The following is a 56,156-nucleotide window of genomic DNA, read 5'->3' as shown; positions in this document are numbered from 1 at the left end:
CGTCCGGTTCGTGCGGACCCGGGTGTGGGCCGCCAAGGCCCCGGTGTGCCGGTGGGCCTCGACCACGGCTCGGACCCGGTCGGCCCGCTCGTCCAGTTCGTCCGCGACCGCGTCCCGAACGCCCCGCAGGTGCGCCACGATGCTGTCCGTGTTGGGCTTCACCGTCGCCATGGGCTCACCCTCGTTTCCGTATCGTCGCCACGTCGTGGGCCAGGCGCCGGGAGCCGCCGAAGCGCTGGGGTTCCCCGACCACGGCCCACCTGGCCCCGGCCCACTCGACGCGGGACCAGGGCCCAGCCGGCAGGGACCGGGCGTACACGCGGTACTCGGTGCCGGTCAGGTATCCCGGCTCTCCGCTCTCATCGGCCGTGGCCGGGAGGACCCGGGCCCGCAGTGTCACCGGCTGACCGTGGCCCGGCTTGGTGCCGCCGTACCCGTCGTCCACGTCCACCGTGGGGTAGACCGTGAGCACGTCCGGGCCGGAGTCCAGGAGGCTCACAGCGAACCCCCTAGGGACTCCACCGGCACCGCGAACACACTGGACGCACCGACGGCCGCGCGAATCAACCGGGCTTCACCATCAGTGAGGCCGGCGCCGACGGGCAGTGACGCCGGAAGCTGGTACTGGTAGGCGCCTTGCAGCTCCGACCGATACCCCTCCGGGTTCCTCACCCGCCGCTCAGCAGCCGCCAGCGTGACCGCCACCGCAATGGCCGGGGCCTTGGCCGGGTCGGGCCAGGCATCCCCGTAGGCCCGCACGGTGGCGGAGGCATCCGCTAGAGCCGCCTCCGCCTGCGCCCGTTCCTCACCGGCCAGTAGGCGGCCCAGACGCTGTTCCAGGGCCGCCACATCCGCCAGCGGGGTCATGCGGCCCCCTACTTGTCCACCGGGGGCTTCGACGGGACCGGCATGTCCAGGCGGACCGCGCGGACCAGCTTCTTAGCGTTGCCAATCTTGTCGGTCATGACGTTGTACCCGGCGTAGACGTTCAGGATGGAGCGGTCCCGCAGCTTGGCCGCGTCGTAGTCGCGCACCCATCGCATGGACAGGCCGTTGTAGGACTGGCTGGAGCCGCTGGTGACACCGGCTGGAATCGCCGGGGCGCGGGTGGCCAGCACGAACGCCGACGGAACGAACGCGTACGCAGCGCGCGGGCTGATCGCGTTGGACACCACCAGATCGAACCCGGCCAGCCGGCCCAGGGTCGCCGAGCGGAGAGCCGAGTCCGAGCCGGACTTGGACACGTCGTTGATGCGGCCGGACTTCAGCAGGGCGGTTTCCACGTCCGCGCCCATCAGGATCGTGCGGCCCTCGGTGGGAACGTTTGCCTTGTTGAGCGTGGCGCGGGCGTCCACGATGCCTAGCCACGGGTCCGCCTCGTCCACCGTGACGGTGTTGGCGTAGTTGGCGCCCTCGATCATCGACGCCACACCCGTGTCAATCGCCTTGGCCACGGCATTGACCTGGGGCTGGAGGACCTGGGATCCGAAGTCCCGGATATCCAGGGTCAGTTCCTCATCCGTGACCGCGATGGCGGAATAGATGTCCTTATTGAGCTGGACCGTGGTGTAGTCCTCCGCCAGCTCGTCCAGGACGATGTCCGAGCTGCGGTCGTTGCGCCACTCGTATTCGCGGGCTGTGGTGGTCGCCGGAATCCGGATGGTGACCGTGTCGTTCTTGGCGCCGGTGAAATCGAAGCCGCCGTTCGTCCACACCAGACGTGAGAGGATCATTTCCCACTCAAGAAGACCCAAGGCCATTGCCGCAATCTTCTCGGACTTCAGAAAGCTGTTAGCCATGTGCTCCGCTCAGGGCTGGGGCCCCGGGCCAGCACACGACGCTGCAGCCAAGGGCCCTTGGATAATGAAATCCCTTGGTTTTGGTGCCACTTAAGGAATGCCAGCCGCTACCGTACTGGGCAGCTACCAAAGGCGCCTGACCACTCGCGTCGATGCAACGAGATTGATCAACTTGCCGAAGCCCTCGGACGTCGCAAGCTGGTAGGAGAAGCCCTCACACCGGGAGTAGCTGCCATGGCGAATATATATCGTAAGAGCGAGCCCGAAACTCGTGAGGTCGAAGTTTTTGGACTCGACCTGCACGAGGAGGATCGGGAAGCTCTGCGCGCCGACCCGGATAAGTTCATTCGGGAATTGCTCGAGCCTGAGATACAGAAAGTAAACGGTGTATCCCTCGATGTGGAGTTGACCAACAGCCTGGCAAACGGTGGGCCTTTCGCCTCGTACATAGTCCACCACACAGTGAGCGGGGAGTTTGCATCCGACGTCGAGGTCACCCGGCGCGAGGAGTAATGGGCACCGGTCGGCCCGCCGTAAAATCCGGCTCATAAGCCGCCTTACCGGCGGGCGCGCGGGATGCTGGCAGCCAGCTCTCCCGGGTCGCTGGGGGCGGCCATGGCCGACGGGTCGAGTCCGCCTCGGCCCACGCCGTCCCCGCGGCTGTGGAACAGCTCCGCCAGCGCCTTGGCGTCCGTCTCGCGGGCGTCGTCATCCGCGCCGGAGATCCGGGCCGCCAGAGCGTCCGGAAGGCTGTACTTCCGGGCCAGGCGCTCCCGGTGGAGGTCCATTTCCAGCTCCGCCGCCCGGTCCGCTACCGCCTGGAACTCCTCCGGTGTCTTGGCCGCCTTCAGGGCCTCCGCCGTCTCCCGCGCCTTGACCCGGTAGCGGGCCGCTTGGTCACGGGCTGCCTTCAGCTCCGCGCGGAGGCCGTCGGCGTCGAGCTCTTGGCCCTCGTTCTCCGCCTCCGGTGTCTCCGTTGGGACTGGGGTCTTCTGGCCGTCGTTGTCAGTCGGAACATGCTCCGGCTGGGCGTCGGTCGGGGTCGGGGTGGGGTTCTCCGCCATGTGGTGGCCTCCGGTCAACGTGATGATTCGATGTGGCGCCGCCAGGCCGCGCGTGCCTCCGCGCCCGCCTTGCCGCGCGTGACCTCCCGCCATTCCCGGTCGAACCGCCGGGCGTCAGGGGTCATGAAGTCGTTCCGGCTGAACACCGGGACCGTCTGACAGTGACAGCCGTTGTGGTACCGGGTCAGGTCTTCCCGGGACACCGGGGGCCGCCGGTTCGCGCGGGCCCGTCCGTCAGCCGATCCTCGGGGCTTCCTGCGCCCTCCGCCGGCCGCCGTGGCCTGGGACGAGTAGATGGCGCCGCGACTGGCCAACATGGCGCAGAACGCACAGGGGTTGCCGTCGGTGACGCGGGCCCAGCCGATGGCGCGTCGGTCTGGGTTCGACGCCCGGTCGATCAGGTCCCGCCCCGCCCGCAGTGCCTCGCGGTCGGCCGCTCCGGCAGAGGTGCGGCCCGCTGTCCGTGATGCGTCCTCCAACTCCTGGAGGAACCCGGCCTCGTCCAGCCTGCCGCGCGCTTGCTCGTCGGCCGCCTGGGCCACGTCCTGGCGCAGCTTGGCGGGACCCTGGGAGACCAGGGACGCCACGGCCGCGCGGTCGTGGGCGTCCTCCGCTTCCTGCGGCCAGTCGAAGCCGTCCAGCCGGATTTCTTCGCCGTCGTCCGGCTCCGGTGTGCGGGGATCGTGTCCGTCTGCTGGGCCCAGTCCTCTCGCAGCTCCCCCAGGGTTGTGGTCTCGCCCACGTGCTCCCCGGAGAGGGGCGGCAGGGTGTGCCCGGTTTCCAGGGCCCGGTAGAGGCGGTAGAACGCCGCCGCCTGGTCGCGGGAGCGTCGCCGCTCCCCTCGGATGAGCGCCAGCATCCAAGCCAGCCACGCGGCCCCCGACTCCTCCAGGGAGTGGGGGTTCACCCGCGACCACTGGGCCAGGGACTGGGCGGAGACGCCCGCACCGATGCGGGCCTGTGCGCGCCAGTGCTCATCGAGGAGGGCCGCCGTTGCTCTAGTCACCGTCACCGCCGGCCAAGCGCTCCGTACCCGGCGCCGGTGCCACGGCCGACGCCATCGCGTCCGCCATGCGTAGGCCCGGGTCGTCGGCCTCCTGGATCTGGGCCCACTCCTCCACGTCCCGGGCCGTGACGCCGGGGATGCGCGACCACATGGCGCGGGCCGGAACGTTGAGCATGGTCACGGCCTTGCCCAGGGCGTCCACCGTCTGGGCCAGGGAGCGGCTTTCGGCGTCCTTCCAGAGGACTTCGGCCCGTGGGTCCGGCTGTGCGCCCACGACGGTGGCGCACAGGAACAGGACTAGTTCCCAGGACTCGCCCATGGCGTGCTTGTACTCGTCCACGGCACGCGACAGAGCCGACTCCGCAGCCGCCAGGGCCTCCGCACTCAGGTTGACCATGGAACCCAGGAGGTAATGCGGCGGGGTCTGGGAGAGGGCAGCCAGGTGCTTTGTCGCCAGCTCGATAGCGTCCAAGAACCCGGCCAACGGGGTTTCGTCCAGCTGAGAGAACTTGGTGTCCGCGTCGGGAGCCACCAGGAACCGGCTTGCGTCCGCCTGAATCGGAATGACCTGGGGACGCCCGTTGGCGTCGTACAGGATCTCCCCGCTATCCGGATCACGCCGGAATTCCGGTGCCATTCCGCTGATCGTGCACACCTTGAACGACCCGAAAGTCTGCGAAATACTCCAGCTGTAGATCGTGATCTTCATGGTTGAAGGGTGGCCTGCCGTTCGTAGTGGCAGGCCCGGGACCGGGCCTGGTGGCGTCGTCGCCAGTCGGACCAGCCGAGGCAATGTGCGACTGGTCGGACGGCTTTGGTGATGAACGCGGTAAACAGGTGCTGGATCTCGTTGCAGGTCAACGGGATCAGCTCGTTCGGGACCGAGTGGTGGTCGCGTTCGCGTGCGGCGGTCGCGGCCAAGAAGGCATGGGCGAGCATCGCGAGAGTGACCCAGCGGTGCCAGGATGTCCAGCGCCTGACCTGGTGCTCGTCCAGTCCGGCCAGGCCCTTGGCGGCCTGGAATGTCTCCTCGACGGTCCATCTGCGTCCGGCCACCCGCACCAGCGTGCCCAGCGGCACCGGGCCGGCCGAGTAGCAGCGGTAATAGGCGAGTTCGCCGCTGCTGCGGCTGCGGCGAACGAGCAGATAACGGTGACCGGCGCCCTCGCCGGCGACGTCGGCCAGGGCCCAGTCATAGAAGCGGCGCCCCTTCGCACCGACGCCTGCGGAGAGCTTCTGCCAGGCCCGCTTCGGCAGCATCTTGACCAGGGTATCGACCCGCACCTTCCCCGCCCGGGTGGCGATCTGGTGATCGCAGGCGACCGCGAGGACATAGCCGACCTGGCGGTCTTCCAGTGATGCCCGCAGTTGCGGGTTGCCTCCGTAGACCTCGTCTGCGGCCACCCAGGGCACTCGGACCCCGGCGTCCAAGGCCCGGTTGATCATGCGGGCCGCGAGGGCGGGCTTCGTGGCGAAGCCGATCTCCGCCGGGATCCCGGCCGACCGGCAGCGGGCCGCATCCTGGGTCCACGAGCGCGGCACATACAGTTCCCGGTCGATCGCCGCGTGGCCACGCATGCTGGAATAGGCAAGGTAGACGGCGACCTGGCTGTTCTCAATGCGTCCGGCGGTGCCGGTGTACTGGCGCTGCACGCCCACCGTGGCAGTGCCCTTCTTAAGATCACCAGTCTCATCGACCACCAACACCACCTCCTCATCGTGCAGTTGCTCGACGATGAAGCCGCGGACATCGTCACGAACAGCGTCGGCGTCCCACTTCGCCCTCGACAGCAGATGCTGAAGGCCGTAGGGGGTCGAATCCCCGGCGTGCTCGGCCAGCGTCCAGCAGTTCTTGCGTGGCAGGTCCGCCAGGAGCCCGAGCACGAACTCCCGTGCCCGCCGCCGCGGTTCCACCCGGGCAAACCGGCCTGCGACACGGGCCATCAGGGCCTCGAATGAGTCCTGCCAGAGGCCAGGATCTATGGTGTGACCTGCGGCCACCGCCTGATCTTCAGTCTTCACACACCGATGGTCACCGGTGGCCGTACTCGGTCCCGTGCTGGCACCAGCAGCCCAACCAGGAACCACTGTTGGAGTACTCACGGGTCGGTGGAAACCGAAGGGCCGCTGTCAGTACCCGGTGATAGGAAGCTGGGATGACCCAGACACCTGCCTTCGAAGACCTGCTCGCCCTGGTCCAGGACCGCTCCGCCGCCCTGCGCAGCAGCGTCGCGGGCTCCCCCGATCTGGATGTCCGCGTCCCCAGCTGCCCCGACTGGTCGCTCCGCGACCTCGTCGAGCACCTTACCCAGGTGCACCGGTTCTGGGCGGCGGCGGTCCTAGCTGGCCCCAGCGAGAAGCCCCCGACCGTGGCACCAACCGATGACACGCTGTCAGCCGACCTACTGGCCGGTTCGGCCGCAGCCACCCGGGAGCTGATCGCCGCCCTGCGAGCCGCGGGCCCTGCGGCGGGCTGCTGGACTTGGTGGGGCGACTCCGACGTCCCGATGACGAGCGGTGCCGTGGCTCGCCATCAGGTCCGGGAGGCCGCTGTCCACGCGTTCGACGCCCAGCTGGCTACCGGCACTCCCCTGCCCATCCCTGCGGTTGTCGCACTCGACGGCATTGCCGAGTTCATCGGCGTCGGCCACGGCACCGCCGGCCCCTGGCCGCACGAGCCGGTCCGCATCGGTCTGCACGCCGCCGAGGGCGAGTCGTGGCTGGTTGACCTGACGGCGTCGGGCTCACACGTCATCGATGGCCAACATGAGACGGCCGCCGACCTGCACGGATCGGTGAGCAACCTGTTGCTCACCTTGCACGGCCGCCTCCCATTGGACAGCCTGCGAAGCGAGGGTGACCGCGCCGCCCTGGAGAACTTCCTGTGCTGGCCCGACCTGGGTTGACCTACCAGCCCGAGAGCTCCCTATTGGGCGGGGCCTACGCTCTGACCTGCGGCCCCCGCCAGCAAGATCACGAACTACAGCTGGAGTAGAAACCAGCAGGTCAAACACCGTTTGATTAACCCTGTCCTGGATCGGGATCATCGGCTCCACCACGCCCGTGACCCGGCCCTCCAGATCGATGTCCGGTGCGAACCGCACCACCGGGCACACGCCCATGCCATGGGGCCGAGACGCCAGGAGCTGGGGACCGCCCTTCCCGCCCACCAGGAAGTCATAGACATGGGTGGCGTCGTACAGCCAGGCCCGCGCCTCCACGCCCTCCGCATCGGGGACGGTCTCCACCTGGAGCGCCCACAGCGGGAGCGCGTCGGCCGCCGGGTCCTCGTACGAGGCATACAGCAGCCGCGGGGACACCCCGCGGATGACCGGCCGGGCCGGGTCCGCCGGGTCACGGAGGACCGTGGCGAACGCCTGGCCATAGGTGAGCGCGGCCCGGTGGATCGGGGTCTGGCGGGCATCCATGCGGTTGTCCTGCCAGGCCCGCCACTCCGTCGGAGCCTCCTCCGGAGCATCCCCATCCAGGCCAGCGCTCCGGCGGTAGCCGTCCACGGCCATGGCCTGGGACGGTGTCTTGACCAGGAGCGGCAGCCAATTGGAAATGGCCCGCTTGGCCAGGAGCTTGTATTCCTCCGTGGCGCTGCGGGGGATGTACGGGCCGTCGTGCTCGCTGCGCATGTACCGGTCTATTCGGTCCAGCCGCTCACGGTCCGCGCGGAGCCGGGAGAACCCCAGCTCCGCCAGCTCCACGGGGTAGGAATTCGTGACTGCCAAAACAGCTGCGCCGCTCCTAGAAAAAGAAGACGGCCCCCGATCGTTCGGAGGGCCGCGTCCTGCCGGATTCGATAAGTCGATGTCTCGCCAGGTCGGCCAGCAGCGTGGCCGCGTAAGCGTCCACCTTGTGTGCGCTCTCTCGGTTGACCTTCCCGAAGGACAGGCCGTACCGGTTCGGCCGACGCCGGGCATTCAGCACGTGTCGGCGCAGCGTGCGCCCCAGCGGGGCGTCCTCGCCCACGTGCCGGACCTGTCCGTCCTCCACGGCCGCCACCAGCCGCTCATTAGCCAAGGTCAGTTCCTGGAGGCCGCCGCGCATGTCCCGGCCCACCGCCGAGTGCGGAGACGCCTTGATCACCAGGCGATCCCGGAACTCCTCGCTCCAGGCGTCCACGTAGGACTCCCACAGCGCCACGTCCGCGAACATCGCCTGCACGTCGTAGCGCTCCATGGCGTTGCGGACAACGCCGTCCACGGCCTGGCGGTCCACCTCCCAGCCGTTGCCAGCCGGACCGTCCGGCTTCTCCCACACGCCCAAGGGGACGATTAGTACTCCAGCAGCGGTTCGTGCCCTGAGCTGGTGTTGGTCGTTGTTCTGGTATGGAGGGGATTCCTGAAGTTGATTGCTGGGCGGCGGAGTTGGAGTCGGTGTTCGCGCGGGTGGCGGGCCGGTTCGCTCGGGCGGATCTGCGGTGGCGGATGCGAGATTACGTCCGTGGCCTGCTGGGGAAGGCGGCGCGTAAGAACGGTTGGCAGCTTGCGGAATGGGCCGGTCACCGCACTCCGGATGGCTTTCAGCGGCTGTTGAACAGCAGTGTCTGGGACGCAGACGCCCTGCGCGACGACGTGCGTGCTTACGTCGGTGACTGTCTTGGTCCGGACGGAGTGCTGATCATCGACGACACCGGCTTCGTCAAGAAAGGCACCACCTCGGCCGGGGTGGGACGGCAGTACACCGGCACCTCGGGAAAGATCGACAACTGCCAGATCGGGGTCTTCGCCGCCTACGCCACCAGCCGAGGCCGGGCCCTGGTCGACCGAGAGCTCTACCTACCCAAGTCCTGGACATCTGATCGCCAGCGCTGCCAGGCGGCGAAGATCCCTGATGAGCGGTGCTTTGCCACCAAGGGTGAGCTGGCCCGGGACATCGTCCGCCGCTGCATCGCAGCCGGCCTGCCCGCCGCCTGGGTCACTGCAGACGAGGCTTACGGGCAGGACTGGCACTTCCGGCGCCTGCTCGAACAGCTCGGCCTGGGATACGTGGTGGCGGTGCCCAAGTCGCAGCAGATCAAGTCGCTGGCCGGGAGCTGGCGCATCGACGAGCTCATCACGGAAGCCCCCAGTGATGCCTGGCAGCGGCTGTCTTGCGGCGACGGGGCGAAGGGACCGCGCGTCTACGACTGGGCCGCGGCCAAACTGCCTGCCAACCTGGTCTTCGACCCTGATCCGCCCACCCATCACCGCTGGGTGCTGGCCCGCCGCAGCCTGTCCGACCCCGGCCAACTCGCCTACTACCTCGCTTACGCACCCGCCGGCATCGAGATTGCCGAACTGGTCCGGATCGCCGGCTCCCGCTGGGCCATCGAGGAATGTTTCCAGGCCGCGAAGAACGAGTGCGGCCTCGACCAGTACGAGGTCCGCCGCTACACCGGCTGGTATCGGCACATTACCCTGGCCATGCTCGCCCATGCCTTCCTCACTGCCCTTGCGGTCCAGGCAGGCGACACCGAAAAGGGGGCTGCAGAAACGGATCAGCCCTCATCCGCCTCACCGTGGCGGAGATCAGACGACTGCTGGACACTCTCCTGCCCCGCCCACGAGCCAATCGTGACCCCATCACCCACGCATTGACATGGTCGGCCTGGAGAAGACAACACCAAGCCGTCGCCCGCCACTGCCACCACCGCAGAAGAACCAGCTCAGGGCACGAACCGCTGCTGGAGTATTAGGCGGTCGCGAACGCGGATGGCCACCAGGCAAGTGGAGTCGTCGGTCCGCCCACCGTCGAACCCGAGCGTCACCGCGTCACCGTCCTCCAGGCGGGCGTCCACCACGCAGTTGTCCCAGTCCTCCGGACTGATCAACTGGTCCTCTGCTGTGACCAGTTGGTTCAAGAACATCCGCTGGGAGCGGGAACGCGGCATGTGGCCGGAGTAGATGGTGGAGACGATCCACTCCACATCCAGCCAGTCCGCGTCACCCCGGGCCGCGATGATGCCGGCCCGGAGCTGGTCCGGGTCGGACAGGTCCACTGGCGGGGCCTCCACGGAGTCGTAGTACATGCCGGAATCCCGGCTCTTGCCCTCCGCGAACTTCGACCAGGCGTGCCATGTCTGCTCCGCCACCGAGTCCTCTCCCGGCAACGGGGCGTTGGTGATCTCCATCGTTCGGGCGCCGCCACCACGGCTCTTACCGACGTTACCTGCGATGGTCATCACCATTTCGTGGCCGCCGTTGGACGAGATCCAGTGATGAGTCTCGTTCATCACCACGAAGGTGGACCGGCCACCCTCCAGGGCCCGCGGTGAGCTGGTCACCGCCTCGATCACGCCGCCCGCGCGGGAGTAGATGATCTCTTTGCCCAGGTCGATGCCGTATTCCGCGATGCACTCCGGCGAGAACATGCCGGGGAACAGACGCATCGTGTTGCGGGTCTGGTCTTTGCTGACCGCACAGACCTGAACCCACGGAGCCGGGTGCGGCACCGCAATAGGGATCCCGTCCTCCCGCCACCCCCCGAACCGACAGGGGCCGGCGAACTCCACGGCGCACAGCGACGCCAGGAACGGGTCCTTCCCCCAGCCCTTCAGGCGCCGGATGGTGCCCTGTCGGCGGGTGAACTCCCCGGCGTCGTTGATCTCGAACCAGCGGAGCACGATCCGGACCTGTTCCGGGGTGTACCGCCACGGCTGGCCCGCGTCGGGGCCGTCCGGCTGAAGGAGATAGCGAGAGGTCCACAGGAGCACGTCCCAGCCCAGGGTCCGCGTCGCATCGGGCGCGGTATCCGGCCAAGTACGGACTGGTTCAAGTAGCGGGGCGCTCAACTCGCCACACACCCCCCAACTCTGCGAATCCATCGACGTTTTGACGCAAAAACCCTTAGCCTTGAGCCGTCCACCGCCTAGAAGACAGCTCCAGGCGCGGAATCAGGGGAAAGTCCGCCTCCGGTCCCACCAAGGGGAGGGGCCGGAGGCGGGCGACTCCACCACGAGCGGGAGTGGCGCACCCCTGCACCACGTCCCGGGCGGGCTCTGCCCGTCATCCGCGAAGGAGCTGACCGATTCCAGGAGGTGGCAGGTGTCCGAGAGCAAGAAGGAGTGGCGCAGTGAGCTGGCTTCAAGGTTCGCCGTTGCAGCAGCCGTAAAGGTGCTGTGGGGCCTACTGGTTGAGCTGGTGATCCGTCCTCACGAATGATCTTGACGCCACGTGGCGCGCCGGAAACCCCTTACCGGCGCGCCACTCAGCCGCCACCGCCCGCCGCCTTCCGATACGCATCCATGAGGGTCACGCGAGCCGCCTCTGCTGGGTCCTCCCCAGCCGGCTCACGCTCCAGCTCCACCCGGGCCCGCCGACGGGCGCCCTCCGTGGTCAGTAGGTCCGTCATCGCGGACATGACGCTCTGGAACAACTGGGCGGAAAACTTCGACTGGCCCAGGTTCCGGCTCATGGCCTCCGCCACGTACACCGCCGTGAGCCAATCCGACTGTTCGTAGAACTGGGCCTGCCCAGAGTCCTTCAGGGACTGGAACCACCGCTTGGCAATCGGGTGCCAGCCGCCGGAGGCCCGGGGGATCGTCGGAGCCTTGCCGGCCTCCGCCGTCACCAGGGCCGGCTCGTCCGGCTCGTTACGCCGTCGGCGCTGGTCGGATCGCTTAGGCACGGGTCCAGGCATGGCGCCACCTCCAACCGGGGCAGATACTAAGACGCCCCGATTGTTGAGATCCGGGCGGAACAAGGTTTCGCTCTGTCCGCGAAAATTGCTCGCCAAAGAAAGGGTGAAACTGCGGGTGAAATTGCAGGACTACTTCTGCAACATCGAAGCAAATTCAACTGCAATCGTCACTAAAGTGGCCCACACGGGGAATCGTTGACGGTATTGCCGGTCAATTTCGCGCGACTTGGCTCCAGCCAGCTCATGGGGGAGAGGTTCGACATCTCCATCCGGGAGTTTCCGGGGAGGCTTTGCGTCGATCAGAGAAGTATCGCACTCCAATGGACCACCTGGCCCGTCGATGAGCGCGCTGTAAGTGACCGTTTGACCTTTAGCGATCAAACTGGGCTTGATCACGAGCGCTCCACGTTCGATGGCCGCGCTCGGCACGCGACGGCCACGATCTGTAACTGCACCCTTCAGGCGGAGAATGCTTCCGCCGAGCAATCGCAGTTCGATGGCCTTATCGTCATGAAAGTGCGAGGAGGTAATGTCGCGAGATCCGGAGTTTGTTACCTCAATATCGACTAGCCTGCCTTTCCAGCCGTCGATTTCGAGGTGGTCAACTTCGCGAGCTTTCCGGTAGGCGATTTGGCGTTTCGGGAGATTTGTGTGGCGGTTGTGTCGCCAAGCGAGAAGACCCATGGATAGAGTGGCCGCGACCCCGAGCGCCATCCAAAGGGTTTTACTGGTCAAGATCGACATGAACATTGGCACGCTGTCAAGCTACACCGTTGCCGCAGCGAGTTTCAGGAGATTGGTATTTTCTCCGGGGTCTGGCGACCTTCAAACCCGTACAGCATCCGAGCCGCTATCACGCTTCGGTCTTCCTGCCAGCCTAGAGGGGGTACTCCCCAGGGTTTACTTGTCAACTGCACTGGCGGGTATCCGTGTTCCTGTGTCCAGCGCCATTGATGTCAGCCTGCATTACCTGTTGCAGGCTGCAACGACACCTAGAATCACCAAGGCCACGATGAACATTGCAAGGCAGCCACATGCGGCGCTCTCTGCTTCCGCGATGAGCCCCTTGGGCTTCGGCCGTGACCTTTCGTAGTCCTGCATCCCCCGTGCCACGGCACGCCTGATCTCGTCTTCGTCCACGAGATTGTCCCCCGCCCGTTCATCATGGTTCGAACAGCTCCGGACAACGTACCCGAGGCGAGGCCGACGGAACGCCTTTACGGTGGACCTGCGTTGGGGTGAGCGAGCAAGCACCTTCCACTCGCCGGTGGCCCGGTCAGGTTCTGGACCTGCCAATGTTGTTGGCTCAGCCCAGGTCTCCCGGATGCCGCTCCGCCGGCCTCCGCCTAGACACCCGCCTCCGCCGTGCCGCCGCGCCCTCCGCGCTCGACTTCCGCGCGTGATGCCAACGGCACAGCGCCTGAAGGTTCGCCGGGGCGTGGTCGTCGCCCGGGACGACGTGGTCCACGTCCGTGGCCGGCGCCGCGCACCGCGCCCCCGTGTCCCGCAGGGCCGCCACACACTGGAAGCCGTCCCGCTTCAGGACGGACAGGCGACGGACCGGCCAGTCCGCGGGGAGGCGGGAGCGTCGGTTGCTGCTGTACCAAGCCAAGGAGCCTCCTTCTGCATCAACAACCCTGAACAGTCGGCCGCGCATAACGGGGTGAATGACCTCAAAACATCCGACCAGACCTATCAATCTCGCGCGGGTTCACCGCTGTGAACACCCGGCGGGAAAGCGGCGCTGTACTCCCTGCATGGCATCGACTTCGAAACGACCCGAGCCCACTCCCGTCCTCGAACTCCGCTGGATCGGAATGCACTTGACCGTCCAGCGGGTACCCGGGCGTCTCTCTTCGCTGGGTGCCGACGCAGCGCTGTAGAGTTGCTGGGACCCATGAGGGGAGGTGTGATGCGAGACCAGGCGAAGTACTTCACCCCGGAACTCTTAATCGATGAGTTCCTAGCGTCGCTGTGCGAGACCCAGCCCGATCGGTCGATGAGCGGCATGGCCCAACTGGCAGATCCAGCCCTTGTCGTCGTCCTCCTTTTTGAAGATGTCGTGCACCAACGCGAACCGATGTCGGTGGACGACGAGTTGAACCAGGCCCTTTGGCGCTGCGCTGGGCAAGTCCGGAAGTTCCCTGAGCACCACGTGCATCAGCGCCTCTGGGTCGCGGCCATGGTGCTTCGTGGTGCGGCAACTCCACCTGAACGGCGGGCTGCTGCCCGGGTTTATCTAGAAGCACTCGCGGAGCTGGTCTCCCGGCTCCTTCAGTTCGTCGCCCGCGTTCTGCTTCTGCTTCTGTCCCGTGCTCTTGGGCGTGCCTACGCCGAGGACGTCCCCGTCTGGCAGCCCGAGCCGATAGACGAAACCCCACAGATCGCCCCCAGAGGGCCGAACCATGCCTTCCCCGTGCCTACTCACCGGGGCGGGCACCACCGCAGCGCGCTGGGGAGCGCCGTACTAGCTGCCTGAGTGGCCCGCCGACCGTTCAAGGTCGGAAGGCTTAAACGCCGTGTTCAACATGCTGGAGACGGCCCCATGGGGCGCCGTGCTGGCCGTCGCTGTGCTCGTAACCATCTTCTCTGGACTGACCGCTCTTGCGCGGGCCCTGTGGCCCCAGAACTCCAAAGACCGAAAGGAACTGTGGCAGGAGTGGCGGCGACGGAAGTAGACACGTTGCTGGGCGGTTCAACGTAAGTGACCCCGGCGGGAATCGAACCGGCAACCCCCGACCACCGGCAGGCCGCTCTCCCATTGAGCTACGGGGCCTGGGGCTCAACTCCCGCGCGGCATCCCGGAAGACACCGGGGCGCGCGGGAGGAGCCGGGCGGACGGAGTGCTCACGCCTCCACGTCGGACGCTGGAGTCCGTGGCACGGGCCCGCCTTCATATGCATTAACTGGGGGCCGTGACAGCCTTGTTCGCTAACGGGCCGGCCTCTCTTGCCTTGGGGGCCCAAAAGCTGCCCTTTGCTTCTTCTTTTTCATGTGAGTCATAAGAAAGAAGGAGCAAGGGGCAGCTTTTTGGCCCCTAATCCCTCCAGATGGCGACCCTTCGTTCAGTGCCTGGTTACGCAAAGTGAGGGGGCTGTATCTGGCGGGAGTAGGTCCCTTGCGAAGTGATTCAGATCGCAGTGAGCAGTGGCTCCCCGGCAGGACAGGAAGGGGCAACGCAGCAGGGTCCACCCTTGGCGGGGTAGGCCCTTGGGCATCATTCGGCGCTACGTCGCTTCAGTGAAATCCTCGAACTCCTGCGCCTTCTCCATCGCTTATACGGCCTGCTCGGGCTCTGCCCACTCGATAGTGACTCGCTCCTTGCCCACGAACTTGTGCCCCTGCCCCGGAGCCTTGGTGACCGTCACGCGGTCGATGGCAAGCCGCAGCAGGTCACGCTTGGCGGACAGGTCCGATGCCTCCCACATCTGCTGGAACATCACCACGTCGTCGAACATCGTCAGATCGATCCTCGGCCCGGCGAACTTCGCCTGCCTCTCCTGCGCTGCCGCTAGGTCCGCCTCAGCCTGCTTCAGCAGACGCGGGTAGTGCTTGCCTGCCGCGCCGTCGTACAGGCCCGCTTGCCGGTCCTCGACGAGCCGCTGAACGGCCGCCTCGGCAGCTTTCACGGCTGCCACGGCCTCTCGCGCCTCCTCCGTCTCCTCCGGGGCGTTGAGGGCCTGCCAGCGCTGTGCCACAGCCACCATCAGTGGGTCACCCATCTCCAACTCTCCGATACGCCACTGCCATTCCTTCGTCACGTAGTGCTCCAGTGTCATGCGCTTCACACTGGCCGGGGCCGGGCACACTCCGCCGTGCATGTTCCGGGAGCACGCCGTGGACTGCCCTGATGCCGACATGGCGGAGCCACAACCAGCGCAGCGCACAAGGTCCGTAAGGAGGTGCAGAGTTCGGCCAGGCCGGAACCCTTCCGGCAACTGGTGACCGTGCAGAACTCTGCGCGCCCGCTCCGCCACGTCAGCGGGGATCATGCGGGCCATATCTTCAGCAACGCTGATCTTGTGGCCTTTGTCGTCTCGGTATGCCTGCCGCCGCTTCTGGCCCTTGCCACCGCTTCCGACTTGCCAACCCTCGTACACGGGGTTGTCCACGATGTCTCGGACCGTGCCAGCGGTGAAGTCCTTACCTGTGGCCGTGCGCATGCCTGCGCTGTTGTACTCGCGGGCAAGCGCGCGGGCGGCCTTGCCTCCGGCTACCTGGTAGAACACGTCCTCGATGACGCCCCAGCGCTCCGCCGGGCGTATCTTCCGATCCTTTGGGTCGTTGATCTCCAAGCCGAAGGGTGCAGCGGACAGCCAACGGCCCTCTCGTCGCTGGCGATCCTTGGTGGTGCGTACGTTGTGGCTGAGTCGCTGGCTGTACTCGTACGCGTCTTCCGCTCGCTGAATGGTCCAGCGCCGGTCACGCTCGTTCGAGCTGTCCAGGCGCTCGTAGTCGAAGAAGACGCGGGCGGTTCCAAGGATGGGGACTACCGCCTCTGCGCCCTTACGGCTGAACCGGTCCAGGAAGGCACACCACAATGCGTTGGTCTCGCCGCCGAGGATGGCGGCCATGGCGGCGTCGTACTGCGGACGTTGCACGTCAGACCAGGCTGAAAGGTTCTCCTTCCAGACCCTGCGCACCTGGTAGCCGTTCTCGTCCGCCCACCGCCGCCCCCTATCCTCTTGTGCACGCAAGCTGAGGGCCTGTTCTCCCTCCCGAACGATCTTGCTTTTCCTAAGGAGGAGGTCCACCAGTGGGCGAGCGTCAGTCACCTTTTAATCCTCTGATCAGCGGAAACAGTCCGCAATCCGGGAGGTCCAAGGGTGTGGGGACCGTCCAGGTGACGCACTCCGGAACGTCGCGTTGGCGGCGCCGCACCGGTGAGTACAGTTCGCTCGCCGCCGCCCTGGAGGCCGCCGGGGACGGTGACGTCCTGACCGTGCCGGCGGGGACCTACCGGGAGAACCTGGTGTTGCAGCGGTCGGTGACGCTGCGCGGTCCGGAGGGGGCCCGCGGCTCGGTGCGGATCGCACCGGCCGACGGGGTGGCGCTGACGATACGGGCCTCGGCCACCGTCCACGACCTGCACCTGGAGGCGACCGACTCGGCGTCGCCGGCGCTGCTGGTGGAGGACGGCGCCCCCGAGCTGGCCGACATTCGGGTGGTGACCCGGTCCGCGGCGGGGATCGAGGTGCGCGGCGGGGCCCGTCCGACGGTGCGGCGCTGCACGGTCGACAACGCCGGCGGGGTCGGCATCAGCGTCCTGGACGGCGCCGGCGGGGTCTTCGAGGAGTGCGAGGTGATGGCGGCCGGCCAGGCCGGGGTGGCGGTGCGCGGCGGCGCCCATCCGCGGCTGGAGAACTGCCGCATCCACCATGCCTCGGGCGCCGGCCTGTCACTGACCGGCGACGGCAGCGCGGTCGAGGCGGTGGGCTGCGAGCTGTACGAGATCAAGGGTGCGGGCGTCCAGGTGGCGGCCCGGGCCACCGGCCACCTCACCGACTGCACGGTGCACCGCACCACGGCGGACGGCGTCACCCTCGACACCGATGCGGTGCTCACCCTCGCCGACTGCGACATCCACGACATTCCGGAGAACGCGGTGGACCTGCGGTCCCGGTCGGTACTGACGCTGACCCGCAGCACGGTGCGGCACTTCGGGCGGAACGGCCTGTCGGTGTGGGACCCGGGCACCCGGGTGGACGCCAACCAGTGCGAGATCCACGACAGTACGGGCGACTACCCGGCGGTGTGGGTCAGCGACGGCGCCACCGCGGTGCTGGACTCGACGCGGGTGCACGACGTCCCCGACGCGCTGTTCGTCCTGGACCGGGGTTCCCGGGCCGACGTCGTGGACTGCGACATCGCGCAGGTCCGCAACACCGCGGTGTCGGTGAGCGACGGCGCCACCGTCCAGCTGGACGACTGCCGGATCCGGGAGGCCTCGACCGGTGCGTGGTTCCGCGACCACGGCAGCGGCGGCACGCTCGCCAACTGCACCATCGACGGGGCGCAGACCGGGGTGATCGTCACCAAGGGCGCGGACCCCACCATCGAGGGCTGCACGGTCAGTTCGCCGGCCGAGGCCGGCTTCTACGTCTCGGCGGAGGGCCGCGGCACCTTCCACAGCTGCCGGGTCACCGGAAGTTCCGGCTTCGGCTTCCACGTGATCGACGGCTGCCGGACGACGCTGACCCGGTGCCGCACGGAACGCTGCGCACGCGGCGGTTACGAGTTCGCCGACGCGCACGGCACCGGCGTCGGCCCCACGGTCGAGGACTGCACCAGCGACGAGAGCCGGACCACGCAGGCGCCGACGGTGACCGCCCCGACGGTGCAGCAGGCGACGCAGACGGCCGGGCTGCTGGGCAACATCCCGGCACCGCGCCAGGCGCCGGCCGCCATCGCGGCCCCGGAGGAGCCGGCGCCCGGCCGCCCCTCCGAGGAGGTGCTGGGCGAGCTGGACACCCTGGTGGGGCTGGACAGCGTCAAGCGGGAGGTGCGCAGCCTGATCAACATGATCGAGGTGGGGCGCCGCCGGCAGGAGGCGGGCCTCAAGGCCGCGTCGGTCCGCCGCCACCTGGTCTTCACCGGCTCCCCCGGCACCGGCAAGACGACGGTGGCCCGGCTGTACGGCGAGATCCTGCACTCCCTGGGGGTGCTGGAGCGCGGGCACCTGGTCGAGGTGTCCCGGGTGGACCTGGTGGGCGAGCACATCGGCTCCACGGCGATCCGGACCCAGGAGGCGTTCGACCGGGCGCGCGGCGGGGTGCTGTTCGTCGACGAGGCGTACGCCCTCTCCCCCGAGGACTCCGGGCGGGACTTCGGCAAGGAGGCCATCGACACCCTGGTGAAGCTGATGGAGGACCACCGGGACGCGGTGGTGGTGATCGTGGCCGGCTACACCGCGGAGATGGAGCGGTTCCTGGCGGTCAACCCCGGTATCTCGTCGCGTTTCTCACGGACCATCAGGTTCGGTGACTACGCGCCGGAGGAGCTGCTGCGGATCGTCGAGCAGCAGGGCGAGGAGCACGAGTACCGCCTCGCCGAGGGGGCCGGCGAGGCGCTGCTCAAGTACTTCACGACCCTGCCCAAGGGGCCGTCGTTCGGCAACGGCCGTACCGCGCGGCAGACGTTCGAGGCGATGGTCGAGCGGCACGCGGGCCGGGTCGCCGAGCTCACCGAGCCGAGCACCGACGACCTGACCCTCCTCTACGCCGAGGACCTGCCCGAACTCCCCTGAGGGTCGCAGTCGCCGGTGCGCTGGCCCGGTATCCCCGGGCCCAGCCGGGCGAGCAGTTCGGCCCGCACCGTGTCGAAGACCGGGTCGGCCTGGTAGTCGCCGTGGCCCAGGATCTGCGCGGGCAGCGGGTTCTGGAGGGTGCGGCCGAAGGTCAGCGGGTCGCGGAGCGGTCCCTCGTCGATCGCCCGGCCGTCCTCGCAGGTGAGCAGGATCGGGCCGCCGATGGGGTCGGTGAAGCGCCACAGGTTGCGCCAGTCGTCCATCTCGCGGTGCAGGCCGGTGAGCGCGGGCGGGCCGAAGTAGGCGGGGAACCAGCGGCCGTAGAGGCGTTCCAGCGGGCTGCCGTAGGTGAGCAGGGCGACCCGGCTGCGGGTGGCCAGGTCCAGTTGCCAGACGGCGGCCGCAGCCAGCACGCTGCCCTGGGAGTGGCCGGAGATCACCAGCCGGCCGTCGCACCGCTCGGTCCAGGTGGCCATCCGCCAGGTCAGGTCGGGGACGGCGCGCTCGGCGTAGCAGGGCGGCGCGAACGGGTGCGCGGCGCGCGGCCAGAAGGTGCCGACGTCCCAGAGGATGCCGATGGTGCGGCGGGCGGAGTGGTCGCGGTAGGCGCGCCGGCCCATGGTGAGCAGCAGGATCACCCCGGCGCCCATCAGCCAGGAGCCGAGGGACTCGGCGGTCCCGGCGACCGCGTGCACGAACGGCGGGGCGCCCTCGGTGGCGCGGCCGGGGGCCCGGTCGGTGACCCAGGCGCCGGCCACCGCGCCGGCCCCCAGGACGAGGGTGACGGCGGCGATGGCGGCCACCAGGACGGGCGCCGCGTCGGTGAGCCCGGCGCGGGCGATGGTGCCCGCGATGCGTTCGGTGCGCAGCACGTCCGGGCGCTCGCGCGGGTCGTAGAGCCCGGGGACGTTCTTGCCGACCTGCTTGCGGACGACCAGCACCCGGATCCCGGCCAGGACGGCGACGGCGGCCACCACCGCCAGCAGGGCGGGCAGTACCGACGCCTGCCAGGAGAGCAGCACCGGCGGCCCCGCGATCGGGGCGTGGTCCTGGCCGGGGGTGGCGGGCCCGTCGATCCAGTCCGCGAAGCGCTGGGCCACTCCCCCGGAGAGCACCCCGGCGACCGCGCAGGACAGCAGCGCGACGGCCGGACCGCCCATGCCGCGCAGCGCGGTGCGGGTCTCGTCGCGGGCGGCGCGCTGGAGGAACCAGGCGGTCACCGCCAGGGCCAGCACCAGCGCGCCCTGGAAGACGGCGATCCCGCCGAACGCCGCGACCCCGGGCAGCGGGCCGTGGCTGCGCGCCTCCGGCCGGGCCCAGGCGGCGTATCCGGCGGTGAGGGCGAGCACGGCCAGCGCCGCGTACGGCAGCGCCCGCACCGCCGGGCGGTCGGACTCCTCGTCGCGGGCGGCCTCGCTGCGGGCGGTGCGCCAGACGATGGCCAGGGTGGCCGCGGCGAGCAGCACGGCCAGGACGGTCAGGGTCTGGCCGACGGCGGTCAGCGTGGTGGCTCCGGCCCGCCGGTCGGCCCGGAGCGAGGCGACCAGCAGCGCGGCGGTGACGGTCAGCAACCCGGCCGTGGTGTGGGCGGCGCGCAGCCGGGCGACCAGCCGGCGGCCGTACCAGAAGCCGTCGAGGCCGAGCGCGGTGCGTTCGTGGGCGGGGGTGCCGCGGGAGGCGCCCGGGCGGCGCGGCGGCGGGGAGGCCGACTCGTAGGCGCTCCAGGTGCGGTGCGAGAGCCAGCAGAGGCAGCCGATGACCGCCAGGGGCAGCACGGAGGCGAGGACCAGGCGCCGTCCCGGGGTGCTCCACCAGCCCCCGTCCGCGGGGTCGAGGAAGCCCAGCCAGGATTTGCCGGTGGCGCAGACCGGGGTGCCGGCGCACTGCCAGGCGGTGAGGTCGAGGGCGACCTCGCAGGCCGCGGCGGCCAGCAGGATGGTGAGGCTCAGGGCGAGCAGCCGCACCAGCAGGTCGTAGACGCGCTGGCCGCGGTGGTCGGGCGGGGCGGCCGGGCGCATCCAGTGGGCGAGGTTGGCGACCATGAAGGGCAGCAGGATCAGCCAGAGCGCGCGGGCGCCGTTGCCGGAGGTGAGGTTGGACCAGCAGTACGCCTCCCGGACCGGCTGGTTCCGGTAGTCCTCGGGCCGCTGCTCGGCGTCCACGTCGTCGGTGCGGCGGTAGCAGGCCGCGGTGTCGTCGCCGGTGATCCGCTGGACGCGCGGGTCGCCGAGCATCTCCTGCGGGGTGGTGCCGCCGACGCCGTGGACGAGCAGTTCCAGGGCGAGTTGCGGTTGCGGTGCGGTGGTGGGTGGCGGGTCCGTCGCCGGGCCCGGATCCGTCGAGCGGGCGGGTGGTGGTGTGGTGGTGGCCGCGGTCTCCACTGGCTCTCCCCCGATGTCAGTGCGGTGCGGTGTGGTGCCGGGGTGGGCGGCTGTGGTCGGTCGTGCGGTGCGCCGCCCTCCTCGAATTGTCCCTTCCCCCTAAGAGGATGCGCATCCGGGTTGTGGTTCCCGGGGTGCCGGTTGTGGCTCCTGGTCGCGGTCCACCCGGAACGGGGCTGCTGTCGGACCCTCGTGCGAGGATGAGGGCACCAGAGATCGCAGGCGGCGGAGAGCCGACGCACGGACCCGGGGCGGTGAGCCGGGGCGGAAGGGACGGGCCGCGGTGGTCGACAACCAGAATCTCCTCGCGGAGCAGCGGCGGGCCCTGATCCTCGACGAGGTCAGACGCCGGGGCGGCGTGCGGGTCAACGAACTCACCCGCAGGCTGAACGTCTCGGACATGACGGTCCGTCGCGATCTGGACGCCCTGGCCCGCCAGGGCATGATCGAGAAGGTGCATGGCGGCGCCCTCCCGGTGAGCGACGCCAGCGCGCACGAGCCGGGTTTCGAGGTGAAGTCAGGGCTGGAGCCGAGCGCCAAGGCGGAGATCGCCAAGGCGGCGGCCGAGCTGGCCGTGCCGGGCAGCGCGATCGCGCTGGCCGGCGGCACGACGGCGTACGCGCTGGCGCAGCGGCTGCTGGAGGTGCCGGAGCTGACGGTGGTGACGAATTCGGTGCGGGTGGCCGACGTCTTCTACAACGCCCAGCGGGCCGCGGCCAGCGGTGGCGACGGGCGGCCGCCGGCCGAGGCGGCGACGGTGGTGCTGACGGGCGGGATGCGCACGCCGTCGGACACCCTGGTCGGTCCGGTGGCGGACGCCGCGATCCGGTCGCTCCACTTCGACCTGCTCTTCCTCGGGGTGCACGGCATATCGGTCGAGGCGGGGCTGTCCACGCCGAACCTCGCGGAGGCGGAGACCAACCGGCACTTCGTGCGGTCCGCGCGCCGGGTGGTGGTGGTCGCCGACCACACCAAATGGGGCACGGTCGGCCTGAGTTCGTTCGCCGCCCTGGACGACGTGGACGTGCTGGTGACGGATGCCGGGCTGTCCGCTGAGGCGCGTGCGGAGTTCGCTGAGCGGTCGACGGAACTGCTGGTGGCGGGCGAGGCCGCGCCCGACGCAGACAGCTGATATCACGTCAGCTATGGTGGCCCGCGCAGTCCGCCCCGCCCCCCTTGGAGGTGCTCGCCCCATGCCCCGACGGCTCCGCCCCGTCGACCTCGACTTCGTCGAATCGGCACCGCTGCGACTGGTGTTCACCGCCGAGGCCGCCGCACCGCCGCAGGCCGTGTACGCCGCGCTGGCGGGCGACGTGCCGGGCTGGGCCGACTGGTTCACGGGGGTGGCCCGGGCGGAGCCGACGCGCGACGGCCGCGGCCGCGACGTCCGGCTCACCGGCGGCACCCACTTCGACGAGACGGTGCTGGCGACCGAGCCCGGCGAGCGCTACGCCTACCGGGTCGACACCACCAACGCCCCCGTACTGCGGGCCCTGCTGGAGGACTGGCGGCTGACGCCGGCCGGCACCGGGACCCGGCTGCGGTGGACGTTCGCGGCGGACGGCCCGGCGGCGTTCCGCTGGCTGATGCCGCTGGCACGGCCGGGCCTGGGGCGCGCGTTCCGGGATTCGATCCGGGCCCTGGACCGGCGGCTCGCCGGGAACTGACCTCCCGGGCCGCCCCGGCACGCCCCGAGGCCCGTGGCACGCCCAGCGGCCGGCAGCAGGCAACGACGCCAAGCCAAGGGGGCCTTCCACCCCTTGCCCCTGGCCCCCTCGCCCCTGGCCCACGAACCGAACTCCTCCGAGGGCCCGGCCATCGCGCCCGGCCGGGACTGTCAGTGCGGGAAGCCAGCGTACGAGTTCCAACTCGCCTAGCCGGAGGAGCCGTTGTGGCCGCCGCGTTCTCGCCGATACCGGAGCTGAATCTCCTCAAGGACTTCCAGAGCACCATGGAAGCCGCGTACTTCTCGGAGGGCTTCGAGCTCTGGCCGTACGGAGGCCGGTACCCCGGGCTCATCGCGGACTGGCTGGACCTCAAGGCCCCGTGCGGCCCGGACGAGCAGGAGCGCCTGGACCGGCTCATCCCGTTCGCCCAGGCCACCGGGTCCGGGTCCTTCTACGTGCTGTGGCGGTGCGACGACCGTACGGACCTCGCCACCCTGCCGGTTGTCTTCTTCGGCGACGAGGGCGATCTCGACATCGTCGCCGGCGGTTTGCGGGAGTTCTTCCAGGTGCTCGCCCTCGACACCGAGTGGGCCCTGAACGGCGACGAGGACGAGGAGGAGGAAGGTATCGAAGAGAACGAAGGGGATGAGGAGGATGAAGAGGACCGGGAGGACCGGGAGGACCGGGAGGACCGGGAGGACCGGGAGGAGCTCGCCAAGGGGTACGCCGAGTACCTCGCGTGGCTGGAGCGGACCTTCGGCCTCGGCCTGCCGGAAGACCCCGACGCCCTCACGGACGCGGCCCGCCGGGCGTACGGCCGCCACCTCGCCACCTGGTTGCGGGACCTCTCGCCGCACACCTTCGAGATCCCCACACCGCCCTACCGCTAGAGAAGGGCGGCGCGAGCCCCCTCGCCTCGTCGGGGCGGAGAAGGCGGATCAGCGGCCGGTCGAGCCGTCGATCAGTTCGCGGGTTGAGCAGGCCGAGCAGATTCGTGCCCGACGGCACCGCGGCTGTTCGGACCTGGGGTTCGGGGGCACCGTCGACCTTCGCGGCGATCGACGTCCGGAGGTAGTCGAGGAATCCGCGCAGGACCTCGGTCTCGCTGCTTCCGGTCCGGGGCGGCGGGGTGTCGCCGCGGCGGTTGCGGCGCGTGGTGCTGGGCACAGGGGTCGCCTTCCTTCGTCGGGGGCGGCGCCGGCCACCGCGTCAGGCGGTGCGGCGGATGAGGAGGACATGGTCGGTGACCTCGGCGGTGCGCCCGCCCGGTCCGGTCGCGATGCGGCGGGGCGCGTCGGCCCGCTCGACGGTCCATGTCCCCGGGTCCAACTCGATACCGGCGGCGACCTCCTGCGGGCTCGGGTACCGGGTGTCGGGGCCCTGGTTCCACGACCACGGCGCGGTCGACCCGTGGTCGACGACCAGCAGCCGCCCGCCGGGGCGCAGTGCGTGCGCGGCCGAGCGCAGGACGGTTGACCGGTCCAGGGCGAAGGGGGTGTGCAGGTAGTGGGCGCAGATCAGGTCGAATCGGCGGGGCGGGAAGGACTTGTGCACGTCGTGCCGCACGGTGACGACATGATCGCCCAGGTCGTGTGAGCGGGCGAGGGCGGCGAGCCGCTCGACCGCCACGGCCGAGATGTCGACGGCGGTGACGTGCCACCCCTGCCCGGCGAGCCACAGCGCGTCGCCGCCGTCGCCGCAGCCGAGGTCCAGCGCGTCACCGGGCGGCAGGCCCGTCACCGTCTCCGTGAGGCGAGCGTTCGGCCGCGGGTCGCCGGCTGCCGGTCGGGCCGCGTAGACGCCGTCCCAGAACGAGAACGCGTCGGTGCTGCTCATCAAGACTCCTTGGGTCGGAAGGAGTTCAGCTTTGTCGGGCGCGCCACGACCTGGCACGGAATCTTGCGGTAATGGCAAGGTGGCCCTCATGGATCGCACGACGGACGACGAGGTGCTCGACGCGGTGGGGGCGCGGCTGCGTGCGCTGCGCCGTGACCGTCGCATCACCCTCGCCGACCTGGCGGCGACGACCGGCGTGTCGGAGAGCACCCTGTCCCGGCTGGAGAGCGGGCAGCGCCGGCCGACCCTGGAACTGCTGCTGCCGCTGGCCCGTATCTACGACGTCCCGCTGGACGACCTCGTCGGCGCTCCGCGCACCGGCGACCCCCGGATCCACCTCAAGCCGATCAGCCGGTACGGAATGACCTTCGTGCCCCTGTCCCGGCGACCGGGCGGGGTGCACGCCTTCAAGATGATCATTCCCGCCCGGCCGGAACCGCTCGAACCGACCCCGCAGACCCATGAAGGCGTCGAATGGCTCTACGTCCTCAACGGCCGCCTACGGCTCCTGACGGGCCCGCGCGACCTGACGTTGGCACCCGGTGAGGCAGCTGAGTTCGACACGTCCTTGCCGCACTGGCTGGGCAGTGCCGACGGCGGCGCGGTCGAGCTCCTCATCCTGTTCGGGCCGCAAGGGCTGCGTGCGCACGTACGCACCGACCCCGAACGGTCGCCTCGGGCCGAGCCCCGGCGATGAACTCGGCCGAGGCCGCCCCACCGCAGGGAGCACGAAGACGCTAGGCGTCCCAGGAGCCGCCGGCGAGGAAGTGCTCGATGGTCCGGGCGTAGGGGGTGATGTCGAGCCCCTGGGCGGCCAGCCAGTCGTCCGAGTAGTACTTGTCGAGGTAGCGGTCGCCGGGGTCGCACAGCAGCGTCACCACGGATCCGGTCCGGCCCTCGGCGACCATCTCCGTGACGATCTTCAGGGCGCTCCACAGCCCGGTGCCGGTCGAGCCGCCCGCCTTGCGACCGATCGCCCGCTCCAGCGCGCGCACCGCGGCGATGCTGGCCGCGTCCGGGACCTTCATCATCCGGTCGATCGCACCGGGCACGAAGCTGGGTTCCATGCGCGGCCGGCCGATGCCCTCGATGCGGGAGGCGGTGGCGCAGTCGGTCGCGGCGTCGCCGGTCAGCCAGCCGTCGAAGAAGCAGGAGTTCTCCGGGTCGGGGACGCAGATCCGGGTGTCGTACTGCATGTAGTGCACGTAGCGGGCGATGGTCGCGGAGGTGCCGCCGGTGCCGGCGGTGGCGACGATCCAGGCGGGCTCGGGGTAGCGCTCCAGCCGCAGCTGCTGGTAGATCGACTCGGCGATGTTGTTGTTGCCGCGCCAGTCCGTGGCCCGCTCGGCGTAGGTGAACTGGTCCATGTAGTGCCCGCCGGACTCGGCGGCCAGCCGGGCGGACACCTCGTAGACCGTCCGCGGGTCCTGGACCAGGTGGCAGGTGCCGCCGTGGAACTCGATCAGCCGGGTCTTCTCCCGGCTGGTGGTGGCCGGCATCACCGCGATGAACGGGACGCCGACCAGTGAGGCGAAGTACGCCTCGGAGACGGCCGTGGAGCCGCTGGAGGACTCGATCACCGGCTTCCCCGGGCGGATCCAGCCGTTGCACAGCCCGTAGAGGAAGAGCGAGCGGGCCAGCCGGTGCTTGAGGCTGCCGGTGGGGTGCGTCGACTCGTCCTTGAGGTAGAGGTCGATGCCCCACTCCTCGGGCAGCGGGAAGCGCAGCAGGTGGGTGTCGGCGGTGCGGTTGGCGTCCGCCTGGACCTTGCGGACGGCTTCTTTGAGCCAGTCCCGGTAGTCCGGATCCGAGCGGTCCACGTCGACGGTCGGCAGGACCGACGGGGTCGGCGGGTGGGCCGCGTCCCGGGGTCCAGGGTGTCCGGGCCGGCTCTGCGGCTGTTGTGCGGTGCTCACCGGCGCGCTCCTCGGGGGTTTACGGGCCCGCCCGGAAGGCCGGCCCGGTTTCGACTATAACCACCCGGCGCACGCTTCTCACCTGCATAAACAACCCTTTGAGAGGCCCCAAGGAGGCCCTGGGGGAAGGGTGTTGTGCGCCTCTGCGCCCCGTGCGGCACTGGTGAACCGGGCGTTGTGGCGGCAAACTTCCTATCGGGGGGCGGTGGACGAGATCCGCCCATGGCACCGGGGAGTGGTGAGGATGGCCGAGCCGGAATACAACGCGACCGGCGTGCGGATCGAGCGTGCGTTGCGATCCCTGACCAGAGCGGGGCAGATCCGCATCAGCGGCGGCCGGCTGGCGCTGCTGACCAGCTACGGCACGGAGATCGACAGCGCCCCGCTCGGCGCGGTGGAGGCCCACAAGCCGCTGTTCGCGGCCCGCGACCGGGCGCTCGCCGTCCTCAACGGGAACCGCTATTCGCTGACCCTGGGCGCCCGGGACCGCTTCCTCAACGCCGTGGAGGCGGCGCGTCGGCCACGCGCGTGAACGCCGGCTGCGGCCGGGGCGGTGCGGTTGCGGCGGTGCACCGCCTGCAGGACTCTGGACACGTATCACCGAGGGTTCACCAGCGATGACGCTGCGGCGCAGCGGGCATCGCCGGTTCCGATCTTCACCCCTCTCCGGTACGAGGGGTGCCCGGCCTCATCAGGGAGTCGCGGTCGTGATCAGGCAGCCCAGCAGACACTGCACGGTGGAACTCCAGGCCGCCCCGGCCCGGATCGGGCACGTGCGCAGCATCGTCTCCGCGCAGCTGCGGTACTGGCATCTCGACGCCCTGATCGATCCGGCCGCCCTCGGGGTGACCGAACTCCTCGCCAACGTCCACCGGCACGCCCGGCCCAGCAAGCAGTGCACCGTCGAACTGTGCGTCCTGCTCGACCAGTTGACGGTCTCGGTGCACGACCTCGATCCCCGGATGCCGCGCCTGCGGGCCGCCGACAGCTGGGAGACCTGCGGCCGCGGGCTGGCCCTGATCGCGGCGCTCAGCGAGAGCTGGGGAGTGCGCCCCCACGACCCGGGCAAGGCCGTCTGGTTCACCCTCCCCGCGCTGACCACCGCCCCCGAGGAGGCCCGGGCGCTGCGCACCCACTGGGACCCCGCGCCGCTGGCGGAGACGGGCGCCGACCCCCGGCACCGGAGCGCGCGGGTCGGCTGACCGCAGGTCCGGCGGGTCAGGCCGCGCTGCCCTTGCGGCCGGCGCCGAAGTGCTCCTCCAGGACGGACAACCGGCGCCAGTACTCCTCCTCGTCGATCTCGCCGGCCGCGAACCGGCGCCCGAGGACGGCGATCGGGGTCGGGGTGTCACCGCCGGCCGCCGGCCGGGGACTGGGCCACGGGCCGCGGAAGGCCCGGCCGGGGCCGCCGTGCCGCCACCCGGCGCGGCGCAGCAGGGTCACCACGCCGAAGCCCACGGCCGCCCAGACGAGCGGGACGAACAGGATCCAGGGACCCGGACCGCCGCCGGACCAGTGTTCTGCCAGTGCGTTCATGGAAGTCAGCTCCTTGACGGGAGGGGCCGGACACGGACGCCGGCCGTCTGCCTTCGAGACTCGCCGCCGCGGGCCCGCGCGTCGTCGTACGCCCGGCGGCAGTGCGCGTACGACCGAGGGGGTACGCGGAACGGGCCGGGGAGCACCCGAGCGCCCCCGGCCCCCGAACGCCGCCCCCGAACATCGACCCGCAGACCGGCCCCGGACACCACCCTTGATCTCTGTAACTACTGGTATGTACAGTCAGGGTGTGAACAGCACGCAGGACAGCGCAGCGGCAGCCGGTACTCCCCCGGCCAGCACGCAGGAACGGCTCGTCGTCAGCACGCAGGAACTCCTGTGGGAACGCGGCTACGTCGGCACCAGCCCCAAGGCGATCCTCCAGCGCGCGGGGGTGGGCCAGGGCAGCATGTACCACCACTTCGCGGGCAAGTCCGACCTCGCGCTGGCGGCGATCCGACGCACCGCCGAGGACATGCGGACGGCGGCCGAGGAGATCTTCACCGCCCCCGGTACGGCGTACGACCGGGTGGCGGCCTACCTGCTGCGCGAGCGACAGGTACTGCGCGGCTGCCCGATCGGGCGGATGACGCAGGACCGCGACGTGGTGCAGGACCCCGACCTCCGGGCCCCGTTGGACGCGATGTTCGGCTGGCTCCAGCACCGGATCTCCGAGGTCCTCGCCGAGGGGCAGCGACGCGGTGAACTGTCCGCCGTCCTCGATCCGGCGGCCACCGCGGCGAGCGTCGCCGCGGTCGTCCAGGGCGGCTACGTGCTGGCCCGCGCGGCCGAGGACGCCGCGCCGTTCGACGCCGCCGTACACGGCCTGCTGGCGCTCCTGGCCGCACAGACCACACCGCCCCCGGCCTCCGAGCCCCGCACACCCTGACCTCCCCTCCCCTACGGAGCCCCATGCACGCCATGCAGTACCGCGTCACGCTGCCCGCCGACTACGACATGGAGACCATCCGGCACCGGGTGCGGACCAAGGGCCACCTGCTGGACGACTTCGCCGGCCTCGGCCTCAAGGCGTACGGGATCCGGGAGCGCGGCACCGACGGCTCACCGGTCAACCAGTACGCGCCGTTCTACCTCTGGGCCGACCACGAGGGGATGAACCGCTTCCTGACCGGCGAGGGGTTCCGCGGCGTGGTCCGCGACTTCGGACGGCCGGCGGTCCACAACTGGCAGGGCCTGTACCACCGTCCGGGGCCCGCGGCCGACCGCGCCCCCGGCTCCTTCACCCAGCGGACCCAGCCGCTCCCCGAGGGCTCCGACGTGCCGACCGCCATCGAGGACGCGCTCGCCGGACATGAGAAGCTGGCGGCCACGGACGGCGTGCACACCACCGCCCTGGGCCTCGACCCCCGGCGCTGGGAACTGGTCCACTTCACCCTCTGGGCGGACACCGCCCCCGACTCCGCGGACGGGGAGCGCTTCCGGGTGCTGCACCTGTCCGTGCCGGGCACCGGCCGACTGGGCGCCGGGCGGCAGTGGTGACCCCGACCCCCGCGGCCGCGTCCGGCCACCACGGCGAGCCGCCCACCGGCCCCCTCGTCCGCACCGTCCTGGGCGACATCGCCCCCGACCTCCTCGGCGTCTGCAACGCACACGACCACCTCTTCCTGGGCAGCCCCCAGCTGCCCGGCCAGGAACTCGCCGACCCCGAGGCGGCCGCCGCCGAACTGCGCGCCTTCCGCGCGGCCGGCGGCTCGGCGGTGATCCAGTGGACGCCGTACGGCATGGGCCGCCGGGCGGCCGAACTGCCGCGACTGGCCCGGGAGTCGGGAGTGACGATCGTCGCCGCGACCGGGCTGCACCAGGAGGTGCACTACGCCCCCGACGTCCTGACCGGGCTCCCGACCGACCTCGCCGCGCTCTTCGTCACCGAACTCACCGAGGGCATCATCGGCACCGGCGACACCACGAACTCCCCCGAGCCTCGCCCCAGGGCCGGAATGATCAAGGTGGCCGGCGGCTTCCACGGACTGGACCGGCACGCCCGACGCACCATGACGGCCGCCGCCGAGGCCCACCGGGCGACCGGCGCGGCCATCGGCATCCACCTGGAGCTGGGCACCGGGGCGCTGGACGTCCTCGACCTGCTGTGCGGTGCGTTGGCGGTCCCGCCGAACCGGGTCATCCTCGGCCACCTCAACCGCTCACCCGACCTCACGACACACCGGCTGGCCGCCGAAGCCGGCGCCTACCTCGCCTTCGACGGCCCGTCACGCGCCCACCACACCACGGACTGGCGACTGCCGGACGCGGTGGCGGCACTCTGCGACGCCGGATACGCCGACCGCATCCTGCTCGGCGGCGACACCACGACGGCCGCCGCCCGGTCGGTGAACGGCGGCCCCGGCATGCCGTATCTGCTGCGCAGGCTCCGTCCACGGCTGGAACTCGCCGTGGGCGCGGAGGCGGTGCGGGGGATGCTGACGACGAATGCCGCCCAAGCGGTTTCGGCCGGGTGGCCGTAGTTTTGGGGCTTCGGGTTTCCCGCCGTGGGGGTTGCTGTTCTTCCGCCTGCGGCGGGACCGGTCCGCTGCGCTTGGCTGGGCCCCGTACGTTTTTGGCTGTCCCGCCGTGGGGGTTGTTCGCCGTTGCGCCTGGCGGCGGGCTGTTGTCCGCTGCGCGGGGCTGTTGGGTGCGGTGTCGGGTTGGAGGGGTCGGTGTGCAGGACTGCTGCGCTTTACGTCCTGCACACCGACCCCTCCAACCCGACACCTCCCGGTGATGGTGGGGAAGAAACGGTGGGTGGGGGTCAGCGTGAGTGGTCGCCTACCGGTTGCTATTCGACCCGGTCACCACTCAACAGCGGACCCGCACCGGCCCACTCACGCGCAGCCCCACTCCGCCTCTCTTTTTCCCACCCACAACGGGAGGGGACGGGTCTGTGGGGTGGGGGTGTGCCGGACGTAAAGCGAAGCAGTCCGGCACACCCCCACCCCACAGACCCGGCACCGCACCCGACCAGCCCCGCGCAGCGGACCGGCCCGCGCCGCCAGGCGCAAAACGCGAACCCCCACGGCGGGCCAGCCGACAACGTGCGGGGCAGCCGAGCGCAGCGACAACGTGCGGGGCCAAAACCTACGCCAGGACGACCAACGGATCATCCAGCACCGGCTGCCACGCCAGTTCCGCCGCGCCGACCAGGCTGTTGTGGTCCAGGCTGCACGGGAGGATGGGGACGCCGCCGCTGCGGCCCCACAGGCTGCGGTCGGCGACCACGGCTCGGAGTCGTTCGGGGTCGGCCTCCAGGAGGGCGCGGTGGAGTCCGCCGAGGATGATGCGGTCGGGGTTGAGGATGTTGACGAGGCCCGCGAGGCCCAGTCCGAGCCGGTCGATGAGCAGGTCGGCGGCGGTGCGTACGCCGGGGTCGGCGTACTCGTTCCGGAGCAGTTCGCCGGCTTGGTGGAGGAGTGAGACCTCCGGTCCTGGTTCCCGGCCGGCGGCGACGAGGAAGGCGAGCGGGTCGGCCTCGACGTCCAGGCAGCCGCGGCTGCCGCAGTGGCAGGGGGCGCCTTCCGGGTTGACGGTGAGGTGGCCGACCTCCAGGGCGAGGCCCGAACTGCCGCTGTGCAGGCGGCCGTCGAGTACCAGCGCCCCGCCGACGCCGCGGTGGCCGGAGGCGACGCACAGCAGGTGGCGGGCGCCGCGGCCGGCTCCGTGCCGGTGTTCGGCGAGGGCGCCGAGGTTGACATCGTTGCCGGTGAAGCCGATCTTCTCGGTGACGCCGGGGATGCCGGCCTCGGCCAGCGCGCGCAGGAAGAGTTCGCGTACGGGGGCGCCGGAAGGCCAGGCGAGGTGGAGCGGGTTGAGCGCCTCGCCGTCGGGTTCGGCGATCGCGGAGGGCACTGCGAGGCCCGCGCCCAGACAGCGCCGCCCGGTCTCGCGCAGCAGGGCGGCGCCGGCCTCGACCACCTCGGCGAGGACGTGTGCGGGGTCGGCGGGGATGATGCCGCAGCTGGGCGTGGTGGCGACGATCCGGCCGCCGAGGCCGACCAGGGCGGCGCGGTATCCGTCGGCGTGGATCTGCGCGGCGAGCACGACCGGGCCGTTCTCGTTGAGGGACAACCGGTGGGAGGGCCGCCCCTGGGAGCCCGCGGAGGCGTGCGGCCGGGAGTCGACCGTGATCAGGCCGAGCGCTTCGAGCTCGGCGGCCACCGCCCCCGCGGTCGCCCGGGTCACGCCGAGTTCGGTGGTCAGGACGGCACGGGTGGGCGCGCGTCCGGTGTGTACGAGCTCCAGTGCGGGTCCGAGGGCGCTACGGCCCCGCTCCAACCTGGTTGTCCGAGTCTGGGTCACCCCTCTATTCTGGCTTTGTGCCGACGCTAAACAAAATACGGACGGCCTTGAGTCTCAATCGGGCCCACACCCCCACCGACCTCTCGAAAACCTCGATAGCGCCGCATAACGGGACAGCGGTCACCGCCCCGGGGCCGGTCGGCCCGCGGCTGACCCGGCTGCGCGTCGCGCTCACCGCGTTCTTCGCCGTCGACGGCTTCCTCTTCGCCGGCTGGGTCGTGCGGATCCCCGCGATCAAGGCGCAGACCGGTGCCGGTGCGGGCGCCCTGGGCCTGGCCCTGCTCGGCGTGTCGGCCGGAGCGGTGGCGTTCATGATGCTCACCGGGCGGCTGTGCCGGCGCTTCGGCAGCCACGCCGTGACCGTCGCCTCCGGGGCCGCCCTCGCGCTGAGCATCCTGCTGCCCCCGCTCGCCCGGTCGGCCACCGCGCTGGGCCTGGTACTGCTGGTCTTCGGCGCCGCGTACGGCTCCCTCAACGTCGCCATGAACAGCGCCGCCGTCGAACTGATCGCCGCCCTGCGCCGCCCGGTGATGTCCGGCTTCCACGCCGCCTTCAGCCTGGGCGGGATGCTCGGCGCCGGGCTCGGCGGACTGGTCGCCGGGCACCTCTCACCGGCCGCGCACCTGTCCGTACTGGCGGGGTGCGGACTGGTGGTGACGGCCGTCGCGGGCACCGTGTTGATGCGGGAGCGCGCAGCGGCCGGTGCCGCGGTACCGGCCGAGGAGCGCGGCGCGGCGGCCCCGGACCGGCCCCGGCGCCCCGGCACACCCGGCCCGACCCGCCGGCTCGTGCTCGTCTTCGGCGCGATCGCGCTGTGCACCGCATACGGCGAGGGCGCGCTGGCCGACTGGGGAGCGCTGCACCTCTCCCAGGACCTGGCCGCCGCGCCGGGGCTCGCGGCCGCCGGCTACGCGGTGTTCGCGCTGGCGATGACCCTCGGGCGGCTCTCCGGTACCGCGATCGTCGAACGGTTCGGCCCGGCCCGGGCCCTGGTCGCGGGCGGCACCACGGCGGCGGCCGGGATGCTGCTCGGGGCGCTCGCGCCGACCGCGTGGGGCGCCTGCGCCGGGTTCGCGGTCGCCGGTCTGGGGCTGGCCAACATCTTCCCGATCGCCATTGCGCGCGCCGGGACGGCCGGCGGCCCGGACGGGGTCGCGGTGGCATCCACGATCGGCTATGGCGGCATGCTGCTGGGGCCGCCCGCCATCGGTTTCCTCGCCGAGGCGTGGGGCCTGCCGGTCGCGCTGACCACGGTCGCGCTGCTGGCCGCGGTGGCAGCGCTGGTCGCGCACCTGACGCGCGGGGCGCATCGGAACGGAGCGGACCGCTCCGCGCCCGGTTCCGGTGTGCCGGGCAGGTGACGGGAGGCCAACCCGGGCCGGGCGGGGGCCTGTTCGGCACCGCGGCAGCCCGGCTCTCAGCGGTCGGTGGCGTGTCGAGGGAAGCGGACGCACGGGGCGCCGGGGCGACGGCGGTCCCGGCGCTGCCGGTTGTCAGTGGCGGCTGGCACACTCGGACGCATGGAGATCACTGAGTTCGTCGAAACCCTGCGGCTGGACGGCGGGCTGCTCGCGGACGCCGCCGACACGGCCGGCGCCGACGCCCCGGTGCCGGCCTGCCCCGAGTGGCGGATGCGGGACCTGGTGCGGCATATGGGGACGGTCCACCGATGGGCGGCGGGCTTCGTGACCGAGCCCCGGGAGGACCGCGGTCCCTTCCCGGAGGCCCCGGAGCTGACCGACGACGAGCTGGTGCCCTGGCTGCGCGAGGGCCACCACCACCTCGTCGTGGCGCTCCACACGGCACCGGCGGACCTGCGGACGTGGACGTTCCTGCCGGCCCCGTCCCCGCTCGCCTTCTGGGCGCGCCGCCAGGCCCACGAGACGTCGGTGCACCGCGCCGACGCCCAGCAGGCGGCCGGCGTCCCGCTCACGCCCCTGCCAGCCCGCTTCGCCGCCGACGGCGTCGACGAGCTCCTGGCGGGCTTCCACGCCACCGACCGCAGCCGGCTCCGCACGGATACACCCCGCACGCTGCGGCTGCGCGCCGACGACACCCCCGGCGCGGACTGGACGGTGCACCTCACGCCCGACGCACCGCCGCGCACGGTGCGGCACGCCACGCCGGACGCGGCCGACGCCGCCCCGGACTCGACGGTCGAGGCCCCGGCCGAGGAGCTGTACCTGGCGCTGTGGAACCGCCTCCCGTGGGACGGCCTGAAGGTCACCGGCGACCCGTCCCTGCCGGCGCTGTGGCGGGAGCGTGGTGCCATCTGACAGGTATGCGAACCGACACCTCGCCGAGCTGACGCCTCGTCATGAGCACTGCTCGCGGGTATTGCCATGGGTGCCGCTCGTGGAAAGTGGTCACCGCCCGGCCCCTCACCCCAGCCAGCCCGGGCGGACCAGCCCCGACTCGTAGGCCAGGACGACCAGTTGGGCGCGGTCGCGGGCGCCCAGCTTGACCATGGTGCGGCTGACGTGGGTCTTGGCGGTGAGCGGGCTGACCACCAGCCGGCGGGCGATCTCCTCGTTGGAGAGCCCGATGCCCACCAGGGCCATCACCTCCCGTTCCCGGTCGGTGAGCGCGGTGAGTGCGGCGGCCGGCGCCGGTTCCTTGGAGCGGGCGGCGAACTCCGCGATCAGCCGGCGGGTCACCCCCGGCGAGAGCAGCGCGTCGCCGGCGACCACCGCGCGCACCGCCCGCAGCAGTTCGTCCGGTTCGGTGTCCTTCACCAGGAATCCGGAGGCCCCGGAGCGGATCGCCTCGAAGACGTACTCGTCGAGTTCGAAGGTGGTCAGCATGACGACCCTGACATCGCGCAGTGCGGGGTCGTCGGTGATCCGCCGGGTGGCGGCCAGGCCGTCGACCAGCGGCATCCGGATGTCCATCAGAACCACGTCCGGCCGGTGCGCCCGGACGGCCGTCAGGGCTTCCTGTCCGTCCGCCGCCTCGCCGACCACCTCGATGTCGGGCTGGGCGTCCAGCAGTGCCTTGAAGCCGGCCCGGACCAGCAGTTGGTCGTCGGCGAGCAGTACCCGGATCACGACTCCTCCTCGATGGCGGTGCGGGCCGCGGTGGTGAGCGGGATGCACGCGCGGACCCGGAAGCCGCCGTCCGGGCGCGGACCCGCCTCGACGGTGCCGCCCAGCGCCGCGGCCCGCTCCCGCATCCCGGCCAGCCCGTTGCCGCCGCCGGTCGGTTCGCGGGTGCCGGCGGTCGCCGGTCCGTCGTCGTCGACCCGGATCTCCAGCGCACCGGGAGCGTAGCGGAGCCGCACCCGGGCGGTGCGCGAGCCCGAGTGCCGGACGATGTTGGTGAGCGCCTCCTGGACGATGCGGAAGGCGGCGAGATCGGTGCCGGGCGGCAGGGCGACCCGGGCGCCCTCGGTCGTGACGTCCACCGCGAGGCCGGCTCCCCCGGCCTGTTCGGTGAGTTCGGGCAGCCGGTCCAGGCCCGGGGCCGGGGCGCGCGGGGCGTCGCCCGGGGTGCGCAGGGTGTCGAGGACCTGCCGGACCTCGCCGAGGGCTTCCTTGCTCGCGGCCTTGATGGTGGTCAGTGCGGTGCGGGCCTGTTCCGGGTCGGAGTCCAGCAGTGCCAGTCCGACGCCCGCCTGGACGTTGATGACGGAGATGCTGTGCGCGAGGACGTCGTGCAGTTCGCGGGCGATCCGGAGCCGCTCCTCGTCGGCCCGGCGGCGCTCGGCGGCGGCGCGTTCGGCCCGCATCCGGGCCAGCTGTTCGCGGCGCATCCGGGCGAGTTCGGAGACCGCCACGACGGCCGCCACCCAGGCGGTGACGACGAGTTCCTGCCCCCAGGGGGCGGGCCCGAGGTGCGGGGGCAGCCAGCGGTAGAGCCAGTGCGCGATCAGCAGGTGGACCAGCCACACCCCGCCCACCGCGCACCAGGCGACCACCCGGTGCCCGGCGACGATCGCCGCGAAGGCGCCGAGCGCGAGCGTGACGAAGACCGGCCCGTAGGGGTAGCCGGCCGCGAAGTAGGCGGCGCTACAGGCGGCGGTGCCAAGGGCGGTGGCCCGTGGGTGGCGGTGCCGGAGGAGCAGCAGTACGGCTCCGGCGAGGAGCAGCGCATGGCCTAGGGGGTCGAGCGGAAGGCGGCCGTGCTGGCCGTGGGCGGCGGCGTTGCTGCCGACGGTGACCAGCACGGCCACCACCAGCGTCGAGCGCCAGGGCAGCCGGCCGCCGGACCGTCCTCCGGGCGCCGGGGCCGACGCCCGCCACTCCCCCGCCCCGCCGTGGCGCCGCGCCCACGGCGGCCGTGCGTTGTCCATGCCGCAACGCTAGACCGCGGTGGGGCGGGGCGGCGTCCGCCGGGCGCGGTGGTCGCGGCTACTCCCCGGGGAGTAGCCGGCGCGGTCCGGCCGCCGGGGGTCAGGCGGGGCTGCCGGTCCCCGCCCCGTCCGTTCCGACCAGCATCGCCACCAGCCGTTCCGCCTGCCGGCGGGGATCGGGTGCCCCGGCCCATCCGGTCATCAGCAGGTGGTGGACGGTGCCGACGAGGGCGAGCGCGACCGCGCCGGTGTCGGTGCGGTCCGCGAGGCGCCCGAGCCGCTGCTCGGCGTCCAGATAGGCCGCGATCGCCTCCTGCATCGCGTCGAAGCCGGGCGCGCCCTCCTGGAGCGCGGTGCGGATCCGTTCCGCGGCTGCCGGGCGGGTGAGGGCGAGGCCGGAGATGACCGGGCCCGCGGAGTCCAGCAGGGTGCCGGCGACGGTGCCGAGGTTCGCGGCGACGGTGTCCCGGCCGGCCCGCTCCGAGAGCTGTGCGGCCTGTCGCGCGGTGCGGGCGAACCGGTCCAGGCACAGCTCGGCGACGAACTCGTCCAGTCCGCCGGCGAAGTGGGCGTGCAGCAGCCCCTTGGAGCAGCCCGCCTCCGCGGTGATCGCACGGCTGGTCAGGGCGCTCGGCCCCGCTTGGGCCAACAGGCGCTCGGCGGCGGCGAAGAGCCGTTCGCGGACATCGGGAATGGCCACTCCACGCGGTGACATGAGACCTCTCCGGACTGGGGATTGCCAGTTTGGGCACGCGCCCATACTGTTGCCCACAGGGTTTGGGCACCCGCCCATCCTAGGCCCGGGCCGCCCGTTCCGCCGGGCTGCCCGCACGCCGCCGACATCCACGCCCGGCAGACCCCGCACCCAGCAGGAGGCACCGCATGGCACACCCCACCGGCCCCGCGCTCCCCGACACCCCCAACGCCGAACAGGCCCGCGCCTGGAACGGCTACGAGGGAGCCCACTGGGCCGCCCACCAGGACCGCTGGGACGCGGTGAACGACGGGTTCAACGAGCCGCTGCTCACCGCCGCGGCGATCGGCCGGGCCGACCGCGTCCTGGACATCGGCTGCGGCGCCGGCGCCACGACCCGGCTCGCCGCCCGCCGAGCCGCCGAAGGGCACGCGCAGGGCCTGGACCTCTCCGCGCCGATGCTGGCCCGCGCCCGCGCCTCCGCGGCCCGCGAGGGACTGGCCAACACCGCCTTCGCACAGGGCGACGCCCAGGTGCACGCCTTCCCGGCGGGCGGCTTCGACATCGCGATCAGCCGCTACGGCGTGATGTTCTTCGCCGACCCGGTCGCCGCCTTCGCCAACATCGGCCGGGCGCTGCGCCCCGGCGGCCGACTGGCGTTCGTCTGCGGCGCACCGGCCGACCGCAGCGAGTGGTTCCAGGCGCTGGCGGCGCTCCGACCACACCTGTCACTCGACGGCTTCGGCGCCCCCGGTGCGCCCGGAATGTTCTCGCTCGCCGACCCGGACCGCGTCCAAGAGGTGCTCTCCGCCGCCGGATTCGGGGAGACCGCCGTGACACCGGTGACGGCGGACGGCGTCTGGGGCCGGGACGCCGCCGACGCGTCCGCCTTCCTGCTCGGCTCCGGCCCCGGCCGCCACCTGCTGGAGGGCGCCGCCCCGGACACCCGGGAGCGCGCCCGGACGGCACTCGTCGAGGCGCTGCGCCCCTACGAGGACGGCGGCGCGGTCCGGCTGCGCGGCGCCGCCTGGCTCGTCACCGCCGTTCGGCCGCCGGCTCCGGGTCGCTGACCTCCGCCGACCGCGCGGCGGGCGCGTCCTCCCGGGACGCCTCCGCGCGGTCGAGGGCGTCCAGCGCACGCCGGGCCAGCGGGTGCGTGCGGACCAGTTCGGCGATCGTGGAGGTACCGCGGGTGATCTTCGCGAACGCCCGCCACGCGGGCCGGAACCCGGTCAGCGCGGCGTGGAACATCCCCGGGCGGCGCGCGAAGAGGGCCAGCATGCGACGGCCGACGGCCATCTCCACGCCCAGCCCGGCCTTGATGGCGAAGGCGTAGTTCAGGGCCTGCCGCCGGGCGTCGACCGCGTCGTGCGCCTCGGAGATCCGCACCGCCCACTCCCCCGCCAGCCGCCCGGAGCGGAGCGCGAACGAGATCCCCTCACGGGTCCAGGGCTCCAGCAGGCCCGCCGCGTCACCGCAGACCAGCACCCGGCCGCGGGAGAGCGGCGAATCGTCGGTCCGGCAGCGGGTCAGGTGCCCGGAGGAGATCCGCGGCTCGAAACCGGCCAGGCCGAGCCGCCCGATGAAGTCCTCCAGATAGCGCTTGGTCGCCGCGCCCTCGCCGCGGGCCGAGATCACCCCGACGGTGAGGGTGTCCCCCTTGGGGAACACCCAGCCGTAACTGCCGGGCATCGGGCCCCAGTCGAGCAGCACCCGGCCCGCCCAGTCCTCGGCGACCGTCTCCGGCACCGGGATCTCGGCCTCCAGCCCCAGATCCACCTGGTCGACCTTGACACCGACATGCGCGCCTATCCGGCTCGCGCTGCCGTCCGCGCCGACCACCGCACGGGCCAGCACCACCTCGCCGTCACCGAGCACCACCGCGACGGTCCGCCGGTCGGGGACGTTGGCGCCGTGCTGCTCCACCCGCGAGACGGTGACACCGGTACGGACCCGCGCCCCGGCGTCCTTGGCGGACTCCACCAGCGCGGCGTCGAACTCGGGGCGGTTGATCAACCCGAAGAGCATGTGCTTGGAACGGCGGGTGCGGTTCATCCGGCCGTTGAGCGAGAACGTCACCGCGTGCACCCGGTCGCGCAGCGGCAGTTCGAAGCCGGGCGGCAGGGAGTCCCGGGACGGGCCGATGATGCCGCCGCCACAGGTCTTGTAGCGGGGGAGTTCGGCCTTCTCCAGGAGCAGCACCCGGCGCCCCGCACACGCCGCGGCGTGTGCCGCCGAGGCGCCCGCGGGCCCCGCGCCCACCACCACGACGTCCCACACCTGCTGGTTGTCCTCGGCTGCCTGCTCGCTGCTCACCTGTGCTTCCGCTCCCGTCCGATGCCTGGCTGCGCGTACCGCCCGCATCCTACGGGCCGCCGCCGCGCGGACCGCCTGTGGGAAGATCGAGCGCACGCCCACCCGTACGTCCGGGTCCGCCCGGCTCACCCCGCCGCACGTGCCCGCACGTAGCCGACACCGCGCCCACAAGGAGCGTTCCATGCCCGACAGCGCACTCGCCCAGACCGTAGCCGCCCTGCAACCGCGGGCCAGGACCGAACTCGCCGAGCTGGTGGCCTTCAAGTCGGTCGCGGACTTCGCCCAGTTCCCCAAGAGCGAGAGCGAGGCCGCTGCCCGCTGGATCGCGGACGCACTGCGGGCCGAGGGCTTCCAGGACGTGGCACTGCTGGACACCCCGGACGGCACCCAGTCCGTCTACGGCTACCTCCCCGGCCCGGCCGGCGCGCCGACGGTCCTGCTGTACGCGCACTACGACGTCCAGCCGCCCCTGGACGAGGACGCCTGGATCAGCCCGCCGTTCGAGCTGACCGAGCGCGACGGCCGCTGGTACGGACGCGGCGCCGCGGACTGCAAGGGCGGCATGATCATGCACCTGACCGCACTGCGGACGCTCAAGGAGCACGGCGGCATCCCGGTCAACATCAAGGTGATCGCCGAGGGTTCGGAGGAACAGGGCACCGGCGGCCTGGAGCAGTACGCCACGGCGCACCCGGAACTCCTCACGGCCGACGCCATCGTCATCGGCGACTCCGGCAACTTCCGGGCCGGCCTGCCGACGGTCACCGCGACGCTGCGCGGCATGACGATGCTGCAGGTCCGGGTCGACACCCTGGAGGGCAACCTGCACTCCGGCCAGTTCGGCGGCGCGGCCCCGGACGCACTGGCCGCACTGATCCGGATCCTGGACTCGCTGCGCGCCGAGGACGGCTCGACGACCGTCCGCGGACTGGCCGCGGACGCCACCTGGGAGGGCCTGCAGTACCCGGAGGCGGACTTCCGCAAGGACGCCAAGGTCCTGGACGGCGTCGGGCTCATCGGCACGGGCACGATCGCCGACCGCCTCTGGTCCCGGCCCGCCGTGACCGTCCTGGGCATCGACTGCCCGCCGGTGGTCGGCGCCACCCCCTCCGTGCACGCCTCGGCCCGCGCCCTGGTGAGCCTGCGGATCCCCCCGGGCACCGACGCCGTCGACGCCACCAAGCTGCTCACCGCACACCTGGAAGGCGCCGCCCCATGGGGTGCCCGCGTCGCCGTCGAGCAGGTCGGCCAGGGCCAGCCGTTCCGCGCGGACACCACCAGCCCCGCGTACGCCTCGATGGCGGCGGCACTGAGCGAGGCGTACGACGGGCAGGAGATGCAGACCTCCGGCCTGGGCGGCTCCATCCCCCTGTGCAACACCCTGGCCGGCCTCTACCCCGACACGGAGATCCTCCTGATCGGCCTCAGCGAGCCGGAGGCCCAGATCCACGCCGTCAACGAAAGCGTCTCCCCCGACGAACTGGAACGACTGTCCCTGGCCGAGGCCCTGTTCCTCCAGCGGTTCGCCGCGGAGCGGGTCTGATTCCCACGTTTTTGGCTTCCCGAAGCTCGTAACGGGGACCTCTACGGTACCGAGACTTCGGGAGTAGCGCTGAAGAACAGACGAGCCCCGTTCGGCCAGTGCCGAGCGGGGCTTGTCAGTGGGGCGTTACGAACAGAACGACACCTTTACAAACGACACCTTTACAGCGGTCACGATGTTCGCGGTCTGGTCGTCCGTGAGGCTTGGCACCGCGCCACCCTCGTACCGCGTTTTCGCGTTCCGCTGGACCGTCGCCGCGTCCTTGCCGTCCTTGATGTCGCTGCACACGTTGCGGGCACGGTCAACGGCGCGACTCTCCTTGGCCACCAGCCCCGGGTCGATGGCGCTCAGAGCGCGTATCAGGTCTGCTGTCTGTGCAGCGTCCGGCGAGGGGATCCCCGAGGGGCGTGGGGCTTCCGCGCTCGGTCTCTCCGGCTGCGCTTGCACCGTAGCGGTCGGTCTCGGGCTCTCGGCTACCGCCTTGTCCTCTCGTCCTCGAAGAGCGACAAGACCCCGCGGAACGCGAGCACCGCAACTCCCCCTATAGCCAACGCCTTCCGCTTCATTGTCACCCCTTGTGTCTGTAGATGATCGGCGGATACCTATCACGGGGCTTGTCTGCCTGGTGCGGGAATACCAGGATTCGTCCAGCGGAAAGCCCCGCCCGGCACGGGGCCGAACGGGGCTGGTTCTCTGACCTACTTGCAGAACGACGACTTAACCGCTGTCACGATGCGCGCCGCCTGACCATCCGACAGTGACTTGATGGTGCCGGGCGTAGTCCCCTGAAAGCGCAGCTTTGCCCCTTGCAGCACGTCAGAGTCAGCCTGCCCCGCTCGAATGTCTGCGCAGATGGTCCCAGACGCTGCGAGCGCCCACTTCTCGTTGTCACCTAGCGCTGGGTCTACCGCTTTGAGTGCGCCCATGAGCTTTTGGGTCTGTTCGGCGTTCAGGGCCGGCGCGGCGCCATCCTTAGACGCGTCCTCGTCCTTGCTGCTCGGGGTGCTTTCTGTGGTAGGTGCCGCGGTTGCCGGCGCGCTCTTGGCCGTCTTTGTGTTCGGGCCGTCGGCATCGCATGCGGACAGTGCCGCGATGGCCATTGCCGCAGCGAGTACGGCCGTGGTTGTGCGCTTCATGTTCTCCCCTACTACGTGAGCGCGTTCGTGTTCGACAGCGCCTACCATGCCGTTCCAAAGGCGGATAAGCGAAGCCCCGTCCGACTCATGGTCGAACGGGACTCATGGCGTGCGTCTGTGCTATCGGATCACGGGCTTCTTCTTCGGCGCGTCCGTCTCCGTGTCGGCGGTGCCTTGGTGCGTGCCTTGTACGCCTTCCAGTACTCCGAGGGGGACAGCACCCCGTCCGCGTTGAGCATCAGCGCGATGGCATGCGGGCTCTTACCGTCCAACAGCGCCGCAATGATCCGCTCAATGACTCGCACGGCGTCCGGATCCGGGACCAGGGTCCAGCCGACCCTGCCGTGTTCCTTGGACATGGGGGCAGGCAGGTACCCGTACGGCGAACGTCCGCCGCCGCGCCACCGGAGCGCCATCTTGCGCATGGCTGCCTGGGCACCGGTCACGCGGTCGCTGATGCTCTGCGACTCCCGCAGCCCGTCACCCTCGCCGAAATCGATCCCGAGCGCTGCCGCCGCTATGTCGTCGGCCTCGCGCTGCCGCTCGGGGCTGGTCGTCTCGTCTGTTCGGACCGACAATCGGATGCACCGGCCCCCTCCCAGGTTCTCGGCGAACGCGGTTCCTACAGTTGCACGGTTTTCCATGCACTTCGTAGGAGGGCGGAGGTTTCCCGCACCGGGGCTGACCTGCGTAGATGCTGCTGCTTCGTGCGACGACTTGACCAGTGTGGACGCCACCACAGGTGATCACTCCAGAACTATGACTCTGGAGCTTCGGGGCTGTCCCGCCGTGAGGGTTGCTCGCCGTCGCGCCTGGCGGCGCGGGCCCACTCGTACGTTGCCGCCGTGCGGCGTCGTGTCGCCTGGCGGCGGGCTGTTGTCCGCTGCGCGGGGCTGTTGGGTGCGGTGTCGGGTCGGAGGGGTCGGTGTGCAGGACTGCTGCGCTTTACGTCCTGCACACCGACCCCTCCGCCCCGACCCCTCCCGGTGGTGGTGAGGAAAGACGGTGGGTGGGGGCCAGCGTGAGTGGTCGCCTACCGGTCGCTACTCAATCCCGGTCACCACTCAACAACGGACCCGCACCGTCCCACTCACGCGCAGCCCCACCGGCCTTTTCCCACCCATCAACGGGAGGGGACGGGTCTGTGGGGTGGGGGTGTGCCGGACGTAAAGCGAAGCAGTCCGGCACACCCCCACCCCACAGACCCGGCACCGCACCCGACCAGCCCCGCGCAGCGGACCCGCCCCGCGCAGCGGCAACGCCCGCCGCAGGCGAAACGACGCCGCACAACGGCAACGGCCCGCGCCGCCAGGCGCAAAAACAGCAAGCCCCACGGCGGGGACGCCGACAACGTGCGGGGCCCAACCAAGCGCAACGAACCGTCAGGTCAACGGAACGCCCGCCTCCAGATGCAGCGGGCAGCCCCGTTCGCGGGCTCGTAGTGCCCAGCGGAGGCGGTTCCAGCGGACGGGCGGCAGCATGGTCTCCGCCTCGGATTCGGTGACGAAGCGCCAGGCACGCAGTTCGGAGCCGGGCAGCAGGAGTTCCCGGATGGTGTCCTCGGTGAGGGTGCCGCCGTCGAAGAGCAGCCGCAGGCCGCCGAAGCCGGGGGGCTTGGGGGCTTCCCAGTCGAGGACCAACAGCTTTGGGGGGTGCGGGAGTTGGATGCCGAGTTCCTCGGCCACCTCCCGTACGCCGGCGTGGGCGGGCGCCTCGCCTGGTTCCACGATGCCGCCGGGGAACTCCCAGCCGGGCTTGTACGTCGGATCGACCAGCAGCACGCGGTCCTGGTCGTCGAAGAGCAGCACTCCGGCGGCGAGGGTCTCCGCGGTGGGTTCGGGGGTCTGCACGATGTCGCAGGCGCCGGCGCCGGTGCGGACGGCCTCGACGACCCGCTCGGCGGCCTGGCGGGGTGTCAGGGCGGTGGTGTCCACGACGTGCGCATCGCTCTTGAGCCAGTCCAGGGCGTGCGCGTAGGGACCCAGGTGCTCCAGGCACCAGCGGCGCACGGAGGCGTTGCCCTCGGGGTCGCCGGGCTTCTCCTCGCGGTGGGCTATACGCTCCCGCAGGATCGTTTCCTCCGCATGGAGGAGGACATGTCGGACGGGTATCCGGCGGGCCGCCAGGGAGCCGAAGATCTCGTCGCGGTACTCCTGGCGCAGCAGCGCCATCGGCGTCACCAGCGGGCCCGGCACCTCGGTGAGCAGGGCGGCCGCGGTGTCCACGACCATGCGCCGCCAGGACGGCAGGTCCTGGTAGTCGTCGACCTCCTCGAACCGCTTGGCCGGCAGCATCAACCGCAGCCCGCCGCCGAGGAGTTCCGGGTCGTAGAGCGTGCTTCCGGGAAGCAGGTCGAGCACTTCATGAGCCACAGTGGTCTTGCCCGCACCGAACGTGCCGTTCAGCCAGACGATCACGGTTTCCCCTCTTCCCTAGACCCAGGTGAGTTGCCCGCAACACCCTGCCACGGAAACGCTCGGGACCACGGGCCGCGTGCGACGCCGGGAACATGCTGGAGGAACACACCGCACAGGGGACGCCGGTCCGCCTCCCCCGCCGCGATGCCCCGGCAATCAAGCGCTCCCCCGCCCCTCCAGCACCGAAACCCCCACCCGCGCACGGCCTCCGGACGACCGCCGGCGGGGCGGTACGTCGCATATGCCGGAGTCCCATGGGTGCGCGGCGCCGGGCGGGTGCCGCCCGCGTTCAGCAGGCCCGCAGCCCGGGCACCGGCTGGTCGTTCTCCCCGCCGGTGAGGTACACGACGCTGATGTAGACGCCGGAATTGCCGCTGTCGTCATCGGTCTTGGCCCACCACACGTTGGTCCACTTCCCGTACGTCTCGCGACGGCCCAGCTTCGCCTGGCAGTAGAAGTAGTTGGTGCCCGCATTGAGGTGGCCGACCTGCTGGAAGGAGTCGGTGTACGAGGTCGCGGTGCGCCACACGTCGCAGTTGGCCTTGCCGCCGCCGGCGTCCGCGCAGGACGGTCCCGGGGTGGGTCCCCCGCCGCTGCCGCCACTGCCACCGCCGGCGGCGGAACCGGAGCCGCCGGTGGTCGTACCGCCGGAGGTGCCGCCGTGCGCCCCGCCCGCGGTGCCACCGCCGTCCGTGCCGCCCTGGCTTCCGCCCGCGGCCGTACCGCCGGTCTGGCCGCCCGGACCACCGCCCGGCACGCCGGGCTTGGGGTTTCCGGACGCGGAGGGGGCCCCGGAGGGGGTCGTCGAGCCGGCCGGCGACGGGCTGGTGGCCTTGCCGTCGCCCGCGCCGCCCTTGCCGGCGGAGACGCTCGGTCGGCTCGTCCCCGGTGTGGTGGCCGGTGCGGCCGCCTGCCGGTCGCTCGCGGTGTCCCGGTCGCCGGAGCCGGAGCCGACCAGCGCGTAGGTGAGGCCACCGCCGCCGGCCAGCACGGCCAGGACGGCCGCCGCCGCCAGCAGCACCCGCCGGCGCCGGCGGGCCGGCAGTCGCGCGGTGTCGCCGTCGGGGGCGCCCTGGTACGGGTGCGGGCCGGTGATGCCCGCCGCGGAACCGGCCACCGTAGCCGACGGGTCGTGGACCGGCCGCCCGTAATGCGCGTTCGGGCCGGGCGGCTGCGGCACGGCGCCGCCCCGGGCGCCCGGGCCGCCGAGCCAACCGGCCGGCGCCACCCCGGCACCCGCGGGACCGGTCAGCGGCCCCGCCCCCGCCGTCACGTCCGTGGCGGTGGGCGCGTACGGCATGCCGGGCTGCGGGACCGGCGGCGGGGCGGGCGGCGTCACGCCGGGGTCGCGGCCCTCCGCCACCGCGCGGAGCATGCTGCGGGCCTGGGCGGCGGACGGGCGGTCGGCCGGGTTCTTGGCCATCAAGGCGTACAGGACGGGCGTCAGGGGTCCGGCCCGGCGCGGTTCGGGCAGCGGTTCGGTGACGATCGCGGTCAGCGTCGAGTACACCGAGGTGCGGCGGAACGGCGCGGCGCCGCCCTCGGCCGCCGCGTACAGCGTCATGCCCAGCGACCAGATGTCCGAGGCGGGGGTGGGGTCCAGGCCCTGGGCGCGCTCGGGCGGGAGGTAGTCGAGCGAGCCGACCAGTTCGCCGCTGCGGGTGATGTTGGTGCTGGCGCCGTCCCCGGGGGCCTCGATGCTGGCGATGCCGAAGTCGGTGAGCACCACCCGGCCTTCCCCGGAGCCGGCCCGGTCCGGGGACCGCCCCGGGCGCTCCAGCAGGACGTTGCCGGGCTTGACGTCGCGGTGCAGCACCCCGACCTCGTGGGCGGCGTCCAGCGCGTCCATGACGGCGGCCCCGATCCGGGCGATCTCCCGCGGATCCAACGGGCCCTGCGCGCCGATGGCGTCGTCCAGCGACGGCCCGTCCACCAGCTCCATGACGATGACCGGGCGTCCGGCCTCGTCGATGACGTCGTGGACGGTCACCACACCGGAGTGCCGGATCCGGGCCGCGGCCCGCGCCTCGCGCTGCATCCGGGTGCGCAGGTCGGCGAGTTCGGGGGCGGAGGCGTCGGTGTAGGCCCGGAGGACCTTGAGCGCGACCTCGCGGCCCAGCACCTGGTCCTCGGCCCGGCAGACCACGCCCATACCGCCCCGGCCGATCCGGCCGGTGACGCGGTAGCGGCCGCCGATCAGCCGCCCGGTCAGGTCGTCGTCGACGCCGCGCTGCGGGCCGCTGCGGGAGGCCGCCCGCGGCACACCGCCGCCCGCGCCGCCCGGCGCACCGTCCGCCGGCCCGGGGCCGTTCGCGCCGTTCGCCGCACCGGCCCCGTCCGCCCCGCGCTGCTCGCGCTCCCCCGATGTCACCGTGCCGGTCCCCTCGCTACCCGTCTCCGTGCCACAGCGGCCCGTACGCCTGGACGCCGGGGCACTGCGCCGCAACCCTTCAGGCGGCCGGCACCAGACTAAGGGGCGGAGGGGTGCGGCCGGGGTCCCTATGGGGCAGGCGCGAACGCATCGAGACGGGACTGTTGCGCGGCGGCCGCGGCGGCGCCCACCACGCCGGCGTCCGTCCCCATCTGGGCGGGGACCACGGCCAGTTCGGAGACGAAGGACAGGGTGGCGTAATCCCGGAGAGCCTCGCGCAACGGGGTGAACAGCACATCCCCGGCGCCCGCGACACCGCCGCCGATGACCGCTATGTCGATCTCGACGAGGGTGGCGGTGGCGGCGATCCCGGCGGCCAGCGCCTGTCCGGCCCGCTCGAAGGAGCGCACCGCGACGGGGTCGCCGGCGTGCGCCGCGGCGGCGACCGCGGCGGCACTGGCGTCCCCGTCGGGGCCCGGCCGCCAGCCGTTGGCCAGTGCGCGGCGGGCGATGTTGGGGCCGCTGGCGATCCGCTCGACGCAGCCGCGCCCCCCGCAGGGACACGGGTCACCGTCGAGATCGACGCTGATGTGCCCGATGTGGCCGGCGTTGCCCGAAGGGCCGGGATGCAGCCGCCCGTTGAGGACCAGTCCGCCACCGACCCCGGTGGAGACCACCATGCACAGCGCGTTGTCATGGCCCCGCGCGGCACCCTGCCAGTGCTCGGCGGCGGTCATCGCCACGCCGTCGCCGACCAACGTCACCGGACGCGCCCCGACCAGCGCCCGCACCCCGGCGACCAGCGGGAAGTCGCGCCAGCCGGGGATGTTCACCGGGCTGACGGTGCCGGCGGCGGCGTCCACGGGCCCGGCGCTGCCGATGCCGACGGTGGCCACCCGCGCCCAGTCCGGCCCGGCGGCCAGCTCGTCGACGACCTCGGCCACCGCACCCATCACGGTGGCCCCGTCCTGGTCCGCGGGGGTCGGCCGGGCGGCCTTGGCGACGAGTCTGCCGCGGCCGTCCACCAGAGCGCCGGCGATCTTGGTGCCGCCGATGTCCAGCGCTGCGCTGAGGTCCGTCTGCATCGGTGTCGAATTCTCCTGGTGGGCCCGGGGGGCCGGGGTTCCGGCCCGGCGTGAGAACGCCAGTCTTCCGGCATTTGACAACGTTGTCTAGGGGCTATGCTCGTCGCCACACAGCGGCGCGTCGGCGCGCCCCGCCCGGTGGCGCGCCCGACACCGCATCCGTCCCCCGGCAGACAGGACCGCACACGTGACCGAGACCGCCCGCGGTACGTCCCATCGCTACGGCACCCGCCCCACGATGAAGGATGTCGCGGCGCGCGCCGGCGTCGGTCTGAAGACCGTCTCGCGGGTGGTCAACGGCGAGCCGGGCGTCACCCCGGACACCGAACGCCGCGTCCAGGAAGCCATCACCGCGCTCGGCTTCCGCCGCAACGACTCCGCCCGGGTCCTGCGCAAGGGCCGGACGGCCAGCATCGGCCTGGTCCTGGAAGACCTCGCCGACCCCTTCTACGGTCCGCTCAGCCGCGCCGTCGAGGAGGTCGCGCGCAGCCACGGCGCCCTGCTGATCAACGGCTCCAGCGCCGAGGACCCGGTCCGCGAGCAGGAGTTGGTGCTGGCGCTGTGCGCCCGCCGGGTGGACGGGCTGGTCGTCATCCCGGCCGGCGACGACCACCGCTATCTGGCGCCGGAGATAGCCGCCGGCATCGCGACCGTCTTCGTGGACCGCCCGGCCGGCCGGATCGACGCCGACGTGGTCCTCTCCGACAACTTCGGCGGCGCCCGGGCCGCGGTCGCCCACCTCATCGCGCACGGCCACCGCCGGATCGGCTTCATCGGCGACCAGCCGCGCATCCACACCGCCAAGGAGCGGCTGCGCGGCTACCGCACCGCGATGGCCGAGGCCGGTCTGCCGGTCGACGACTCCTGGGTCTCCCTCGGCTCCACCGCCCCCGACCGGGTGCACGCCGCGGCCGCGGCCATGCTGGCCGCCCCGGAGCCGGTCACCGCCCTCTTCGCGGGCAACAACCGGGTCACCGTCACCGCCGTCCGGGTGCTGCGCGGCCACCCGCGCCCGGTCGCCCTGGTCGGTTTCGACGACTTCGAACTCGCCGATCTGGTCCACCCCGCCATCACGGTCGTCGCCCAGGACGCCGCCCACCTCGGCCGCACCGCCGCAGGTCTGCTCTTCCGCCGCCTCGACGGCGTCGACGAGCCCCCGCAGCGGCTGGAGATTCCCACCCGGCTGATCCCGCGCGGCTCGGGGGAGATCCGCCCGGACTGACGGCACGCCGGGCCGGTGGGGCGCGGGCAGCGCGACCGACCACTCGCCCGTCCGTCTGTCCGTCCGGGATGCCGCCTACGAGGGCACGCACCCCGTCGTCATCGCGCGGGAGCGATACAGCAAGCCCCGGTGTGGCGCCATACGCGTCCCGGCCGGGTCCCGGTGGCGGGACCCGGCCGGGACGATCGGCGGGGGCGGGGGCGGCCGACGGGCGGCCGCCCCGTGCCGGGTCGACCGGCTTCCGGTCAGGCCGACTTGGTCGGGCGGCCCGCCAGGCCGTCGAGGTCGGCGCGGGTCAGGCCGGTGAGGCGGGCGACCTCGCCGGGGTCGACGGCGCCGCAGTCGAGGCCGCGGAGCAGGTAGCCGCTGAGGGCCTTGGCGGTGGCGGGCTCGTCCATGACGTCGCCGCCGGCCTTGGCGACGTAGGCGGCGAGCCGGGCGGCGGCCTTCTCCAGGCCCTCGCGGTAGAAGGCGTAGACGGCGGCGTAGCGGGTCGGGAGGTGGCCCGGGTGCATGTCCCAGCCCTGGTAGTAGGCGCGGGCCAGGGCGCGGCGGGTGAGGCCGTGATGCAGCCTCCAGGCGTCGTGGACCTGGGCGGTGGGACCGACCGGCAGGACGTTGGTGGAGCCGTCGGAGACCCGGACGCCGGTGCCGGCCGCGGCGACCTGCATGACGGCCTTGGCGTGGTCGGCGGCGGGGTGGTCGCTGGCCTGGTAGGCGGCGCTGACGCCGCAGGAGGCGCTGTAGTCGAAGGTGCCGTAGTGGAGGGAGGTGGCGCGGCCCTCGGCGGCGTCGATCATGCGGGCGACGGTGGCACGGCCGTCGGCGCCCAGGATGGACTGGGTGGTCTCGATCTGGATCTCGAAGCCGATCCGGCCGGGCGTGAGGCCGCGGGCCTTCTCGAACGCCTCCAGCAGCCGGACCATGGCGGTGACCTGCTCGGCATAGGTCACCTTGGGGAGGGTGAGGACGAGGCCGTCGGGCAGGCCGCCGGCCGCCATGAGACCGGTGAGGAAGATGTCCAGGGTGCGGATGCCGCGGTCGCGGACGGCGGCCTCCATGCACTTCATCCGGATGCCCATATAGGGGGCGGCGGTGCCTCCCCCAGCCTCCGGCCGGGAGGTGCCCCCGTTGTAGGCGGCGGCGACCAGTGCGGCGGCGCGGGCGGCGGCCTCGTCCTCCTCGGCGTCGGAACGGAGTCCGTAGCCGTCCTCGAAGTCGATCCGCAGGTCCTCGATGGGCTCGCGCTCCAGCTTGGCGCGGACCCGGTCGTAAACCGGTCCCGCGAGGTCCTCGGGGATGCCGAGGACCGCGGCGAGCGCACCGGCGTCGGGGGCGTGCTCGTCGAGCATGGCCAGCGCCTGGTCGCCCCAGGAGCGGATGGTGCCGGCGGTGAAGGCGTCGCCGGGGACGTAGACCGTGTGGATCGGCTGGCGGGTCCCGGGGTCGCCCGGGTAGCGCCGCGCCAGGTCGGCGTCCACCTCGGCGAGAGCGGCTCCGATGCCCTCGCGTACGGTGTCCGCGAGGCTCGTTGCCACGGTCTCCTGCTGCCCCATTTCGGTACCCTCCCGGTGCTTGTGCCCGGTGTCGTCACCGACCCGAGCATTTCCGCGTGACGGAATCAACAATCCGCATAGCGAAGCTAACGGTGTCCCCTGGCGAGGTCAACACCTTCCCGGCCGTGGCGACGCAGGTCACCGGCCTGAACGGGGCCGACAACTCAGTCGCGCGACCCGCCCGCCACGGCCCACAATCCCGTCATGACATGGACCGCACCCCCGATCGAACGCCGCCGGGCACCCTCCGCCGCGGGCGAACGCGCAATGCTGCAAGGCTGGCTCGATTTCCACCGTGACACCCTGCTCACCAAGTGCGCGGGCCTCACCGGCGAACAGCTCGCCCGGGCCGGCACCCCGCCGTCCGCGCTCACCCTGCTCGGCCTGGTCCGCCATATGGCCGACGTCGAACGCGTCTGGTTCCGGGAGCGGTTCGCCGGCGAGGCGGTCGAGGCCCTCTACTGGACCGACGCCGCGCCGGACGCCGACTTCGACGACCTCGACCCGGCCCGGGCCGAGGCGGAGCACGCGGCCCTGGGAGCCGAGATCGCGGCCTGCGACGCGGTGGTGGCCGACCGGAGCCTGGACGAGACCTTCACGATCAACGGCCGCACCCTCAATCTGCGCTGGGTCTACGTCCACATGATCGAGGAGTACGCGCGGCACAACGGGCACGCGGACCTGCTGCGCGAGGCGCTGGACGGCGAGACCGGGTCCTGAGGGACCGGCCGGAAGGACAGCCCCTCCTGGCGAAGCGGAACTTTCCGGCCACGCCCGGCCCGCCCACGGCCGAAGGCCCCGTACGTCCGGTGCGTCCGGTGCGTACGGGGCCTTCGGCCGTGCGGTGCCGACGGGCCGCGGCGGGCCCGGCGAGGTTCAGCCCTTGCGGGTCTTGACCTCGTCGGTGAGCGCCGGGACGACGTCGAAGAGGTCGCCGACCACGCCGTAGTCGACCAGGTCGAAGATCGGCGCCTCGGCGTCCTTGTTGATGGCGACGATGGTCTTCGAGGTCTGCATACCGGCGCGGTGCTGGATCGCGCCGGAGATGCCCGCCGCGATGTACAGCTGCGGCGAGACCGACTTACCGGTCTGGCCGACCTGGTTGGTGTGCGGGTACCAGCCGGCGTCCACCGCGGCGCGGGAGGCACCGACGGCCGCGCCGAGCGAGTCGGCGAGCGCCTCGATGACCGGGAAGTTCTCGGCGCCGTTGACGCCGCGGCCGCCGGAGACCACGATCGCGGCCTCGGTCAGCTCCGGGCGGCCGGTCGACTCGCGCGGGGTGCGCGAGACGATCTTGGTGGCCTTGGAGGAGTCCGCGACGGTCACCGCGAGCTGCTCGACCGTACCGGCGGCCGGGGCGGCCTCCGGGGCGGCGGAGTTGGGCTTGACGGTGATGACCGGGGTGCCCTTGGTGATCCGCGACTTGGTGCTGTACGAGGCCGCGAAGACCGACTGGGTGGCCACCGGGCCCTCGTCGCCGGCCTCGACGTCCACGGCGTCGGTGATGATGCCGGAGTCGATCCGGACGGCCAGGCGGGCGCCGATCTCCTTGCCCTCGGCGGAGGACGGCAGCAGGACGGCGACCGGCGAGACCGCGGCGTAGGCGGCCTGCAGCGCGTCGACCTTGGGGGCGACGAGGTACTCGGTGAACTCCGGGGCGTCGGCGGCCAGGACCTTCACCGCACCGTGCTCGGCGAGCACGGGGGCGGCGACGTCCGCGCCGGCGCCGAGGTGCACGGCCACCGGCTCGCCGATGCGGCGGGCGAGGGTGAGCAGTTCGAGGGTGGGCTTGCGGACGGCGCCGTCCACGTGGTCGACGTAGACAAGGACTTCAGCCATGGGAATTGCTCCTGCGGGAAGAGTGCGGGCGAAGAGAGGACGGATAGTTCCGACGGACCGTCAGATGCGGGCGGGGAACCGGGAGCTGACCCCGGCCCCGGCCGCGGAAGCGGTACCGGTCCGGGGCCGGGCCCCGGACCCGCGGCTCAGATGAACTTCTGGCCCGCGAGGAACTCGGCGAGCTGCTTGGCGCCCTCGCCCTCGTCCTTGACGATCGTGCCGGCCGTACGGGCCGGGCGCTCGGTGGCCTCCTCGACCTTGGTCCAGGCACCCTCCAGGCCGACCTCGTCCGCGTCGATGTCGAGGTCGTCCAGGTCCAGGGTCTCCACCGGCTTCTTCTTGGCGGCCATGATGCCCTTGAAGGAGGGGTAACGCGCCTCGCCCGACTGGTCGGTGACGGAGACGACGGCCGGCAGCGCGGCCTCCAGCTGCTCGCTGGCGGTGTCGCCGTCCCGGCGGCCGGTGACCTTGCCGTCGGCGACGGCGACCTCGGAGAGCTGGGTCACCTGCGGAACGCCCAGCCGCTCGGCGAGCAGCGCGGGCAGCACGCCCATGGTGCCGTCGGTGGAGGCCATACCGCAGACCACGAGGTCGTAGCCGGTCTTCTCGACGGCCTTGGCGAGCACGAGCGAGGTGCCGAGCGCGTCGGTGCCGTGCAGGTCGTCGTCCTCGACGTGGACGGCCTTGTCGGCGCCCATCGACAGCGCCTTGCGCAGCGCGTCGGTGGCGTCCTCGGGACCGACGGTCAGGACCGTGATCTCCGCGTCGCCGTCGTTGGCTTCCTTGATCTGAAGGGCCTGCTCGACGGCGTACTCGTCGAGCTCCGAGAGGAGGCCGTCCACGTCGTCGCGGTCGACGGTCAGGTCCTCGGCGAAGTGCCGGTCGCCGGTGGCGTCGGGCACGTACTTCACACAGACAACGATCCTCAAGCTCACGCCGGCTCTCCTACCTGCTTCGTCTCTTCAGAACTGCCTTGTGCTGGCAGCATAGGCGCCTCACGGGGCGGCTCCCGGTCGGATACGGATCCCCGCGCCGACCGTCATATTACTCGCCAGTACACCCAGTCTGGTGCCCCGAATCAAGGCCGTCGAAATGTGACCTTCCCAACGGCCCCGACCCGGTGACGCAACAGGTTTCGGAGGAACCCGTCAGTCGCGCAGAGCGTTGAAGCGACCCTGGTGGTACAGGAGCGGCCGGCCGGGCCCAGCGGGGTCGCCGACGACGGGCTGGGCGAGCACGATCCGGTGGTCGCCGGCCGGGATCCGGGCCACGACCTTGCACACCAGCCACGCCAGTACGCCGTCCAGCAGCGGCACGCCCTCCGGGCCGGTGCGCCAGGACGTGGCCGGGCCGAACCGGTCGGCGCCGCTGCGGGCGAAGGTGGCGGCCAGCTCCTGCTGGTGCTCGCCGAGGACGTGGACGCCTATGTGCTCGGCCTCGGAGACGGCCGGCCAACTGGAGGCGCCGGTGCCGATGCCGAAGGAGAGCAGCGGGGGTTCGGCGGCGACGGAGGTCAGGGAGGTGGCGGTGAAACCGACCGGGCCGGAACCGGCCGCGGTGATCACCGCGACGCCCGCGGCGTGCCGGCGGAAGACGGAGCGCAGGAGTTCGGGGGAAGCGGTGCGGGGCGTGCCGAGGTCGGGCGAGGCCGTCATGGAGTTGTCCTTCTGCTGTGGGCTGCGGGCCCGGGCGGAGCCGCCGACGGCCGTACGGCGCTCGGCGGAGGAGTCGTCGCTGCTCACACGCCGGGACAGCGCGCGCTGGCGGTCCGCAGCAGATCGACGTGCGCGCGTCCGTAGAGAAGGAGATCGGTACCTGGCCGCATGACGTCAGGCTGACGATGCGTGACCCGGAGCGTCAAGTGTCGCCCGGCATCTGGGAGATCAATCACGGACCGCCTCCCCCAGGGCCGCGATGACGTCGACCTTCCGGGGCTGGCCGGCGGCCCGGCGGACGATCGCGCCGTGCCCGTCGAGCACCAGCACCGTCGGCGTGCTGCGGACCTCCAGGCGCCGCACCAGCTCCAACCGCTCCTCCGCGTCGATCTCCACGTGGGCCACGCCGTCGACCATCCCCGCGACCTCGGTCAGGATCCGCCGGGTGGCCCGGCAGGGCTGGCAGAAGGCACTGGAGAACTGGACGAGGGTGGCCCGCTCCCCCAGCTCCGCACCGATCTCGGCGGCATCCAGCCGCGCCTCGCCGTCCCGCTCCCGCACCGTCGTCCTTCCGTCGCCACGGCGTGCCGCAGGCCGAGGACACCCGCCGCCGCGGACCCTGCGAGGCACACCGTCCGTGCCGTCATCCCACGGTGCAGCGTCCGCACCGCCGCAAAGATTCCCACAGCCGGACAGCGGCACCCCGCAGCCGCCCCCCGGCACAAGCCTCCGAATCCGCCCGCGACCTGCCGGTTCCTCCGCCCACGTGACGAGAATCTCCCGCCACGGGGGGCCCGCACGCTGGCCGCCGGGGCGCACATCGGGCACGATCACCCGAAGCCGCAGAGTTACGACTGCGTAGGTTTCCGCCGGGAGAACCCTCCCCAGGCACCGAGAAGGGGTCCCCCACCCATGGCCGAGTTCGTCTATCCGCCCGTCATCGGCGCCGCCCGTACGCTCTTCAAGACGCAGGACCTGAAGTTCGACGTCGCCGGTACGGAGCACATCCCGCGGCGCGGCGGAGCGGTACTGGTGAGCAATCACATCGGCTATCTGGACTTCGTCTTCTGCGGGATGGCGGCGCGCCCCGCCAAGCGGCTGGTCCGCTTCATGGCGAAGGAATCGGTCTTCCGCCACAAGGTCTCGGGGCCGCTGATGCGGGCGATGAAGCACATCCCCGTGGACCGGGCGCAGGGCATGCACGCCTACAAGCACGCGCTGTCCGCGTTGCGTTCGGGCGAGATCATCGGGGTCTTCCCCGAGGCGACGATCTCCGAGTCGTTCACCCTGAAGAACTTCAAGTCCGGCGCGGCACGGCTGGCCCAGGAGGCCGGCGTCCCGCTGCTCCCGATGGCACTGTGGGGCACCCAGCGACTGTGGACCAAGGGACACAAGCGCCAGTTGGGCCGCCACCACTTCCCCATAACGATCCGGGTCGGCGAGCCGGTGGAGGCCGATCCGGCCGACCAGGCCGAGACGATCACCGACCGCCTGCGAGCCCGCGTCCAGGACCTCCTGGAGGCCGCCCAGCGCGCCTACCCCGTACGGCCCCGCGACGCGGAGGACACGTGGTGGATCCCCGCCCACCTCGGGGGCACGGCCCCCGCGCCGGGGGGCCGCGCCTAGGCCGTTTCTGATGG

Annotated in this window: 54 protein-coding genes and 2 pseudogenes (1 of these 56 running past the window's edge); 21 read left to right on the top strand and 35 right to left on the bottom strand. The window is 71.6% G+C overall.

All coding sequences use genetic code 11. The features are described 5' to 3' along the window. The 4 genes in view from CG747_RS24765 to CG747_RS24750 are tightly spaced (at most 8 nt apart) and all read right to left on the bottom strand, a layout consistent with a single transcriptional unit that may run on beyond the window. Positions 1-171: the 5' portion of a DUF5403 family protein gene (locus CG747_RS24765; RefSeq protein ID WP_100604022.1), read on the bottom strand. It extends 114 nt beyond the left edge of the window; only the first 171 of its 285 coding nucleotides appear in the window; the start codon lies at positions 169-171; its stop codon lies beyond the left edge, outside the window. Positions 172-175: 4 nt separating this feature from the next. After that, complete coding sequence (locus CG747_RS24760) at positions 176-499, bottom strand: hypothetical protein (protein ID WP_100604021.1); 324 nt, start codon at positions 497-499, stop codon at positions 176-178. After that, positions 496-867: a hypothetical protein gene (locus tag CG747_RS24755; RefSeq protein ID WP_100604020.1), complete on the bottom strand. Its 372-nt coding sequence runs from the start codon at positions 865-867 to the stop codon at positions 496-498. The genes CG747_RS24760 and CG747_RS24755 overlap by 4 nt, the downstream gene beginning before the upstream one ends. An 8-nt stretch (positions 868-875) precedes the next feature. Beyond that, on the bottom strand, positions 876-1,799 hold the full coding sequence (locus CG747_RS24750; RefSeq protein WP_100604019.1) for a P22 phage major capsid protein family protein: 924 nt from the start codon (positions 1,797-1,799) through the stop codon (positions 876-878). A 234-nt stretch (positions 1,800-2,033) separates the two neighbouring features. Here CG747_RS24750 and CG747_RS47430 point away from each other — a divergent pair, with 234 nt between their 5' ends. Further along, positions 2,034-2,312: a hypothetical protein gene (locus CG747_RS47430; protein WP_146022155.1), complete on the top strand. Its 279-nt coding sequence runs from the start codon at positions 2,034-2,036 to the stop codon at positions 2,310-2,312. 44 nt (positions 2,313-2,356) lie between these two features. Here the strand turns inward: CG747_RS47430 and CG747_RS24740 are convergent, their stop codons facing one another. The 4 genes from CG747_RS24740 to CG747_RS24725 form a co-directional block, all read right to left on the bottom strand. Beyond that, complete coding sequence (locus tag CG747_RS24740; RefSeq protein WP_100604017.1) at positions 2,357-2,863, bottom strand: hypothetical protein; 507 nt, start codon at positions 2,861-2,863, stop codon at positions 2,357-2,359. Positions 2,864-2,877: 14 nt separating this feature from the next. Next, positions 2,878-3,450: a hypothetical protein gene (locus CG747_RS49795; protein ID WP_257980698.1), complete on the bottom strand. Its 573-nt coding sequence runs from the start codon at positions 3,448-3,450 to the stop codon at positions 2,878-2,880. A gap of 411 nt (positions 3,451-3,861) precedes the next feature. Further along, on the bottom strand, positions 3,862-4,578 hold the full coding sequence (locus CG747_RS24730) for a phage portal protein (protein WP_100604016.1): 717 nt from the start codon (positions 4,576-4,578) through the stop codon (positions 3,862-3,864). Next, the gene (locus tag CG747_RS24725; RefSeq protein ID WP_100604015.1) at positions 4,575-5,813 is read right to left on the bottom strand and encodes an IS701 family transposase; all 1,239 of its coding nucleotides are present in this window, start codon (positions 5,811-5,813) and stop codon (positions 4,575-4,577) included. The genes CG747_RS24730 and CG747_RS24725 overlap by 4 nt, the downstream gene beginning before the upstream one ends. A gap of 212 nt (positions 5,814-6,025) precedes the next feature. Between CG747_RS24725 and CG747_RS24720 the strand changes: the two genes are divergently transcribed. Next, positions 6,026-6,775: a maleylpyruvate isomerase family mycothiol-dependent enzyme gene (locus CG747_RS24720; RefSeq protein WP_100604014.1), complete on the top strand. Its 750-nt coding sequence runs from the start codon at positions 6,026-6,028 to the stop codon at positions 6,773-6,775. A gap of 102 nt (positions 6,776-6,877) precedes the next feature. Here CG747_RS24720 and CG747_RS24715 read toward each other — a convergent pair. Both CG747_RS24715 and CG747_RS24710 read right to left on the bottom strand, forming a co-directional pair. After that, a pseudogene (locus tag CG747_RS24715) lies at positions 6,878-7,582 on the bottom strand (phage portal protein); the annotation flags it as partial. Between the two features lie 40 nt (positions 7,583-7,622). Then, a complete protein-coding gene (locus tag CG747_RS24710; RefSeq protein WP_257980697.1) occupies positions 7,623-8,144 on the bottom strand; it encodes a hypothetical protein in 522 nt (173 codons plus the stop codon). A 62-nt stretch (positions 8,145-8,206) separates the two neighbouring features. On the opposite strand from CG747_RS24710, the gene CG747_RS24705 reads away from it, so the two are divergent. Next, on the top strand, positions 8,207-9,457 hold the full coding sequence (locus CG747_RS24705; protein WP_100604013.1) for an IS701 family transposase: 1,251 nt from the start codon (positions 8,207-8,209) through the stop codon (positions 9,455-9,457). A 68-nt stretch (positions 9,458-9,525) separates the two neighbouring features. On the opposite strand, the gene CG747_RS24700 is transcribed toward CG747_RS24705, so the two are convergent. The 3 genes from CG747_RS24700 to CG747_RS47425 form a co-directional block, all read right to left on the bottom strand. Continuing rightward, a complete protein-coding gene (locus CG747_RS24700) occupies positions 9,526-10,572 on the bottom strand; it encodes a phage terminase family protein (RefSeq protein WP_257980696.1) in 1,047 nt (348 codons plus the stop codon). Between the two features lie 494 nt (positions 10,573-11,066). Further along, positions 11,067-11,498, bottom strand: a complete 432-nt coding sequence (locus tag CG747_RS24695) for a hypothetical protein (protein WP_257980695.1) — start codon at positions 11,496-11,498, stop codon at positions 11,067-11,069. 129 nt (positions 11,499-11,627) lie between these two features. Continuing rightward, complete coding sequence (locus CG747_RS47425; RefSeq protein WP_146022154.1) at positions 11,628-12,254, bottom strand: hypothetical protein; 627 nt, start codon at positions 12,252-12,254, stop codon at positions 11,628-11,630. Positions 12,255-13,410: 1,156 nt separating this feature from the next. Between CG747_RS47425 and CG747_RS24685 the strand changes: the two genes are divergently transcribed. Beyond that, positions 13,411-13,977: a hypothetical protein gene (locus CG747_RS24685; RefSeq protein WP_146022153.1), complete on the top strand. Its 567-nt coding sequence runs from the start codon at positions 13,411-13,413 to the stop codon at positions 13,975-13,977. Positions 13,978-14,773: 796 nt separating this feature from the next. On the opposite strand, the gene CG747_RS24680 is transcribed toward CG747_RS24685, so the two are convergent. Then, positions 14,774-16,273 carry a recombinase family protein gene (locus CG747_RS24680; RefSeq protein ID WP_146022152.1) on the bottom strand — a complete coding sequence of 500 codons (1,500 nt, stop codon included), beginning with the start codon at positions 16,271-16,273 and terminating at the stop codon, positions 14,774-14,776. Positions 16,274-16,326: 53 nt separating this feature from the next. Here CG747_RS24680 and CG747_RS24675 point away from each other — a divergent pair, with 53 nt between their 5' ends. Next, positions 16,327-18,744, top strand: a complete 2,418-nt coding sequence (locus tag CG747_RS24675; RefSeq protein WP_219621533.1) for a right-handed parallel beta-helix repeat-containing protein — start codon at positions 16,327-16,329, stop codon at positions 18,742-18,744. On the opposite strand, the gene CG747_RS24670 is transcribed toward CG747_RS24675, so the two are convergent. Further along, entirely contained in the window at positions 18,714-21,125 is a 2,412-nt protein-coding gene (locus tag CG747_RS24670) for a hypothetical protein (protein WP_180985693.1), read from the bottom strand. The genes CG747_RS24675 and CG747_RS24670 overlap by 31 nt on opposite strands. A 283-nt stretch (positions 21,126-21,408) precedes the next feature. Here CG747_RS24670 and CG747_RS24665 point away from each other — a divergent pair, with 283 nt between their 5' ends. From CG747_RS24665 to CG747_RS24655, 3 genes are all read left to right on the top strand, one after another. After that, on the top strand, positions 21,409-22,257 hold the full coding sequence (locus tag CG747_RS24665; RefSeq protein ID WP_100604010.1) for a DeoR/GlpR family DNA-binding transcription regulator: 849 nt from the start codon (positions 21,409-21,411) through the stop codon (positions 22,255-22,257). A 61-nt stretch (positions 22,258-22,318) separates the two neighbouring features. Further along, complete coding sequence (locus tag CG747_RS24660; protein ID WP_100604009.1) at positions 22,319-22,792, top strand: SRPBCC family protein; 474 nt, start codon at positions 22,319-22,321, stop codon at positions 22,790-22,792. Between the two features lie 224 nt (positions 22,793-23,016). Further along, complete coding sequence (locus CG747_RS24655) at positions 23,017-23,682, top strand: hypothetical protein (protein WP_100604008.1); 666 nt, start codon at positions 23,017-23,019, stop codon at positions 23,680-23,682. A gap of 73 nt (positions 23,683-23,755) precedes the next feature. Here CG747_RS24655 and CG747_RS24650 read toward each other — a convergent pair. Further along, positions 23,756-23,959 (bottom strand): annotated as a pseudogene (locus CG747_RS24650) (DUF664 domain-containing protein); the annotation flags it as partial. A gap of 42 nt (positions 23,960-24,001) precedes the next feature. Next, the gene (locus tag CG747_RS24645; RefSeq protein WP_100604007.1) at positions 24,002-24,628 is read right to left on the bottom strand and encodes a bifunctional 2-polyprenyl-6-hydroxyphenol methylase/3-demethylubiquinol 3-O-methyltransferase UbiG; all 627 of its coding nucleotides are present in this window, start codon (positions 24,626-24,628) and stop codon (positions 24,002-24,004) included. Between the two features lie 88 nt (positions 24,629-24,716). On the opposite strand from CG747_RS24645, the gene CG747_RS24640 reads away from it, so the two are divergent. Next, positions 24,717-25,325: a helix-turn-helix domain-containing protein gene (locus CG747_RS24640; protein WP_100604006.1), complete on the top strand. Its 609-nt coding sequence runs from the start codon at positions 24,717-24,719 to the stop codon at positions 25,323-25,325. 40 nt (positions 25,326-25,365) lie between these two features. Here the strand turns inward: CG747_RS24640 and CG747_RS24635 are convergent, their stop codons facing one another. Further along, positions 25,366-26,463 carry a PLP-dependent cysteine synthase family protein gene (locus CG747_RS24635; RefSeq protein ID WP_100604164.1) on the bottom strand — a complete coding sequence of 366 codons (1,098 nt, stop codon included), beginning with the start codon at positions 26,461-26,463 and terminating at the stop codon, positions 25,366-25,368. A 325-nt stretch (positions 26,464-26,788) separates the two neighbouring features. Between CG747_RS24635 and CG747_RS24630 the strand changes: the two genes are divergently transcribed. Then, the gene (locus CG747_RS24630) at positions 26,789-27,076 is read left to right on the top strand and encodes a hypothetical protein (protein WP_100604005.1); all 288 of its coding nucleotides are present in this window, start codon (positions 26,789-26,791) and stop codon (positions 27,074-27,076) included. A gap of 175 nt (positions 27,077-27,251) precedes the next feature. After that, the gene (locus CG747_RS24625) at positions 27,252-27,746 is read left to right on the top strand and encodes an ATP-binding protein (protein ID WP_100604004.1); all 495 of its coding nucleotides are present in this window, start codon (positions 27,252-27,254) and stop codon (positions 27,744-27,746) included. Positions 27,747-27,762: 16 nt separating this feature from the next. On the opposite strand, the gene CG747_RS24620 is transcribed toward CG747_RS24625, so the two are convergent. Next, positions 27,763-28,080 carry an SHOCT domain-containing protein gene (locus CG747_RS24620; protein WP_100604003.1) on the bottom strand — a complete coding sequence of 106 codons (318 nt, stop codon included), beginning with the start codon at positions 28,078-28,080 and terminating at the stop codon, positions 27,763-27,765. Positions 28,081-28,315: 235 nt separating this feature from the next. Here CG747_RS24620 and CG747_RS24615 point away from each other — a divergent pair, with 235 nt between their 5' ends. Genes CG747_RS24615 through CG747_RS24605 form a run of 3 tightly spaced genes read left to right on the top strand, consistent with a single transcriptional unit; the run spans position 28,316 to position 30,563 of the window. Continuing rightward, a complete protein-coding gene (locus CG747_RS24615; RefSeq protein WP_100604002.1) occupies positions 28,316-28,969 on the top strand; it encodes a TetR/AcrR family transcriptional regulator in 654 nt (217 codons plus the stop codon). A gap of 23 nt (positions 28,970-28,992) precedes the next feature. Then, on the top strand, positions 28,993-29,580 hold the full coding sequence (locus tag CG747_RS24610) for a DUF4865 family protein (RefSeq protein WP_100604001.1): 588 nt from the start codon (positions 28,993-28,995) through the stop codon (positions 29,578-29,580). Beyond that, a complete protein-coding gene (locus CG747_RS24605) occupies positions 29,577-30,563 on the top strand; it encodes a phosphotriesterase (protein ID WP_100604163.1) in 987 nt (328 codons plus the stop codon). The genes CG747_RS24610 and CG747_RS24605 overlap by 4 nt, the downstream gene beginning before the upstream one ends. Positions 30,564-31,173: 610 nt before the next feature. Here CG747_RS24605 and CG747_RS24600 read toward each other — a convergent pair. After that, positions 31,174-32,391 carry an ROK family protein gene (locus CG747_RS24600; RefSeq protein WP_100604000.1) on the bottom strand — a complete coding sequence of 406 codons (1,218 nt, stop codon included), beginning with the start codon at positions 32,389-32,391 and terminating at the stop codon, positions 31,174-31,176. Between the two features lie 17 nt (positions 32,392-32,408). Here CG747_RS24600 and CG747_RS24595 point away from each other — a divergent pair, with 17 nt between their 5' ends. After that, positions 32,409-33,752: an MFS transporter gene (locus CG747_RS24595; RefSeq protein WP_374701815.1), complete on the top strand. Its 1,344-nt coding sequence runs from the start codon at positions 32,409-32,411 to the stop codon at positions 33,750-33,752. 159 nt (positions 33,753-33,911) lie between these two features. Beyond that, complete coding sequence (locus CG747_RS24590; RefSeq protein ID WP_100603999.1) at positions 33,912-34,667, top strand: maleylpyruvate isomerase family mycothiol-dependent enzyme; 756 nt, start codon at positions 33,912-33,914, stop codon at positions 34,665-34,667. A 105-nt stretch (positions 34,668-34,772) separates the two neighbouring features. On the opposite strand, the gene CG747_RS24585 is transcribed toward CG747_RS24590, so the two are convergent. From CG747_RS24585 to CG747_RS24575, 3 genes are all read right to left on the bottom strand, one after another. After that, positions 34,773-35,438 carry a response regulator transcription factor gene (locus CG747_RS24585; protein WP_100603998.1) on the bottom strand — a complete coding sequence of 222 codons (666 nt, stop codon included), beginning with the start codon at positions 35,436-35,438 and terminating at the stop codon, positions 34,773-34,775. Then, entirely contained in the window at positions 35,435-36,682 is a 1,248-nt protein-coding gene (locus tag CG747_RS24580; RefSeq protein WP_100603997.1) for a sensor histidine kinase, read from the bottom strand. Before CG747_RS24580 ends, CG747_RS24585 begins: the two co-directional genes overlap by 4 nt. A gap of 100 nt (positions 36,683-36,782) precedes the next feature. After that, a complete protein-coding gene (locus CG747_RS24575; protein WP_100603996.1) occupies positions 36,783-37,397 on the bottom strand; it encodes a TetR/AcrR family transcriptional regulator in 615 nt (204 codons plus the stop codon). A 167-nt stretch (positions 37,398-37,564) separates the two neighbouring features. On the opposite strand from CG747_RS24575, the gene CG747_RS24570 reads away from it, so the two are divergent. Beyond that, positions 37,565-38,446, top strand: a complete 882-nt coding sequence (locus CG747_RS24570) for a class I SAM-dependent methyltransferase (protein WP_100603995.1) — start codon at positions 37,565-37,567, stop codon at positions 38,444-38,446. Here the strand turns inward: CG747_RS24570 and CG747_RS24565 are convergent. Beyond that, positions 38,412-39,692: a geranylgeranyl reductase family protein gene (locus CG747_RS24565; RefSeq protein WP_100603994.1), complete on the bottom strand. Its 1,281-nt coding sequence runs from the start codon at positions 39,690-39,692 to the stop codon at positions 38,412-38,414. The two genes, CG747_RS24570 and CG747_RS24565, sit on opposite strands and share 35 nt — an antisense overlap. A 181-nt stretch (positions 39,693-39,873) precedes the next feature. On the opposite strand from CG747_RS24565, the gene CG747_RS24560 reads away from it, so the two are divergent. Further along, the gene (locus CG747_RS24560) at positions 39,874-41,235 is read left to right on the top strand and encodes a dipeptidase (RefSeq protein WP_100603993.1); all 1,362 of its coding nucleotides are present in this window, start codon (positions 39,874-39,876) and stop codon (positions 41,233-41,235) included. 126 nt (positions 41,236-41,361) lie between these two features. On the opposite strand, the gene CG747_RS47420 is transcribed toward CG747_RS24560, so the two are convergent. From CG747_RS47420 to CG747_RS24535, 6 genes are all read right to left on the bottom strand, one after another. Further along, positions 41,362-41,562, bottom strand: a complete 201-nt coding sequence (locus CG747_RS47420) for a DUF732 domain-containing protein (protein WP_146022151.1) — start codon at positions 41,560-41,562, stop codon at positions 41,362-41,364. Positions 41,563-41,933: 371 nt separating this feature from the next. Beyond that, the gene (locus tag CG747_RS47415) at positions 41,934-42,371 is read right to left on the bottom strand and encodes a hypothetical protein (RefSeq protein WP_146022150.1); all 438 of its coding nucleotides are present in this window, start codon (positions 42,369-42,371) and stop codon (positions 41,934-41,936) included. Positions 42,372-42,499: 128 nt separating this feature from the next. Further along, positions 42,500-42,949 carry a hypothetical protein gene (locus tag CG747_RS24550; RefSeq protein WP_308303799.1) on the bottom strand — a complete coding sequence of 150 codons (450 nt, stop codon included), beginning with the start codon at positions 42,947-42,949 and terminating at the stop codon, positions 42,500-42,502. Positions 42,950-43,753: 804 nt separating this feature from the next. Then, positions 43,754-44,788, bottom strand: coding sequence for an NUDIX hydrolase (locus CG747_RS24545; RefSeq protein ID WP_100603991.1), 1,035 nt, complete (start codon positions 44,786-44,788; stop codon positions 43,754-43,756). Positions 44,789-45,077: 289 nt separating this feature from the next. Then, entirely contained in the window at positions 45,078-47,159 is a 2,082-nt protein-coding gene (locus CG747_RS24540; protein WP_374701814.1) for a protein kinase, read from the bottom strand. A gap of 128 nt (positions 47,160-47,287) precedes the next feature. Further along, a complete protein-coding gene (locus CG747_RS24535) occupies positions 47,288-48,244 on the bottom strand; it encodes an ROK family protein (RefSeq protein WP_100603990.1) in 957 nt (318 codons plus the stop codon). A 187-nt stretch (positions 48,245-48,431) separates the two neighbouring features. Between CG747_RS24535 and CG747_RS24530 the strand changes: the two genes are divergently transcribed. After that, complete coding sequence (locus CG747_RS24530) at positions 48,432-49,466, top strand: LacI family DNA-binding transcriptional regulator (RefSeq protein WP_100603989.1); 1,035 nt, start codon at positions 48,432-48,434, stop codon at positions 49,464-49,466. A 245-nt stretch (positions 49,467-49,711) separates the two neighbouring features. Here CG747_RS24530 and CG747_RS24525 read toward each other — a convergent pair whose 3' ends face one another. Then, complete coding sequence (locus tag CG747_RS24525; RefSeq protein ID WP_100603988.1) at positions 49,712-51,022, bottom strand: aldolase/citrate lyase family protein; 1,311 nt, start codon at positions 51,020-51,022, stop codon at positions 49,712-49,714. A gap of 204 nt (positions 51,023-51,226) precedes the next feature. On the opposite strand from CG747_RS24525, the gene CG747_RS24520 reads away from it, so the two are divergent. Then, positions 51,227-51,742: a DinB family protein gene (locus CG747_RS24520; RefSeq protein WP_100603987.1), complete on the top strand. Its 516-nt coding sequence runs from the start codon at positions 51,227-51,229 to the stop codon at positions 51,740-51,742. Between the two features lie 156 nt (positions 51,743-51,898). Here the strand turns inward: CG747_RS24520 and CG747_RS24515 are convergent, their stop codons facing one another. From CG747_RS24515 to CG747_RS24500, 4 genes are all read right to left on the bottom strand, one after another. Further along, entirely contained in the window at positions 51,899-52,861 is a 963-nt protein-coding gene (locus CG747_RS24515) for an electron transfer flavoprotein subunit alpha/FixB family protein (protein ID WP_100603986.1), read from the bottom strand. 146 nt (positions 52,862-53,007) lie between these two features. Continuing rightward, positions 53,008-53,796, bottom strand: a complete 789-nt coding sequence (locus CG747_RS24510; protein WP_100603985.1) for an electron transfer flavoprotein subunit beta/FixA family protein — start codon at positions 53,794-53,796, stop codon at positions 53,008-53,010. A 213-nt stretch (positions 53,797-54,009) separates the two neighbouring features. Further along, positions 54,010-54,516: a flavin reductase family protein gene (locus CG747_RS24505; RefSeq protein ID WP_100604160.1), complete on the bottom strand. Its 507-nt coding sequence runs from the start codon at positions 54,514-54,516 to the stop codon at positions 54,010-54,012. 228 nt (positions 54,517-54,744) lie between these two features. Next, positions 54,745-55,077: a thioredoxin family protein gene (locus CG747_RS24500; protein WP_100603984.1), complete on the bottom strand. Its 333-nt coding sequence runs from the start codon at positions 55,075-55,077 to the stop codon at positions 54,745-54,747. A gap of 351 nt (positions 55,078-55,428) precedes the next feature. Here CG747_RS24500 and CG747_RS24495 point away from each other — a divergent pair, with 351 nt between their 5' ends. After that, positions 55,429-56,142, top strand: a complete 714-nt coding sequence (locus tag CG747_RS24495) for a 1-acyl-sn-glycerol-3-phosphate acyltransferase (RefSeq protein ID WP_100603983.1) — start codon at positions 55,429-55,431, stop codon at positions 56,140-56,142. Positions 56,143-56,156 lie beyond the last annotated feature (14 nt).

The sequence above is a fragment of the Streptomyces sp. CB02959 genome (assembly GCF_002803155.1).
Taxonomy (GTDB): Bacteria; Actinomycetota; Actinomycetes; order Streptomycetales; family Streptomycetaceae; genus Streptomyces.
Note: the sequence above shows the minus strand (reverse complement) of the source record. Positions and strands in the feature narration are given on the sequence as shown.

Bases quoted from the DNA above. Each gene is read 5' to 3' on its own strand.
- CG747_RS24755 (WP_100604020.1), bottom strand. From the start codon at position 867: ATGACCCCGCTGGCGGATGTGGCGGCCCTGGAACAGCGTCTGGGCCGC.
- CG747_RS24750 (WP_100604019.1), bottom strand. From the start codon at position 1,799: ATGGCTAACAGCTTTCTGAAGTCCGAGAAGATTGCGGCAATGGCCTTG.
- CG747_RS47430 (WP_146022155.1), top strand. From the start codon at position 2,034: ATGGCGAATATATATCGTAAGAGCGAGCCCGAAACTCGTGAGGTCGAA.
- CG747_RS24740 (WP_100604017.1), bottom strand. From the start codon at position 2,863: ATGGCGGAGAACCCCACCCCGACCCCGACCGACGCCCAGCCGGAGCAT.
- CG747_RS24730 (WP_100604016.1), bottom strand. From the start codon at position 4,578: ATGAAGATCACGATCTACAGCTGGAGTATTTCGCAGACTTTCGGGTCG.
- CG747_RS24725 (WP_100604015.1), bottom strand. From the start codon at position 5,813: ATGGCCCGTGTCGCAGGCCGGTTTGCCCGGGTGGAACCGCGGCGGCGG.
- CG747_RS24720 (WP_100604014.1), top strand. From the start codon at position 6,026: ATGACCCAGACACCTGCCTTCGAAGACCTGCTCGCCCTGGTCCAGGAC.
- CG747_RS24705 (WP_100604013.1), top strand. From the start codon at position 8,207: ATGGAGGGGATTCCTGAAGTTGATTGCTGGGCGGCGGAGTTGGAGTCG.
- CG747_RS24695 (WP_257980695.1), bottom strand. From the start codon at position 11,498: ATGCCTGGACCCGTGCCTAAGCGATCCGACCAGCGCCGACGGCGTAAC.
- CG747_RS24685 (WP_146022153.1), top strand. From the start codon at position 13,411: ATGCGAGACCAGGCGAAGTACTTCACCCCGGAACTCTTAATCGATGAG.
- CG747_RS24660 (WP_100604009.1), top strand. From the start codon at position 22,319: ATGCCCCGACGGCTCCGCCCCGTCGACCTCGACTTCGTCGAATCGGCA.
- CG747_RS24645 (WP_100604007.1), bottom strand. From the start codon at position 24,628: ATGAGCAGCACCGACGCGTTCTCGTTCTGGGACGGCGTCTACGCGGCC.
- CG747_RS24640 (WP_100604006.1), top strand. From the start codon at position 24,717: ATGGATCGCACGACGGACGACGAGGTGCTCGACGCGGTGGGGGCGCGG.
- CG747_RS24630 (WP_100604005.1), top strand. From the start codon at position 26,789: ATGGCCGAGCCGGAATACAACGCGACCGGCGTGCGGATCGAGCGTGCG.
- CG747_RS24620 (WP_100604003.1), bottom strand. From the start codon at position 28,080: ATGAACGCACTGGCAGAACACTGGTCCGGCGGCGGTCCGGGTCCCTGG.
- CG747_RS24615 (WP_100604002.1), top strand. From the start codon at position 28,316: ATGTACAGTCAGGGTGTGAACAGCACGCAGGACAGCGCAGCGGCAGCC.
- CG747_RS24610 (WP_100604001.1), top strand. From the start codon at position 28,993: ATGCACGCCATGCAGTACCGCGTCACGCTGCCCGCCGACTACGACATG.
- CG747_RS24590 (WP_100603999.1), top strand. From the start codon at position 33,912: ATGGAGATCACTGAGTTCGTCGAAACCCTGCGGCTGGACGGCGGGCTG.
- CG747_RS24580 (WP_100603997.1), bottom strand. From the start codon at position 36,682: ATGGACAACGCACGGCCGCCGTGGGCGCGGCGCCACGGCGGGGCGGGG.
- CG747_RS24575 (WP_100603996.1), bottom strand. From the start codon at position 37,397: ATGTCACCGCGTGGAGTGGCCATTCCCGATGTCCGCGAACGGCTCTTC.
- CG747_RS24570 (WP_100603995.1), top strand. From the start codon at position 37,565: ATGGCACACCCCACCGGCCCCGCGCTCCCCGACACCCCCAACGCCGAA.
- CG747_RS24560 (WP_100603993.1), top strand. From the start codon at position 39,874: ATGCCCGACAGCGCACTCGCCCAGACCGTAGCCGCCCTGCAACCGCGG.
- CG747_RS47415 (WP_146022150.1), bottom strand. From the start codon at position 42,371: ATGAAGCGCACAACCACGGCCGTACTCGCTGCGGCAATGGCCATCGCG.
- CG747_RS24535 (WP_100603990.1), bottom strand. From the start codon at position 48,244: ATGCAGACGGACCTCAGCGCAGCGCTGGACATCGGCGGCACCAAGATC.
- CG747_RS24525 (WP_100603988.1), bottom strand. From the start codon at position 51,022: ATGGGGCAGCAGGAGACCGTGGCAACGAGCCTCGCGGACACCGTACGC.
- CG747_RS24520 (WP_100603987.1), top strand. From the start codon at position 51,227: ATGACATGGACCGCACCCCCGATCGAACGCCGCCGGGCACCCTCCGCC.
- CG747_RS24515 (WP_100603986.1), bottom strand. From the start codon at position 52,861: ATGGCTGAAGTCCTTGTCTACGTCGACCACGTGGACGGCGCCGTCCGC.
- CG747_RS24505 (WP_100604160.1), bottom strand. From the start codon at position 54,516: ATGACGGCCTCGCCCGACCTCGGCACGCCCCGCACCGCTTCCCCCGAA.
- CG747_RS24495 (WP_100603983.1), top strand. From the start codon at position 55,429: ATGGCCGAGTTCGTCTATCCGCCCGTCATCGGCGCCGCCCGTACGCTC.